At 62.1% G+C, this 55,537-nt stretch carries 56 protein-coding genes (1 of these 56 cut by a window edge); 20 read left to right on the forward strand and 36 right to left on the reverse strand.

Annotated features, from left to right (window positions below):
• From tnpA to HMPREF1022_RS15175, 3 genes are all read right to left on the reverse strand, one after another.
• The coding region (gene tnpA, locus HMPREF1022_RS15165) for an IS200/IS605 family transposase (protein WP_035062053.1) at positions 1-355 on the reverse strand (355 nt) is incomplete at its 3' end.
• A gap of 282 nt (positions 356-637) precedes the next feature.
• Complete coding sequence (locus tag HMPREF1022_RS15170) at positions 638-2,104, reverse strand: catalase (protein ID WP_009303843.1); 1,467 nt, start codon at positions 2,102-2,104, stop codon at positions 638-640.
• Between the two features lie 206 nt (positions 2,105-2,310).
• The gene (locus HMPREF1022_RS15175) at positions 2,311-3,066 is read right to left on the reverse strand and encodes an SPOR domain-containing protein (RefSeq protein ID WP_009303844.1); all 756 of its coding nucleotides are present in this window, start codon (positions 3,064-3,066) and stop codon (positions 2,311-2,313) included.
• A 222-nt stretch (positions 3,067-3,288) separates the two neighbouring features.
• Between HMPREF1022_RS15175 and HMPREF1022_RS15180 the strand changes: the two genes are divergently transcribed.
• Complete coding sequence (locus HMPREF1022_RS15180) at positions 3,289-4,263, forward strand: hypothetical protein (RefSeq protein ID WP_009303845.1); 975 nt, start codon at positions 3,289-3,291, stop codon at positions 4,261-4,263.
• Positions 4,264-4,499: 236 nt separating this feature from the next.
• Here the strand turns inward: HMPREF1022_RS15180 and hypB are convergent, their stop codons facing one another.
• Together hypB and HMPREF1022_RS15190 are read right to left on the reverse strand one after the other, a co-directional pair.
• On the reverse strand, positions 4,500-5,159 hold the full coding sequence (hypB, locus tag HMPREF1022_RS15185) for a hydrogenase nickel incorporation protein HypB (protein WP_008686070.1): 660 nt from the start codon (positions 5,157-5,159) through the stop codon (positions 4,500-4,502).
• A gap of 106 nt (positions 5,160-5,265) precedes the next feature.
• Positions 5,266-5,610, reverse strand: coding sequence for a hydrogenase maturation nickel metallochaperone HypA (locus HMPREF1022_RS15190; protein WP_009303846.1), 345 nt, complete (start codon positions 5,608-5,610; stop codon positions 5,266-5,268).
• Positions 5,611-5,703: 93 nt separating this feature from the next.
• On the opposite strand from HMPREF1022_RS15190, the gene HMPREF1022_RS15195 reads away from it, so the two are divergent.
• Both HMPREF1022_RS15195 and HMPREF1022_RS15200 read left to right on the forward strand, forming a co-directional pair.
• Positions 5,704-6,471 (forward strand): tetratricopeptide repeat protein, encoded by a 768-nt coding sequence (locus HMPREF1022_RS15195; protein ID WP_008686072.1) that lies wholly within the window; start codon positions 5,704-5,706, stop codon positions 6,469-6,471.
• Between the two features lie 41 nt (positions 6,472-6,512).
• The gene (locus tag HMPREF1022_RS15200; protein ID WP_009303847.1) at positions 6,513-7,355 is read left to right on the forward strand and encodes an AMIN domain-containing protein; all 843 of its coding nucleotides are present in this window, start codon (positions 6,513-6,515) and stop codon (positions 7,353-7,355) included.
• A gap of 261 nt (positions 7,356-7,616) precedes the next feature.
• Here the strand turns inward: HMPREF1022_RS15200 and HMPREF1022_RS15205 are convergent, their stop codons facing one another.
• Positions 7,617-8,843: an MFS transporter gene (locus HMPREF1022_RS15205; RefSeq protein ID WP_009303848.1), complete on the reverse strand. Its 1,227-nt coding sequence runs from the start codon at positions 8,841-8,843 to the stop codon at positions 7,617-7,619.
• A gap of 211 nt (positions 8,844-9,054) precedes the next feature.
• On the opposite strand from HMPREF1022_RS15205, the gene HMPREF1022_RS15210 reads away from it, so the two are divergent.
• Entirely contained in the window at positions 9,055-9,516 is a 462-nt protein-coding gene (locus HMPREF1022_RS15210) for a MarR family winged helix-turn-helix transcriptional regulator (protein ID WP_009303849.1), read from the forward strand.
• Between the two features lie 82 nt (positions 9,517-9,598).
• On the opposite strand, the gene proC is transcribed toward HMPREF1022_RS15210, so the two are convergent.
• From proC to HMPREF1022_RS15235, 5 genes are all read right to left on the reverse strand, one after another.
• A complete protein-coding gene (gene proC, locus HMPREF1022_RS15215; protein ID WP_009303850.1) occupies positions 9,599-10,405 on the reverse strand; it encodes a pyrroline-5-carboxylate reductase in 807 nt (268 codons plus the stop codon).
• A 3-nt stretch (positions 10,406-10,408) separates the two neighbouring features.
• The gene (ndk, locus tag HMPREF1022_RS15220; RefSeq protein WP_008686077.1) at positions 10,409-10,828 is read right to left on the reverse strand and encodes a nucleoside-diphosphate kinase; all 420 of its coding nucleotides are present in this window, start codon (positions 10,826-10,828) and stop codon (positions 10,409-10,411) included.
• A gap of 106 nt (positions 10,829-10,934) precedes the next feature.
• Positions 10,935-12,257: a divergent polysaccharide deacetylase family protein gene (locus HMPREF1022_RS15225; RefSeq protein ID WP_009303851.1), complete on the reverse strand. Its 1,323-nt coding sequence runs from the start codon at positions 12,255-12,257 to the stop codon at positions 10,935-10,937.
• A gap of 57 nt (positions 12,258-12,314) precedes the next feature.
• Positions 12,315-13,643 (reverse strand): S41 family peptidase, encoded by a 1,329-nt coding sequence (locus HMPREF1022_RS15230; RefSeq protein WP_008686079.1) that lies wholly within the window; start codon positions 13,641-13,643, stop codon positions 12,315-12,317.
• Positions 13,644-14,132: 489 nt separating this feature from the next.
• A complete protein-coding gene (locus HMPREF1022_RS15235; RefSeq protein WP_008686080.1) occupies positions 14,133-14,636 on the reverse strand; it encodes a rubrerythrin family protein in 504 nt (167 codons plus the stop codon).
• Positions 14,637-14,889: 253 nt separating this feature from the next.
• Here HMPREF1022_RS15235 and HMPREF1022_RS15240 point away from each other — a divergent pair, with 253 nt between their 5' ends.
• Together HMPREF1022_RS15240 and HMPREF1022_RS15245 are read left to right on the forward strand one after the other, a co-directional pair.
• Positions 14,890-15,432, forward strand: a complete 543-nt coding sequence (locus HMPREF1022_RS15240; RefSeq protein WP_232221624.1) for a cupin domain-containing protein — start codon at positions 14,890-14,892, stop codon at positions 15,430-15,432.
• Complete coding sequence (locus tag HMPREF1022_RS15245) at positions 15,429-16,058, forward strand: YigZ family protein (RefSeq protein ID WP_009303852.1); 630 nt, start codon at positions 15,429-15,431, stop codon at positions 16,056-16,058. Before HMPREF1022_RS15240 ends, HMPREF1022_RS15245 begins: the two co-directional genes overlap by 4 nt.
• A gap of 37 nt (positions 16,059-16,095) precedes the next feature.
• On the opposite strand, the gene HMPREF1022_RS15250 is transcribed toward HMPREF1022_RS15245, so the two are convergent.
• Positions 16,096-17,199, reverse strand: a complete 1,104-nt coding sequence (locus tag HMPREF1022_RS15250) for an efflux RND transporter periplasmic adaptor subunit (RefSeq protein ID WP_008686088.1) — start codon at positions 17,197-17,199, stop codon at positions 16,096-16,098.
• Positions 17,200-17,660: 461 nt separating this feature from the next.
• Here HMPREF1022_RS15250 and speA point away from each other — a divergent pair, with 461 nt between their 5' ends.
• Positions 17,661-19,577, forward strand: coding sequence for a biosynthetic arginine decarboxylase (gene speA / locus HMPREF1022_RS15255; RefSeq protein ID WP_008686090.1), 1,917 nt, complete (start codon positions 17,661-17,663; stop codon positions 19,575-19,577).
• Between the two features lie 67 nt (positions 19,578-19,644).
• On the opposite strand, the gene HMPREF1022_RS15260 is transcribed toward speA, so the two are convergent.
• The 4 genes from HMPREF1022_RS15260 to cobT all read right to left on the reverse strand — a co-directional run bounded on the left by HMPREF1022_RS15260 (position 19,645) and on the right by cobT (position 22,772).
• Positions 19,645-19,980, reverse strand: coding sequence for a hypothetical protein (locus HMPREF1022_RS15260; protein WP_035062060.1), 336 nt, complete (start codon positions 19,978-19,980; stop codon positions 19,645-19,647).
• Positions 19,916-20,614 carry a radical SAM protein gene (locus HMPREF1022_RS15265; protein WP_009303853.1) on the reverse strand — a complete coding sequence of 233 codons (699 nt, stop codon included), beginning with the start codon at positions 20,612-20,614 and terminating at the stop codon, positions 19,916-19,918. Before HMPREF1022_RS15265 ends, HMPREF1022_RS15260 begins: the two co-directional genes overlap by 65 nt.
• Positions 20,615-20,681: 67 nt before the next feature.
• Positions 20,682-21,647, reverse strand: a complete 966-nt coding sequence (locus HMPREF1022_RS15270) for an ABC transporter ATP-binding protein (protein WP_009303854.1) — start codon at positions 21,645-21,647, stop codon at positions 20,682-20,684.
• Positions 21,648-22,772 carry a nicotinate-nucleotide--dimethylbenzimidazole phosphoribosyltransferase gene (gene cobT / locus HMPREF1022_RS15275; RefSeq protein ID WP_009303855.1) on the reverse strand — a complete coding sequence of 375 codons (1,125 nt, stop codon included), beginning with the start codon at positions 22,770-22,772 and terminating at the stop codon, positions 21,648-21,650. It lies immediately after the preceding gene.
• A 174-nt stretch (positions 22,773-22,946) separates the two neighbouring features.
• Here cobT and HMPREF1022_RS15280 point away from each other — a divergent pair, with 174 nt between their 5' ends.
• The 7 genes from HMPREF1022_RS15280 (at position 22,947) to HMPREF1022_RS15310 (ending at position 27,720) form a co-directional block, all read left to right on the forward strand.
• Positions 22,947-23,189 carry a hypothetical protein gene (locus tag HMPREF1022_RS15280; RefSeq protein WP_008686094.1) on the forward strand — a complete coding sequence of 81 codons (243 nt, stop codon included), beginning with the start codon at positions 22,947-22,949 and terminating at the stop codon, positions 23,187-23,189.
• A gap of 2 nt (positions 23,190-23,191) precedes the next feature.
• Positions 23,192-24,574, forward strand: a complete 1,383-nt coding sequence (locus HMPREF1022_RS15285; protein WP_009303856.1) for a trypsin-like peptidase domain-containing protein — start codon at positions 23,192-23,194, stop codon at positions 24,572-24,574.
• 189 nt (positions 24,575-24,763) lie between these two features.
• Positions 24,764-24,952 (forward strand): ferredoxin, encoded by a 189-nt coding sequence (locus HMPREF1022_RS15290; RefSeq protein WP_008686096.1) that lies wholly within the window; start codon positions 24,764-24,766, stop codon positions 24,950-24,952.
• A gap of 347 nt (positions 24,953-25,299) precedes the next feature.
• Complete coding sequence (locus HMPREF1022_RS15295) at positions 25,300-25,968, forward strand: YkgJ family cysteine cluster protein (protein ID WP_009303857.1); 669 nt, start codon at positions 25,300-25,302, stop codon at positions 25,966-25,968.
• 84 nt (positions 25,969-26,052) lie between these two features.
• Positions 26,053-26,445 (forward strand): hypothetical protein, encoded by a 393-nt coding sequence (locus HMPREF1022_RS15300; protein WP_008686099.1) that lies wholly within the window; start codon positions 26,053-26,055, stop codon positions 26,443-26,445.
• On the forward strand, positions 26,442-27,068 hold the full coding sequence (locus HMPREF1022_RS15305) for a tetratricopeptide repeat protein (protein WP_009303858.1): 627 nt from the start codon (positions 26,442-26,444) through the stop codon (positions 27,066-27,068). Before HMPREF1022_RS15300 ends, HMPREF1022_RS15305 begins: the two co-directional genes overlap by 4 nt.
• A gap of 340 nt (positions 27,069-27,408) precedes the next feature.
• The gene (locus HMPREF1022_RS15310) at positions 27,409-27,720 is read left to right on the forward strand and encodes a hypothetical protein (RefSeq protein WP_009303859.1); all 312 of its coding nucleotides are present in this window, start codon (positions 27,409-27,411) and stop codon (positions 27,718-27,720) included.
• Between the two features lie 178 nt (positions 27,721-27,898).
• On the opposite strand, the gene HMPREF1022_RS15315 is transcribed toward HMPREF1022_RS15310, so the two are convergent.
• Positions 27,899-28,705 carry an exodeoxyribonuclease III gene (locus HMPREF1022_RS15315; protein WP_009303860.1) on the reverse strand — a complete coding sequence of 269 codons (807 nt, stop codon included), beginning with the start codon at positions 28,703-28,705 and terminating at the stop codon, positions 27,899-27,901.
• A 390-nt stretch (positions 28,706-29,095) separates the two neighbouring features.
• Here HMPREF1022_RS15315 and HMPREF1022_RS15320 point away from each other — a divergent pair, with 390 nt between their 5' ends.
• Both HMPREF1022_RS15320 and hflX read left to right on the forward strand, forming a co-directional pair.
• On the forward strand, positions 29,096-29,686 hold the full coding sequence (locus HMPREF1022_RS15320; protein WP_008686106.1) for an IMP cyclohydrolase: 591 nt from the start codon (positions 29,096-29,098) through the stop codon (positions 29,684-29,686).
• Positions 29,687-29,942: 256 nt separating this feature from the next.
• Complete coding sequence (hflX, locus tag HMPREF1022_RS15325; protein WP_009303861.1) at positions 29,943-31,592, forward strand: GTPase HflX; 1,650 nt, start codon at positions 29,943-29,945, stop codon at positions 31,590-31,592.
• Between the two features lie 391 nt (positions 31,593-31,983).
• On the opposite strand, the gene HMPREF1022_RS15330 is transcribed toward hflX, so the two are convergent.
• Entirely contained in the window at positions 31,984-32,670 is a 687-nt protein-coding gene (locus tag HMPREF1022_RS15330) for a hypothetical protein (protein WP_008686112.1), read from the reverse strand.
• A 554-nt stretch (positions 32,671-33,224) separates the two neighbouring features.
• Here HMPREF1022_RS15330 and rfbF point away from each other — a divergent pair.
• The 4 genes from rfbF (at position 33,225) to HMPREF1022_RS15350 (ending at position 36,828) form a co-directional block, all read left to right on the forward strand.
• Positions 33,225-33,989, forward strand: a complete 765-nt coding sequence (gene rfbF / locus HMPREF1022_RS15335; protein ID WP_008686113.1) for a glucose-1-phosphate cytidylyltransferase — start codon at positions 33,225-33,227, stop codon at positions 33,987-33,989.
• 231 nt (positions 33,990-34,220) lie between these two features.
• The gene (rfbG, locus tag HMPREF1022_RS15340; RefSeq protein ID WP_009303862.1) at positions 34,221-35,333 is read left to right on the forward strand and encodes a CDP-glucose 4,6-dehydratase; all 1,113 of its coding nucleotides are present in this window, start codon (positions 34,221-34,223) and stop codon (positions 35,331-35,333) included.
• On the forward strand, positions 35,333-35,851 hold the full coding sequence (locus HMPREF1022_RS15345) for a dTDP-4-dehydrorhamnose 3,5-epimerase family protein (RefSeq protein WP_009303863.1): 519 nt from the start codon (positions 35,333-35,335) through the stop codon (positions 35,849-35,851). The genes rfbG and HMPREF1022_RS15345 overlap by 1 nt, the downstream gene beginning before the upstream one ends.
• A 2-nt stretch (positions 35,852-35,853) precedes the next feature.
• Positions 35,854-36,828: a prenyltransferase gene (locus tag HMPREF1022_RS15350; protein WP_009303864.1), complete on the forward strand. Its 975-nt coding sequence runs from the start codon at positions 35,854-35,856 to the stop codon at positions 36,826-36,828.
• A 4-nt stretch (positions 36,829-36,832) separates the two neighbouring features.
• Here the strand turns inward: HMPREF1022_RS15350 and HMPREF1022_RS15355 are convergent, their stop codons facing one another.
• The 18 genes from HMPREF1022_RS15355 to HMPREF1022_RS15440 form a co-directional block, all read right to left on the reverse strand.
• Positions 36,833-37,372, reverse strand: a complete 540-nt coding sequence (locus tag HMPREF1022_RS15355) for a methylated-DNA--[protein]-cysteine S-methyltransferase (protein WP_035062062.1) — start codon at positions 37,370-37,372, stop codon at positions 36,833-36,835.
• Positions 37,373-37,385: 13 nt separating this feature from the next.
• Positions 37,386-37,685 (reverse strand): MGMT family protein, encoded by a 300-nt coding sequence (locus tag HMPREF1022_RS15360; protein WP_008686118.1) that lies wholly within the window; start codon positions 37,683-37,685, stop codon positions 37,386-37,388.
• Between the two features lie 13 nt (positions 37,686-37,698).
• Positions 37,699-38,403: a methylated-DNA--[protein]-cysteine S-methyltransferase gene (locus HMPREF1022_RS15365; RefSeq protein WP_232221625.1), complete on the reverse strand. Its 705-nt coding sequence runs from the start codon at positions 38,401-38,403 to the stop codon at positions 37,699-37,701.
• A 297-nt stretch (positions 38,404-38,700) separates the two neighbouring features.
• A complete protein-coding gene (locus HMPREF1022_RS15370; RefSeq protein WP_009303867.1) occupies positions 38,701-40,182 on the reverse strand; it encodes a DNA-3-methyladenine glycosylase 2 family protein in 1,482 nt (493 codons plus the stop codon).
• A gap of 313 nt (positions 40,183-40,495) precedes the next feature.
• Positions 40,496-41,416: a DMT family transporter gene (locus HMPREF1022_RS15375; RefSeq protein ID WP_009303868.1), complete on the reverse strand. Its 921-nt coding sequence runs from the start codon at positions 41,414-41,416 to the stop codon at positions 40,496-40,498.
• Between the two features lie 15 nt (positions 41,417-41,431).
• Positions 41,432-42,265: an AraC family transcriptional regulator gene (locus tag HMPREF1022_RS15380; RefSeq protein ID WP_009303869.1), complete on the reverse strand. Its 834-nt coding sequence runs from the start codon at positions 42,263-42,265 to the stop codon at positions 41,432-41,434.
• 89 nt (positions 42,266-42,354) lie between these two features.
• Positions 42,355-43,095, reverse strand: coding sequence for a CatA-like O-acetyltransferase (locus tag HMPREF1022_RS15385; RefSeq protein ID WP_009303870.1), 741 nt, complete (start codon positions 43,093-43,095; stop codon positions 42,355-42,357).
• 2 nt (positions 43,096-43,097) lie between these two features.
• The gene (locus tag HMPREF1022_RS15390) at positions 43,098-44,009 is read right to left on the reverse strand and encodes a D-alanine--D-alanine ligase family protein (protein WP_008686124.1); all 912 of its coding nucleotides are present in this window, start codon (positions 44,007-44,009) and stop codon (positions 43,098-43,100) included.
• Positions 43,972-44,640: an HD domain-containing protein gene (locus HMPREF1022_RS15395; RefSeq protein WP_008686125.1), complete on the reverse strand. Its 669-nt coding sequence runs from the start codon at positions 44,638-44,640 to the stop codon at positions 43,972-43,974. Before HMPREF1022_RS15395 ends, HMPREF1022_RS15390 begins: the two co-directional genes overlap by 38 nt.
• Before the next feature lie 699 nt (positions 44,641-45,339).
• Positions 45,340-46,965, reverse strand: coding sequence for a class I adenylate-forming enzyme family protein (locus tag HMPREF1022_RS15400; protein ID WP_009303871.1), 1,626 nt, complete (start codon positions 46,963-46,965; stop codon positions 45,340-45,342).
• 10 nt (positions 46,966-46,975) lie between these two features.
• Entirely contained in the window at positions 46,976-48,226 is a 1,251-nt protein-coding gene (locus HMPREF1022_RS15405; protein WP_008686127.1) for a beta-ketoacyl-[acyl-carrier-protein] synthase family protein, read from the reverse strand.
• Between the two features lie 4 nt (positions 48,227-48,230).
• Positions 48,231-49,463 (reverse strand): lytic murein transglycosylase, encoded by a 1,233-nt coding sequence (locus HMPREF1022_RS15410; RefSeq protein ID WP_009303872.1) that lies wholly within the window; start codon positions 49,461-49,463, stop codon positions 48,231-48,233.
• A 2-nt stretch (positions 49,464-49,465) separates the two neighbouring features.
• On the reverse strand, positions 49,466-50,158 hold the full coding sequence (locus HMPREF1022_RS15415; RefSeq protein WP_035062094.1) for a LexA family transcriptional regulator: 693 nt from the start codon (positions 50,156-50,158) through the stop codon (positions 49,466-49,468).
• 32 nt (positions 50,159-50,190) lie between these two features.
• On the reverse strand, positions 50,191-51,039 hold the full coding sequence (gene hflC / locus HMPREF1022_RS15420) for a protease modulator HflC (protein ID WP_008686130.1): 849 nt from the start codon (positions 51,037-51,039) through the stop codon (positions 50,191-50,193).
• On the reverse strand, positions 51,039-52,205 hold the full coding sequence (gene hflK, locus HMPREF1022_RS15425) for an FtsH protease activity modulator HflK (protein WP_008686131.1): 1,167 nt from the start codon (positions 52,203-52,205) through the stop codon (positions 51,039-51,041). Before hflK ends, hflC begins: the two co-directional genes overlap by 1 nt.
• Before the next feature lie 232 nt (positions 52,206-52,437).
• A complete protein-coding gene (locus tag HMPREF1022_RS15430; protein WP_008686132.1) occupies positions 52,438-52,698 on the reverse strand; it encodes a hypothetical protein in 261 nt (86 codons plus the stop codon).
• A 322-nt stretch (positions 52,699-53,020) separates the two neighbouring features.
• The gene (locus tag HMPREF1022_RS15435; RefSeq protein ID WP_009303875.1) at positions 53,021-54,679 is read right to left on the reverse strand and encodes a ribonuclease J; all 1,659 of its coding nucleotides are present in this window, start codon (positions 54,677-54,679) and stop codon (positions 53,021-53,023) included.
• Positions 54,680-54,875: 196 nt separating this feature from the next.
• A protein-coding gene (locus HMPREF1022_RS15440) for a TolC family protein (protein WP_008686134.1) crosses the window boundary here: on the reverse strand, positions 54,876-55,537 show its final stretch. It continues 790 nt past the right edge of the window; only the last 662 of its 1,452 coding nucleotides appear in the window; its start codon lies off the right edge, out of view; the stop codon is at positions 54,876-54,878.

Consider the following 55,537-nt stretch of genomic DNA (forward strand, 5'->3'; position numbering starts at 1 on the left):
TGAGTCCTACCGTAATGACGAAATATCCTTCCGCCAAGAATTTCCTATTGCCAAATTTGTACTTCAGGTTTGCATGCTTATCGAAAATCATCAATGAGCTTTTTCCTTTCAGGTACCCCATGAAACTTGATACACTGATTTTTGGAGGAATACTCACCAGCATGTGCACATGATCCGGCATGAGATGGCCCTCGATAATTTCAACACCTTTATATTTGCATAAGTCCTTAAGAATTTCTCCGATACTTTCTCGAATGTTGGCAAATATTATTTTCCGCCTGTATTTTGGAGAAAAGACAATGTGATACTTGCACAACCATTTTGTGTGGGCTAAACTTTGAACTCGAGTTCCCATATAAAAACACCTTTCCCTTAAAAATTACGATGGGCTTGAACAACTCTATCGTATGGGAAAGGTGTTTTTTGTATAACAAATTATTTCCACCCGCATAGCGGGTGGATTTCTGTTTCGCTCGCAAACGCTCGCTCAACTGGCTAAAGCCCCTTACGAAAAACCCCTCCGGAAAAATCCGGAGGGGTTCGGGGATTAGCGTCGGCGGCGCGGGCATGCCGCCGCGAGAGCAATCCATGTTTGAAATAAGTGAATTGCGTTAAGGAGAGCTTACGCTGAAAAGGCTCAGATTTCGCTTTCAGGAATGCCGCAGGCCTTGGCCACACCGGCGCCGTAAGCCGGATCGGCTTTGGCGCAGTTGCGGATGTGGCGCAGCTTGATTTCCTTGGGCGCGTCGCCCAGGGCGCGGGCCGTATTGCCGAACAGGGCTTCTTTCTGTTCCGGGCTCATCAGCCGGAAGAGCTTGCCGGGCTGTTCAAAGTAGTCGGCATCGTCGCAGGGATAATTCCAGCGGGCCGCATCGCCGCTGATCTTCAGCGGCGGCTCGGCGAACTCAGGCTGTTCCTGCCAGGCGCCCTCGCTGTTGGGCTCATAGCTGGTGTAGCTGCCGTAGTTGCCGTCCACGCGCATCTGGCCGTCACGGTGGAAGCTGTGATAGGGGCAGCGCGACTTGTTCACCGGGATCAGATGGTGATTGACGCCCAGGCGGTACCGCTGCGCGTCGCCGTAGGAGAACAGGCGGCCCTGAAGCATCTTGTCCGGTGAAACGCCGATGCCGGGCACCAGATTAGATGGGTTGAAAGCGGCCTGTTCCACTTCCGCGAAATAGTTTTCCGGATTGCGGTTCAGTTCCAGCACGCCCACTTCCATGAGCGGATAATCCTTGTGGTACCAGACCTTGGTCAAATCAAAGGGATGGTAGGGCAGCTTCTCGGCGTCTTCCTCGGGCATGATCTGGAAGTACAGGGTCCAGCGGGGATAGTCGCCCTTTTCGATGTGCTCGTACAGATCGCGCTGATGGCTGTCGCGGTCGCGCCCGATAAGTTCCTGGGCCTCGGCGTCCGTGAGATTTTTGATGCCCTGCTGGGTTCTGAAGTGAAATTTGACCCAGAAGCGTTCGTTTTTGGCGTTGATCAGGCTGTAGGTATGACTGCCGAAACCGTGCATGTGCCGGTAGGAAGCCGGAATACCCCGGTCGCTCATGACCACGGTGACCTGGTGCAGGGCTTCGGGCAGCAGGGTCCAGAAGTCCCAGTTGTCCTTGGCGCTGTGCATATTGGTGCGCGGGTTGCGCTTGACCACGTGGTTCAGGTCCGGGAAATTAAGCGGGTCGCGCAAAAAGAAGACCGGCGTGTTATTGCCAACCATGTCCCAGTTGCCCTGATCCGTATAAAATTTGAGGGCAAAGCCGCGGATGTCGCGCTCCGCGTCAGCGGCGCCGCGCTCGCCCGCCACAGTGGAGAATCGGGCGAACACATCGGTTTTTTTGCCGATTTCAGCAAACAGCGAAGCCCTGGTGTACTTGGTGAGGTCATGGGTCACCGTAAAGGTGCCGTACGCGCCGGAACCACGGGCGTGCATGCGCCGTTCCGGAATCACTTCACGGTCGAAATGGGCCAGCTTCTCCTGAAACCAGACGTCCTGCATGAGCATGGGGCCGCGCGGACCGGCGGTCAGGGCATGATTATTATTGGGCACCGGCGCGCCAGCATTGGTGGTGAGCGAGTCTTTATTTTTCATATTATCTGCCATGATGCTTTTCTCCTTGGTTTATCCGAGGGGATCGGGTGAGAAAAAACGGCTCCGTACCTGCTTGTATTGCGTTGGAAAAAGCATGGCACGGCTGACGATTTTTGTAAATAGTAATTGTTACTATTTTTAAGAAAAAATCGATCTCCGCTTGTTTTATTGAAAAATTTCTATTGCTTATGAAGGAAATTTTATTTCATGGCCCCAGCTTAAGGCATGGCTGGCTTGCGGCTGCGCACAATGGGCTGCCCCAGATGCAGCTCCTGCATGATCTGCGGCACTTCCGCCGCGCGGACGGCGTCGCCGCGCAGCAGCACCAGGACCAGAAAGAGCTTGCCGTCGCGCTGCATACGGGTGCGCAGCCCCCGGCCCTCCAACCGCTGACGCAGGCTGTCCACGCTGTCCTCATCCTTGAAGGCCGCTACCTGAAAGACATAGTCGAACATGGTGGCCGCCGGAGCGGGCGGCGGGGTCTGGCCTTCCGGCACGGCCGGGGCGAAGGGCGCGGTGGAAACACCGCCCGGCGCGTTTTGGCCGGGTTGTGTGTTTTGCGCGCCCTGACCGGGCGCTGCGGCGGTCGCCTGCGGCATTGCCGGAGCGCGCCGGGCCGGGTCCGGCTCGGAGGCATTGGCGGAATCATTGCGCAGAGCCCGCGCGAAACGCAGATCTTCCGGAGCCAGTATCCGCTGGCCCGCGTCCGCGCCGTCCTGTACCGCTTCCGCGCCCTGACTGATGGGGTCCACGGGCTTTTCACCGGCGTCCGCCCGCGCGCCGGGCTGCGTCGCCGCGGCCGGGACCGCGTGCCTGACCGCGTATGCGCGCCCGCTCATAACCCCGCCCACATAGGCCAGGGCAACGGCCGCCAGCACCAGAAAACACGCCGCCACCAGCGACGACGGGCGCAGGCGCGGACCGGTTTTGGGGCTGTCTTGCCCGGATGCGGACGAACGGGAAGCGGGGGCCATAGATTCTCCTTGTATTCTTACTGATATACTACTGCCCGCGCGCCATCCGGCACGAGCAATGCCAGCACCATAGCAGTCCGGCCCGCCAGCGTAAAGGGAGGAAAACCCGGCGCGCCCTGCACGGCTCCGCACCGGGCCGAGCCCATGCGCATGCCGCCTTGACAGGCGTCCCCCGCACTCTGCTACAGTACGGGCGTACCCATCTCCAACCGGAGTTCCGCCATGAAAAATACGCGTTGCCGCATTGTCGCGCTTCTGCTGCTCGCCCTTCTCTGCGTCTTTCCGGCGCGCGGCTCGTCGGCCGCCGAAACGCCTTCCTGCCTGACCGTCAGCAATCAGACCAGCCGGGACCTGCTTAATATCCGCTTCCACCAGGGCCGGACCACATATTTCGTGCGTCTGGACATGGCCCCCGGCGCACGGGACGATATTGAAAATCCCGGAGTCACGGCGGACCTGCGCGTGGATACGGGCCTGGCCTTCTGGTTTTTCAAGGCCGTGCCCCTGGCCCAGGCGCGCCGCCTGACCTTCTGCGGCGACCATACGGCCTGTCTGATTCTGGAACAGAAGAACAATATCTCACGACATATCAACGGCAATGCCCAAAGCCTGCTGCCCGGCGAACTCAGCAGGCCGGTCTGCACCCTGGACCAGTTCCGCCCCGGCATGACCATGAATGATGTCTGTTCCCTGCTGGAGCCCGATCCCCCTCGGGACGACAATGACGCAGTGCTGACCAGCCTGGGCTTCGCGGGCATGGTCTGGGCCGCGCGCCTCGCGCCGAGCCAGCCCTCCGGCGGAAGCGGCTCCCTTTCCGGACGCGACCGCCTTGGGCATCTGGAGCTGCGGCAGCACCTGACCGACGCCAATCTGGCCGCCCTGCTGCGGACGCTCTACAGCCAGGGCTATGCGCCCTGGCAGGCTGAGCTGCCCGGCCTGGACATGAATTTTACGGAAATGACGGATATGGATACGGCCAAGCAGAAGGACATCCTGCAACGGGCCCTGGAGTATTTTCTGCAATCCGGCCGGGGTGAGGCCACCCTGATGCTGGCCCCGGCCGCCATGCTGCCCGCTCTAGCCGACGCCGACGCGCCGCAGCGCGACGTACAACTCTTCACGCTGACCCTGCGCCAGAGTTCCAGAACCCTGGTCGTGGATGTGGCGGCCTACCAGGGCGGCGAAGGCGGCCGCTAAAATTGCTTTGGCGGTTGCATAGGCAGACGCCCGCCACGAGTGTCAGCCGTTGGCGGCTATGCCGCCTTACGGATGACGACAGCAGAGCGAGCGGCTTAAAAACTTTGGGAATGCCAATTCTCAAAGTTAATCTGCTCTAAAAACCATTGGCGCTCTGGAAAATTTGTTCTCCGGCAAGGAAAGCAAATTTTCCAGAGCGCCAACGGTTTTTATAAAATCGGCGCGGCTTCGTCTCGCTACGACGCCTTCTTCTCCGCACGCATCTTGCGCAGCCAGTCATACCATGCATCAAGGCCCTCACCGCTGCGGCAGGAAACCTCAAGCACGCGAAGATCCTTGTTCAGCTTGGTGGCAAAGGCGCGGGCGCGGTCCATATCGAAATCCACATGGGGCAGCAGGTCCACCTTGTTCAGCACCATGGCCTTGGCCAGGTTGAACAGCAGGGGATATTTCTCGGGCTTGTCGTCGCCCTCGGTCACGCTGAGCAGGGCCACCTTGGCATCCTCGCCGCAGTCGAATTCCACCGGGCAGACCAGATTGCCCACATTTTCGATGAAGAGGATATCCAGGCCGTCCAGCTCCAGATTGTCCAGAGCCGTGAGAATCATGTTGCTGTCCAGGTGGCAGCCGCCGTCGGTGTTGATCTGTACGGCCTGCGCCCCGGTCGCCGCTACCCGGCGGGCGTCGTTGTCGGTCTGCAAGTCGCCCTCAATGACCGCCATGCGGAATTCCCCGGCCAGGTCGCACAGGGTGCGCTCCAAGAGAGAGGTTTTGCCCGCGCCCGGAGAGCTGATCAGGTTGAGGGTCAGAATCTTGCGCCCGCTCAGCTGCCGCCGCACATGGGCGGCCATTTTTTCATTGGCTTCCAGGACGTTGCGCACCACGGGAATCTGCATACTTTTCTCCTTATCTCCAAATTCTGCCGGTATCCGAGTGAGATATACATTTTGCGGGCTTCAGCTCCCGCCACCGGAGCATTGCCGATTTCAACGCGAAAATATTTTAGCGGGCTTCCAGGCGACTCAAAATCAATTCCTTGCCCTGCTCCACCACATGCCCGAACTGCTCGCCGCAGCCGGGGCAGGGCTGCCAGAGAGCGTCCTGCCCTTCGCCGCCGAACACTTCGCCGCAAAACGGACAGCGCAATCGCAAAGGCAGACAGACCAACTCCAATCTGGCCCCTTCATGGGGCGTGCCCTTGATCATGGTTTCAAAACAGAACTGCAACGATTCGGGCACCACACCCGAAAGCGCGCCGTATTCCACGCGCACCAGTTCAAGACGGCTGCAATTCCGGCGGCCGATTTCTTCCTCTGCCATAGCCAGAAGGCTTTGTGCAATGGCCATTTCGTGCATTCCCCATGCTAGCCCAAAGGCCCGGCTGCGTAAAGGGCGCGGGGGGAATCTTGCCATTCGGCGCAAATGATGTACATTTCGCCTATGCGTCCTCCCAAATATCTTGGCGTATATTCCCAGCCTTTGGCCAAGGCGGACGGCACCCGCAAGACACTCTTCTTCGCCTGGGACCTGGCGGAGCAAGGCTACGCGGTGCAACAACTGGACAATGCCTTCCAGCCCAAGGCGGAGGCGCGACGCGTCAGCGCCGCCCATTTTGCCGCGCAGTTCCGGTCCGAGCCCTCCATCCTGGCCATGCCCATGACCATGCTGGACGTCCGCGCCCTGGCGGACCTTCCGGACGCGCGCGCCGTCGCGCCCGCTCCGGTTGCGGATGCGCCGGAACTGGACGACGAGCTGCTGCGGCATTTGGACACGGCGCGCCGGACCAAACAGGTGGAAATCACTCTGCGGGAGAGTTTCCGCAAGGCTCTGCTGCGCCTGAAGCGCCCGCGCGAACGGCAGGCCGCCATTACCGCCCTGGAACAACTGGCGTCCACCACGGAGAATATCTCATCCGCCCACAAGCATATGTTCCGCGATTTCGGCGCGAAACTGCGCAAAAATGCCATGCCGGATCTGGCCCTGCGTTTCGGCAAACGGGTTCTGGAACTCTCTCCGGAGGACGACCACGCCCATTTCAACCTGGCCCGCATCCTCTGCGCCATGGGCGCATACGACGAAGCCGCTGAACACGTCCGCACGGCCATGCGCCTGGACGCCCGCGAAGCCGTCTACCCCAGGATGCTGGCCCATATCAGCAAGGAAAAACAGCTTCGGCCCGGCAAAAACCGCCCCCGGCGGCCACGCTGAGCCCGAGCGAGCAACTCGCCTTTCGGCAGGAGCCATACGGCATGAACAAAGTCATTCTCAGTCTTCTTCTGGCGGTCTGCATCTTGGGCATGGCGCTGATCATGCTCAATGAACGCCTGGGCCGCAAATCCGAACCTGTTCCGGCCCCCACGGCGGAAGCCGGCGAACCGGCCGCGCCGGACAGCGGCGCCGGTCTGCCTCCCCTGTCGACGGATGCCGCCCAGAACGGTTTTACCGCGCCCGCCGCACCGCAGGAAGCGGCCCGCGAAGAACCCAAATTGCCGCCTCTGCCCAGGGACGACGCCGCCGAGGCCGCGCCCGTGGTGGAAGATGTCAGCGAACGGGCCCAGATGCCCCCGGCCGCGCCCGCGGCCCCCGGCCCGCAGGCCGCCGCACGTGAGAATATGAGCACGCCTCCGGCGATGGAGCGCACGGCCCAAAGCGCCAAAACGGAAAGCAGCGCTCCGGCCCGCGCCGAAACCCAAAAAGAAGAACGCCCGGCTCAGACGGATAAGCCCAAAGCCGAAAAGGCAAAGACCGAAAAGCCCAGGGCGGGAAAAGCCGCCGCGCCGCGTGAGCGCAACATCAGCCGCTTTGTGGTCTTCGCGCGGGACAAGGGAGCCACGGTGCGCCTGGAGGGCAACGCGCCTCTCCGCTACAAGAGCATGAATCTGACCAATCCCGACCGCGTGGTGGTGGACCTGGACGGCCAGTGGCAGATCAAGGCTCCGGGCGTGCCCAAGAATCCCCTGGTGAGCAATGTGCGCATCGGCAAAATGGCGGACAAGACCCGTGTGGTCATCGACCTCAAGGCAAAACCCCAAAATACCCGCTTTGTGCTTGCCAAGGACGGCAACACCCTGGACGTGCGGGTGGATCAGTAAACTCGTTTTTCCGTTTACAGCACCAAAGCAAAGCCCTTCCGAATGCTCGGAAGGGCTTTGCTTTTTTCGGCGTATCCACGTTCTCAGAGCAGATTAACGTTGAGAATTGGCACTCTCAGCATTGACGCCGCCTTCAGCCTATCGTTGCTGTCGCCACCCGCAAGTCCTTCGGACAACGGCTGCCGCACGTAGCGAGCGGGCAAAAAGGCATAGTGCCAACAGGTCCCACAGGATTCCGGGGAGTGCCGTTCAGGATGACGTTCAGGCCCCGCCGCCCGCGAGCCTCCCGTGCAAAACATAGTAAAGGCCTAGCCCGGCAAGCACGGTGAAGGCCAGGGACTGATACATGCCGTCATAGCCCAGAGTGGGGACGAGAAAACCGAAAATATAGGGCCCCAGGCCGATGCCCAGGTCAAAAAATATGAAGAAAGTTGTGGTGGCCTGGGCAAAACGCGAACGCGACACCAGCGAAAGCGACACGGCCTGCCCCACGGACTGGAAGTTGCCGAAGCCCATGCCGAGCGCCAGGCCGGAGAGCAGCAGCATCCAGCTGCTGTGCGCGCGGGCCAGCATGATCAGGGAGAGCGCGGTCAACAGCAGAATGGGATAAAAAATGACGTTCTCGCCGCGGGTATCGAACAGGCGGCCCGTCAGCGGGCGGGTAGCCAGGGCCGCCACGGCATACAGCAGAAAGAAGAGACTCGCCGGGCCGGAAAGGGAGCGCTCGGCGGCAAAGGAGGTCATGAAGGCCTGCACGCAGCCGTAGCTCAAGCAGACCACCAGTGCCACCAGGGAAAAACGCACCACACGCGGGTCAATGTAACTGTTGAGGCTGAAGAGCGAGCGATGTCGGTGACGCATGGAAGGCAGGGCCGCCAGCCCGAAAAAGATGAGCAGGCAGACCAGGGCAATGCCCACATTGATCCGCATCAGCGCCGCATAACTTATGTGGTTGCTCAGGCTGATACCGAGAAACGGCCCCAGGGCCAGGGCCAGAGCCGTGCTCATGCTGAACAGGCTCACGCCGAGCCCGTGATGCCGCTGCGGGATCACATAGGCCACAATGGTTCCCGTGGCCGTGCCGATGACGCCGACGCCGACGCCCGCCCAGAGGCGTTGCACGAACAGCCAGGGCAAGGAATCCACCAGGAAAAAACCCGCGATGCTGGCCGTGTACAGCACGATCCCGGCGAGAAGAACGGCGCGGCAACCGAAAAACGAAAGCAGATTGCCGGTGACGAAACGCCCTGCCAGGCAGCCGATGACCATAATGCCCGCAGTGAAACCAGCCGTGCTCAGGCTTGCCAGATAAGCCTCTCTGGCATAGGAGGTGCTGGTGACGAAGATCAGGTAGTAGGCCGTCATGACCAGAAGGTTGATCAGCGTCACCACATTGAAGTTGCGATTGCAAATCTCCCGCAACGCCCCACCGGCCCCCACGTTGGATACGCCCGCCGTTTGCTTGCGGCGGATGCGGCGATCAAGCATCTCATATCTCCTGTTCATAAAAATCGTTGCGGGGGCAACGATTATGTGTTTTCTCTCTCGTGTCAAGCAGAGGTTTGGAACTGTCGTCCGGCCCGGCCTAAGGGTTTATCCGCAGCTCTTTGCGGACAAACCCTTGCCGCGAAATGGGAGCAGGCGGGCTTTGCCCGCCGTAACCGAACATTTCAAGTGTTAAATGCTCCGGGAGCGTACTTTGGAACTGACCTGCAAATGGATCACCCTGGCCAACCGCTATTACTACATGTATCTCGCCAAGGCCCTCGCGCCGTACGGCATCAACACCAGTCAATATCTCTTCATTGCCGTGCTGTGCAGAGAACCGGGCATCACGCAGGACAAGCTGCCCGAGCGCATCGGCATCAACAAGAGCAACGTGACGCGAGTGCTGGCGCAACTGGAGGAGGCCGGTTTCATCCGCCGGGAAAGCAATCCGCAAGACAAGCGCACGACCACCGTGCACCCGACGCAGCGTGCCTATGAGGCATATCCGCATATCATGAAAGTCGTTGCGGAATGGGATGCCGCCACCACCAGCATGTTTTCCGAAGAGGAAAAACAGACGTTACAGGCGCAGTTGCGACGTCTGGCGCAATCCGCCAGGGAATACAGGGGACAAGGCGAAGCGCGCACCGGCGGCGAGGTGGAGGAAGGCTGAAAAAAAACAGGAGGGAATCTGACTACTCAGATTCCCTCCATGGCGGAGTTGACGGCCCGAGCAAACGCCAGGGCTCACAGATTCAGCTTTCCATCTCCCGGCCCCGCGCATCGGCGGCCAGCACGGCATCCACCAATTGGCCCAGCAGGCCCACGCGATCCAGATGATTGACCCCGGCGATGGTCAGGCCGCCGGGCGAACAGACTTCGTCACGCAACTGCATCAGCGGCGCGGGGTTCTGCTCGGCCATACGCGCCGAACCCACAAACAGGGCGGCCACCATGCGCCTGGCCTCCCTGTGCTGAAAGCCCAAGGTCACCCCGGCCTGCACCAAGCCCTGCATCATCTCGAAAACATAGGCCGGGCCCGCGCCGATCAGCGCGGAAAAAGCGGTAAAGCGTGCTTCGGGCATTTCCAGGCAAAGGCCCAGAACCCCGAAAAGTTCCAGTAATTCGAGTTTGCCTTCCCGGTCCAGCGCCGGGTCCTCAAAGCAGAGGGCAAAAACCCCCTCCCCCACCAGCGCCGGAGTATTGGGCATGCAGCGGACCACCGGGCACTGCCCGCCCACGGCCTCGCGCAGGCTCTTCAGGCTCACGCCCGCCGCCACGGAAACCAGCACCTTGCCGCCGTTGAGGGCCGGACGCATTTCCTCCAGCACGGAAGCCACCTGGTATGGCTTGACCGCCAGCAACAGCACATCGGATTTGCGCGCGGTTTCCAGAACGTCGGGCATGACCCGCACGCCCTTGTCCGCCAAGGGGCGCATGCGTTCCGGCGTGCGGTTATAGCCGCAGAAGCTATAGCCCTTGTCCCCCAGCCTGTCCGCGAAACCGGCCAGAATGGCCCCGCCCATATTGCCGCAGCCAATGCAGCCGATTGTTCTGCTCATACGTTACTCCGTCATTTCCAAGGCATTGAAGAAATATGCAAGCTCAACAGCGGCGTTCTCCGGGCAGTCGGAACCGTGCACGGCGTTGGCTTCAAGGTTCTGCCCGTATTTGCGGCGCAGAGTGCCGGGCTCGGCCTGGGCCGGATTCGTGGCGCCCATCAGCGCCCGGTAGCGGGCCACCGCGTCCTCGCCGCGCAAGGCCGCGCAGACCACCGGTCCGGAAGACATGTAGTCCGTAAGGCTGTCAAAAAAGGGGCGCTCTTTGTGCACGGCATAAAAGCCCTGGGCCTGGGCCTTGCTCAACCGCAGCATTTTCAGAGCCACGGGGCGAAGGCCCTCGGCCTCCACGGCGGCCAGAATTTCCCCGGCAAGGCCGCGCGCCACGGCGTCCGGCTTGATGATGGCAAGAGTGGTTTGCAGCATGTCCGCTCCTTAGAGTTTAACACTTGAAATGTTCACTTACGGCGGGCAAAGCCCGCCTGCCCGCATTTCGCGGCAAGGATTTGTCTGAAGCCGTGTTCGTGAAAAATCAACGCTTGCCGCCGCGCGCGCCGTCCCGCGCCTGGAGTTGCGCCAGGTGCCAGACCAGACGGCGCAGAGGCACCACGGCCACACCTGCCTTGTCCTGCCAGCGGCGCAAAGCGCTCAGAGTTTCCGCGTACGGATGCCCGATGGCGACGGCGAAACCGGCACTGCGGGCTTTGGCCGCCGCCGCGTCCAAGGCGGCCAGTACGGCGGAAACATCCCGGCGCGTATCCAGAAAAACAGCACGGGCCACGCTGACCAGCCCGGCGGCACGGGCTTCCTCCGCCAGCCGGGAATAGGGCTGGGTCAGACTGTCCAGCACAAAGAAACCGCGCCCGGCCAGTTGCGCGCAGAGCAGGCGGCAGGCGGCGGAGCTGCCCGTGAAACGGGAACCCATATGGTTGTTCAGGCCCAGCGCCGTGGGCAGTGCCGCCAGATCCGGTTCCAGCACGGAGGCCAGGGCGTGCCGGCTCATATCCGCGAACAGCGCGCCCGGACCCGGCTTGGGACGGAAGCCGTCGGCGCGGGGCTGAGGCTCCATGGGCAGATGCACCAGGCAATCCAGGCCCATCTGTCCGGCCAGGTCGGCCGTCGCGCCCGCCCTGGGCGCGTGCGGCCAGACGGCCAATACCACGGGAAAGGGCAAGGCGGCCAGATCCTCGGCGGGCTCCAGGCTCTGCCCCAGGTCATCAATGACCAGAATCAGGGCGGCCTGAGGCAGGGGTCGGGCCAGATCCGCCAGAGCCCGTTCCTTGCCGGGAAAATGAAAACGATGCGTCGGCCGCCCGTTCAGGCGAATTTCCAGCGCGCCTTGGTCCGTCCAGGCAAGGCGCGGGCGGAAACGCTCCGGGTCAACGGCGGAAAGATGAGGAAAATCCGGATCAGCGGCGGAGCGCAACTTTTCCAACAGGGCCACACCCAGGCGCAGCGGCGCGCAAGGCCCTGTAACCCGGTAAGCACGGGCAGCCGATCCTTCGTCCTCCAAGGGCAGCCCTTCTTCGCGCTGCCAGCGGGCGAGCGGCAGGGCCAGGGGCAACGTCTGGATAACCAGAGCATCCAGGCGGGCCAGTATCATTCGCTCGGCCCGCGCCTCAGGCTCCTCGGTCGCGTCCCGTCCTTCGCCAGTTTGCTGGAACGACGGCGCGCGACCGGCGGAACCGGAAAAATTCCCCGGCGCCATGGACCCGTTGCCCAGCCAGAGCGAAAAGGCCAGGGAGCAGAGCAGCCAGGCCAGACCACCCAAGCCCAGGCGAGTGGAAGCGCGCAGCCCCCCGCCGGACCCGTGGGGTCCGGTCAGGGGGCCGGTATCTGTTCCTTTATTTTGCACGCTGAACGTATGCCGTCTCGCGGAACCCGCCCCGGCAAGGGGATCGGGCCACGCGCCCTAGTTTCTGATCTCCCGCATCTTGGGCAGACTCTTCACGACCTGGAGGGCCATGCGCAACTGGTTGTCACGGGCCAGCTGCTCCTTGCCTTCGTCTTTCTTGACCTTGCTTTGGCCGCCCTTCTTGTCCTTGCCGTTTTCCAGATGGCGGTTGAGATCCTGTTCGCGCAGGAGGAAACGCGGATTGTCCTTGTCGTCGGTGCGCGGCGGCTCGAAGACCACTTCCAGGTCGGGCACGATGCCCTCGGCCTGGATGGAGCTGCCGTTGGGCGTGTAATACAGGGCTACCGTGAGCTTGAGGCCGGACCCGTCGGACAGGGGAATGATGTTCTGCACCGAACCCTTGCCGAAGGAGCGTTCGCCCAGAATCAGGGCGCGCTTCTGGTCGCGCAGCGCACCGGCCACGATTTCCGAGGCCGAGGCAGAACCGGCGTTGACCAGCACCACCATGGGCACGCGTACGTCGTCGGCCTGCTTTTTGGCCTCATAAACGCGGTCCGTGCTGTCCCGACGGCCTTTGATGGAAACGATCACGCCCTTGTCCAGGAAAGTGTCGGACACGCTGACCGCCTGGTCCAGCAACCCACCGGGATTGTTGCGCAGATCCAGCACAATGCCCTTGAGCCCGCCCGTGGCCTTGCTTTCCTTGGCCGCATCCTTGAGCGCGTCCTTGAGTTCCTCGGTGGTGCGTTCGGAGAAACGGGTCAGGCGCACCCAGTAGTAACCGTCTTCCAGCTTTTTGGACTTGACGCTGATCAGGGGGATGGCGTCGCGCACGATGCGCACGGTCTGCGGCGTCTTGGCGTCGCTGTGCAGAATGGCCAGCTCCACTTCCGTGCCTTTGGCCCCGCGGATGCGCGACACCACTTCCTGCAGCGAAAGTTCCTGCGTGGCCTGGCCGTTGATGGACAGGATCACGTCGCCGGACTGAAGACCGGCGCGGAAAGCCGGGGTGTCCTCAATGGGCGTGACCACCACAACTTGGCCGTTTTCCATGGAAATTTCAATGCCCACCCCGTAGAATTCGCCGGAGGTGGTTTCCTGCATTTCCTTGTATTCTTCGGCATTCATGAAGGTGGAGTGCGGGTCGAGCCCCTGCAGCAAGCCCTTGACGGCCCCGTTGATCAGGTCGTTCTGGGTCACATCCTTCACATAATAACGCTCCACCAGATCAAGCACCTGGCTGAAACGCTTCAAGGCCTCGAATTTGCTGGGAGCTTCCTTGGCGGGCTCTTTTTTGGCCTCCGGCGCGGAGGCGGCCTGGGCCGCGGTCAAGCCGCACAGAACCAGAAGCAATGCAAGAATGCAGGAACGGACAAAAACGCGCATAAGAAGGCCTCCGCGGCGCTGCGCATGCCCGGTTTCCCGGAATGAATCCGGGGGGCCGGAGTGCGGGCGGACGCCCGCGCCGCCGCCGTTAGTGTTGGTATAACCGCGCCAAAAGCGCTGATGGCTGCAAAACGCCATGCGGATACTGACTCTTTTCAAGCCAAAATGCAATGCCGCTGGCAGCGCTCCGGAGGCGGCGCGGCCGTGCCCGTCAGCCCACAAGGGCTACGGGCATCGGCAGCAGCATAAATCGCGTTTGAGTGTTGCTGTCGGCATCCGTACGGCTCGAAGACTCGCCAACGGCTGTCGCTTCCGCGGCACTCAAACGCTACATGCTGTGGAACCGTGGCCCGCATTTCCCGGACCATCGCGGCCCCGAAATGGCAAATGACAAAGGAGCCGCCTTACGGCGGCCCCTCCAACCATCACAGTCGCGCATCCGGCGTCAATGCCGCCCCCAAAGCGGCATGGAGCGGCGCGCGGGATCGGTTACTTGCAGCATTCTTCCACTTTGAAGAAAGCCGCCGCGCCCGCGCCGCACACGGGACAGGCTTCACAGGGGCCTTCGTGGGTGTAGCCGCAGATCTTGCAGACGTAGTAGTCCACATTGGCAAGAGCGGAAGGATTGGCAATGGCCTTCTTATACAGATTGGCGTGCACTTCTTCCACCTTGTTGGCGAATTCAAAATACTTGGCAACGGCGGTCTTGCCTTCGGCCTCGGCGTCCTTGATCATTTCGGGATACATCTTGGTGAACTCGTAGGTCTCACCTTCCAGAGCGGACTGCAGGTTGGCGGCCGTGTCGCCGATCTTGCCCGCGTTCTTGAGGTGCGCGTGGGCGTGGATGGTTTCAGCGGCGGCGGCGGCGCGGAACAGCTTGGCGACCTGGGGCAGGCCTTCCTTGTCGGCCACCTGGGCGAAAGCAAGATATTTGCGGTTGGCCTGGGACTCACCGGCGAAAGCGGCCATCAAATTTTCCTGGGTCTTGCTCATTGTTTGCTCCTTTTGCGTATCTGAAGTTTATTGTTTCCATTAATGCGAACGATTACTGTTTACAGAAAGCCGTCCTCCTTGTAAAGCCTTTTCTGCGCATTTCCCCAAAAAAATTGGGGTGAATTAGATAACCTATTAATATAATGTGATTTTATAAAATCATTCCATTACAACTTTCCAGCACCGCATTTCGCCCTCCTCGCGAGCCTGGACGAAAAAAAGAAGGACCATTTTCCCATTGCCCTTGGCGGCATTGCACGCTACTAAAATTCTGATGAACCCCGAAGAGCTGATCGCCCATTTCACGCTTGCCCCCCATCCGGAAGGCGGTTTTTACCGCCGCACGTATTGCAGCAGCGGCACTATTCCTCAGGCCGCCCTGCCGTCGGGCTTTGCCGGGCCGCGCCCGTTCGGCACGGCCATCCTCTTCCTGTTGCGCGAAGGCGACTATTCCCGCCTGCATCGCATCCGGCAGGACGAGATCTGGCATTTTTATCTGGGCGGCCCCCTGCGTCTGGCCCTGCTGGGGCCGGACGGCGCGGCGCGGGAAGTCATGCTGGGGCAGAACCCTTTGGACGGCCAGCACCTCCAGTACGCCGTGCCCGCCGGTTTCTGGTTCGGGGCCACGCCCTGCCCCGGTTCCGGCTTTTCCCTGGCGGGCTGTACCGTGTCGCCGGGCTTTGACTTCGCGGACCTGAAGCTGGGCCGCAGAAAAGAACTGCTGACGGCATTTCCCGCAGCCGCGGCCTGCATCCGCGAATTCTGCCCGGCAAAAGACAGCGAAACGGACCGATGACGCGCTATCCCATTCCCGCCGCCGGGCCGGACCGGCCCCACCGCACGGAGCTGCTTATCCGCCGCAGCCGTTTTCTGGCCCAATGCGCCCACACGCCGGGTCCGGAGGCGGCACGGGCCTTTGTGGAATCCATCCGCCGCGCCAATGCCGACGCCACTCATAACTGCTGGGCCTACGCGGCGGGCGCGCCGGGGCAGACCGCCCGGATCGGCTCTTCCGACGACGGCGAGCCCCACGGCACGGCCGGGCGGCCCATGCTGCAGGTGCTGCTGCACTGCGGCATCGGAGAAATCTGCGTGGTGGTGACGCGCTGGTTCGGCGGCGTCAAGCTGGGCACCGGCGGCCTGGTGCGGGCCTATCAGGATTCGGTGCGCGAAAATCTCAGCACACTGGCGCTGGCCGAACAGGTGCCCCTGGCCCATCTGGATCTCACGCTGGAATACGCCCATCTGGACGGGTTGCGCCGCCTGCTGCCGACGTTTGAGGCCCGGATTACGGATGAGGACTATCAGGCCACCGCCGGTCTGGGGGTGAGCCTGCCGGAGGAGCACCTGGAGGCTTTCCTCAAAGCCGTGGCCGGAATGAGCAACGGCGCGGCCGTCTGCCGGGTCAGAGAAGACGGCTGAAGCCTATTCACGGGGAAACGTTGATGAGCAAAGCCCCTTACTCAGCGCTTCCCTGAATCCGCACCGCCACCCCCGGCACCAGACGCACCTGGCCGTCCACCACCACCCGGTCGCCCTCGGCCAGTTCGCCTTCCACAACGCTGGCGCCCTGATGCTCGAAAAGAACCTTGACCTTGCGGTAGACGGCGCGACTGTCCTTATCCACCAGATAGACGTAGGATTCCTCGCGGCCGGACTGCACGGCGCGGCTGGGCACGGTCAGGGCTTTGGGGGCCATGCCAAGGGGCAATTCCACTTCCACGAACTGACCAGGCCAGAGGCGGCGGTCCTCATTTTCAAAGCTGCCGCGCAAACGAATGGTGCCGGTGCGCGTGTCCACGCTGTTGTCCACCAGGGTCAGCAGGCCGTTTTCCACTGTCCCGCCCGCAGGGGTGGCCGTGATGGACACGCTCCCCCGGCGCATGCGCTCCAGAATCACCGGCAGATGGACCTCGGGCACGGAAAAATTCACATAAATGGGCGAAAGGGTGTCGATGGTCACAATGGGCGTGTCGTCCGTGGTTTTGATCATATTGCCCTTGTCCACATTGAGCGCGCCGACCCGGCCGCTGATGGGCGCGGTCACCGTGCAATAGGAAAGATCCAGGGCCGCGCTTTCCACAGCCGCCTTGTCCGACTGCACCGTGGCCTTGAGGGCCGCCGCCTCGGTAGCGGTCTGCTCATAGGCCTCGCGGCTCACATAGCCGCCGCCCACCAGCTTGCCGTAGCGGCGCATGTCGTCGTTGGCTTTGCTCAGCTGGGCCTGGGATTTTGCCAGCAGACCGCGCTTTTCACGCAGGGCGGCCTCAAAGGGGCGCGGGTCGATGCTGATCAGGGGCTCCCCTGCCCGCACGTCCTGGCCTTCCTTGAAATGGACTTCCTGGATTTCGCCCGTGACCCGCGGCTTGACGCCCACGGTGGCCGAGGCTTTGACATTGCCCACCACGTGCAAGAGGCGCGGCACGTCGGCGCGCGCCACGCTCTGCACATGCACGGGAGCGGGCGGCGGGCCGCCGGTCTTGCCGTCGTCGCCGGAACAAGCGCTCAGAAGGGCCGCCAGCAACGGCGGCAGGATCAAACACCAGCGCGAAAAATGCTTCATGATCGTCCCCGAAACAGGTGCGCGGAAGCGCGCGTCAGCATCGGCCGCGCGCCGGTCCGGTCATTTGTTGAAAGTGAATCATGCCCCGCGCTTCGTCAAGAGTATGGTTAAGGAGTCGCCCGGCGGGCACCTTAGGCTTAATCCTCATTAAAACGCCGCCCGCGAAAAGCTGAATTTTTTCGGGCAGCAAGGCGCAAAGAAGAAATTGGGCGAAGCTGTATTGAACATACCGTGTGGTCAATTTCTTTTTTGCAACGCCGCTGTACGGGAAAAGGCGGCTTCGCAGCAGGCGCTTTCAATGAAGGCTGAGCCTAAGGACCGCTATGGGCATAGTGTGCCCCACGCCGGGGCCGCAGCGCCCGCAAACATTGACTTTGCGCGTTTTCACGGCATAATGACGCCGCTTCGGGGCGCATGCCCTCATTGTTTCCCGCCGGGCGGCGGCATCCAAGGAGAACACGTTGGCCAAAAACCGCGCATTGCAACAGTGGCGGGTGGAAGATTCCATCGAACTTTACGGCATCCGCAACTGGGGCGCCGGCTATTTCAATGTTTCGGACGCGGGCGAAGTGGTCGTCTGCCCGCAGGGCCCCAAGGGTCCCCAGATTCCCCTGCCGGAAATCATCGCCGGTCTGCATGAGCGCGGCTATGACATGCCCGTGCTGCTGCGGGTGGAAAATATTCTGGATTCGCGCATTACCAGTATCCACGAATCATTCCGCAAAGCCATCAAAACCCTGAATTATACCGGCGAGTACCGGGGGGTGTTCCCCATCAAGGTCAACCAGCAGCAGCAGGTGGTGGAAAAAATCGCCCAGTTCGGGGCGCACTACCATCACGGGCTGGAAGTGGGTTCCAAGGCCGAACTCATCGCCGCCGTCTCCCTGATGCGCGACACCGAGGCCTGCATCGTCTGCAACGGTTACAAGGACGCGGAATTCATCGACCTGGGCCTCCAGGCCCTGCGCCTGGGCTTCAATGTCTTTTTCGTGCTGGAAATGCCCGGAGAGCTGGACGTGCTGCTGGAGCGCGCCAAGGTGCTGGGCGTGCGCCCCAACATCGGGGTGCGGGCCAAACTGGCGGTCAAGGCGGGCGGCCACTGGACGGATTCCGGCGGGGAGCGCTCCACCTTCGGCCTGTCCCCGGCCCAGATCGTGGACGTGGTGGACACCCTCAAAGCCCACGACATGCTGGACTGCTTCCGTTTGCTGCACTACCACCTGGGCTCGCAGGTTTCCAACATCCGGGACATCCGCACCGGGGTCATGGAAGGCGCGCGCCTGTACGTGGGCCTGGTGCAGGAAGGCGCACCCATGGGCTACCTGGACCTGGGCGGCGGCCTGGCCGTGGACTACGACGGCTCGCACACCAATTACATTTCCTCGCGCAACTACAATCTGGACGAATACTGCGCCGACGTGGTGGAAGCCATCATGAGCATCCTGGACGAGCAGCAGGTGCCGCATCCGCACATCATCACCGAGTCGGGCCGGGCCACGGTGGCCTATTATTCCGTGCTGCTCTTCAATATTCTGGACGTGAGCGTGGTGGAGGAAGTGCAGCTGCCCGACGAACTGCCCGAGGACACGCCGGAGCCGGTGCGCAATCTGCGCGAGGTTCTGTCCGGCATTTCCCTGCGCAATCTTCAGGAATGCTACAACGACGCCATTTATTACCGCGATGAAATGCGCCAGCTCTTTTCCACGGGCCGGGTCAATCTGCGCCAGCGCACCCTGGCCGAGCGCTTCTTCTGGGCCATCATCATGCGCATCGCCCAGGAAAAAACCCGGCTCAAGAACGTGCCCCGCGATCTGGCGGACATCGACGTGAGCCTGGCGGACATCTATTACGGCAACTTCAGCGTGTTCCAGTCCCTGCCCGACTCCTGGGCCATTGACCAGCTCTTTCCCATCATGCCCATACACCGGCTCAAGGAATTCCCCTCGCGCCAAGGCATTATTTCGGACATCACCTGCGATTCCGACGGCCGCATTGACCACTTCATCGACCCGCAGGGCATGAAATCCACCCTGGACCTGCATCCCCTGCGCGACGGCGAGGAATATTACCTGGGCGTCTTTCTGGTGGGGGCCTACCAGGAAACCTTGGGCGATCTGCACAATCTGATGGGCGACACCAATGTGGTCTCCATCCGGGCCTCGGAGGACGGCAGCTATGAATACGTGCGCGAAATCCGCGGCGATTCCGTGGCCGACATCCTGAGCTACGTGGAATATGACCCGCGCCGCATCCTGGAGGATCTGCGCAGTACCGCCGAGCAGGCCGTACGCCAGGGCCGCATCTCGCCCAGCGAGCGCTTCGCCGTCATGCAGGCTTTTGAGGACGGACTGCGCGGCTATACCTATTTTGAGAGGTAGGCCTTCCGACAGCGCCTGATTTGACTAAACACAAGGAAGCCCCTCCGGCAGCGGGGCTTCCTTGTGTTTAGGGCAAGGAGCGCTCCACGGCTCCGGAAAAGTGCCGCTGTTCCAGTTCGTCAATGACGGACAACCAGCGCTTGGGAATAAAAAACGGCACGCAGGCCATGCCCAGCGACGCGGCCCGGTGCCGGAAAAAAGCCGCCCCGAGCAGCGTCTTGGGGGCGGGCCCCGCGCCGTTCAACTCCTGAAAATTAAGGGAAAACTGCACGGAGGTGACGTCCAGCGCCCGGCAAAGGGCGAAAAAGCGTTCCAGTTCCGCGACGGCGTTGTTCTTTTCAAAAATGATGTACTTGTAGATGGATGAGTCCGGCCTCGCGGGCCGCCGCCCGGTAGCGTTCAATATTGGCGGTCACCCGTGTGAAACCGTCCACCCCCTTGACCGCCCGGTAGACTTCCGGCGAGGCGCTGTCCAGGCTGACGTTGACGCCGCCCTTGCCCTCCCGCAGCAGAGCGGCAATGGCCGGGGAAAAACGCAAGGCGTTGGTATGCACGTATTGCGGCCAGCCGTTATGCAGAATCCATTGGCTGGCTTCCTCAAAATCCGGCAGGATGCCCGGTTCGCCGCCGCCCCAGCTGAAAAAGCAATCCCGACGCAAGACTTTCTGCTCTTCAAGGTTCCGGAGCACAGGCAGAATGGCGTAACCCGCGCCGTGCCCTCGCCACAAATCGCAGTACACGCATCGGCAATTGCACAAATGCCTGTGCATATTGATGCTGACCGACCTGAACAGCAGCCGCGCGGCTGAATCCTGCGGCGCGTTAATCTCGATACATTCCGGACAGCCCCGGCACACTGCTCCCCCTTTCTGCAATTGCTCCACGACATTCTGGATATGCCTGGCGTAGGCGGCCATATCCAGCCTGCCGCCCGTAAAAGGAAAGCGCGGCACGGCAATGGCGTGCACATTGCAGCAGGGCTGCACCGCATCCGGCTCAAAATTAATGTCATTGCAGAGATTCAGACAGAATTTCATGGCACACCCACTCCTCGGGCTGCCGGGCCGAAAACCTTTGGCCGCCCGGCGCGGGCCTGTCCCATGCTCACAACAGATGGCAGCGCGCCCGCCAGCCGGGGGCAAGTTCCTTCCAGGCCGGGGGCTCGCGGCGGCAGATACCCACGGCTTTGGGGCAACGCGGGTGAAAGCGGCAGCCTGCGGGCGGATTGAGCGGGCTGGGCAGCTCGCCTTCAAGAATCCGGGGCAGGCGGCTTTCTCCGTCGCCGGTGGGCATGGCGGCCAGCAGGGCCTGGCTGTAGGGATGGGCCGCGCCCGCGAACAGGCGTTCGCGCGGGGCCTCCTCCACCACCTGGCCCAGATACATGACCAGAATGCGCGGGCAGATGAAGCCCACCACCGCCAGATCGTGCGAAATGAAAAGATAGGACGGGCTGAAACGCTCCTGCACATCGCGCAGCAGATTGAGCACCTGCGCCTGCACCGAAGCGTCCAGGGCCGAAACCGGCTCGTCGCAGATGACCACGTCCGGCCTGGTGATCAGGGCACGGGCCACGGCGATGCGCTGGCGCTGGCCGCCGGAAAATTCATGCGGATAACGCCCGCCCATGCCTTCCAGGCCCACGGTGGCGAGCATTTCATCCGCCAGACGGCGGCGCTCGGCGCGGGGCATATCACGGGCCGCCAGAGGCTCGGCCACGGAGGCGCGCACGGAAAGGCGCGGGTTGAGCGAGGAAAAGGGGTCCTGAAAAACCATCTGAATCCGCCCGGCGGCCCAGCTGGCCGCACCCGCCGTGGGCAACTCCCTGCCCTCCAGCAGCACCCGCCCTTCCGAGGGCATGAGCAGGCCGCAGGCCAGGCGGCCCAGTGTGGATTTGCCGCAGCCGGATTCGCCCACCAATCCGAGGCTTTCACCCCGGCGCAGGCCGAGACTCACCCCATCCACGGCGGTAAGCTGTTGCGGTTCCCCGAACCAGCCGCGCCGCACCAGAAAACGGCGGCTCACGTCCTCCAGGGCGAGCAGCGGGGCTGCGGAAGTCGTGCTCTCCGCCATTTACGCCGTCCTCTCCTCAACGCCCGCCGAGCTGAAGGTCGCCATATCATTATAGACGGCCGCCGCGCCGCGCAGCAGATGGTAGGCCAGGGCCCCGCCCGTGCCCTCGCCCAGGCGCATGTTCAGGTGCAGCAGGGGTTCGCCGGACATCCCCCCGGACACCCCGCTATCCAGGCGGGCCAGCGCCGGGCCGTGGCCCGGTTCGGCCGAGGCGTGGGACAGCACGGCATATCCCGCCAGGTCCGGACAGATCGCCAGGGCCGCAACATAGGCCGCGCTGCAGATAAAGCCGTCCACCAACACGGGCAGGCGCTGCGCGGCCGCGCCCAGCATGATGCCGCTCATGACAGCGATTTCAAAGCCGCCCACGGCGGCCAGAATAGTTACCGGATCGGCGGAGGCCAGGGCGGCGGCGTTAACGCGCAGGGCCTCGCGCACAATGCCCGCCTTGTGCCGGACCATGGCCGGATCGGAACCCGCGCCGGGGCCGGTGATATCTTCGGGCTCCAGGCCCAGCAAGGCGCAGTACAGGGCCGTGCCCGCCGTGGAATTGGCGATGCCCATCTCGCCCGTGCCCAGGCAGCGGTAGCCCTCATGGGCCGCACCGGCGGCCAGCTCCAGACCCAGCCGCAAGCCCTGCAGGCAGGTTTCACGGCTCATGGCCGGGCCCCGGCTCATATCCGCGGTGCCGTCGCCCAGGCGGCGGTCCAGAAGCATGGGGTGCGGCGCAAACGGGCCGCCCACGCAACCGGCGTCCACCACCCGCAGATCCAGTCCCCCGCAACGGCAAAGCACGTTGACCGCCGCCCCGCCGTTGCAGAAATTCATGACCATCTGCCTGGTCACGGCCTGGGGAAAGGGCGAAACCCCCCGGGCGGCCACGCCGTGGTCTCCGGCCACGGTCAGCATCAGGGCCGGGCTGACCGAAAGGGGCAGCCGCCCCCCGCTCATGGCGTACAGGCGGGCGGCCAGTTCTTCCAGCCGTCCCAGGCTGCCGCGCGGCTTGGTCAGATTGTCCAGATGGGCCTGGGCCGCGTCCAGATCTTCCCGGCGCACGGCCTCAATGCGCAGTCCGGGGAAAAGCGCTTCCAGATCCGCCGAAGTAAAACTGATTTTCTTGTCCATCGGCGGTTTGTAGCCTGTCCGGAACGGCGGCGCAAGGGCCGTTGCCCACCGCTTCCTTTACAAGTCGGCCACGATGATTACCTAGTAAATGACTCGGCAATTCCGGATTTCCGGACAGGCCGTTCAAACTGCCGCCCTGCGTCATACGGGCGGCGAGACTTTACGAGGTGAATCATGTACAATATATATCGCAACGCCCGCCGGGCCGCCCTTTTCTTTTTGTTCTGCCTGCTGACCGCCCTTGTGGGCCTGCCCATCAGGGGCGCTCTGGCCACGGCCGCGCACGAAAGCGCCGGGTTCGCCACGGTTCAGGCCGAACAGCGCGCGGATGCGGCCATGCCGCGGTCCGTGGCGGCAGTGCTTCCCGCCGCGCCGGGGCAGAACATACCGCGCGGTGAAACGTATTGCGGAAGGTAATCATGCCGAACTGTGCAGTTCAGAGCGTCCGTAGGTTTCTCCCTTTCCTCTTCGTCTGCCTGCTGGCCGGGCTTCCCGGACAGGTCGTCCGGGGAGCCCAGGCCGCGCCAGCGCCGGCCAGCCCCCGCCTCACCCCCGTGGTCCGCGCCGTGCAGGCCGTGGCCCCGGCGGTGGTCAACATCACCAGCACCCATATTATCGAGGGGCACCGCGTCTCCCCGCTGGAGCGCTTTTTCGGGCCCGGCTTCGGCCCCGGCTTTCCGGATTCCAACGGCTTCGGCGCGCAGCCCCGGAAGCGGAAACGCGTCAGCCTGGGTTCCGGCGTCATTGTGGACGGCCGCAAGGGCTTGGTGCTGACCAACGCCCACGTCATTGCCGGCGGCGACGAAGTCATGGTTCACCTGCTGGACGGACGCGAATTCCCCGCCACGGTCAAGGGCGCGGAACCGGATTTCGACATCGCGGTGCTGGAAATCAAGGGCGCGCATGATCTGCCCGCCGTGCGCTTGGGCGACTCCACCGACATCATGCCCGGCGAGACGGTCATTGCCATCGGCAATCCCTTCGGCTTCAACCATACGGTGACCACGGGCGTGGTTTCCGCCCTGGGCCGGACTATCCGCAACGACGGCGGCGTGTTCACGGATCTGATCCAGACCGACGCGGCCATTAATCCCGGCAACAGCGGCGGCCCGCTGTTGAACATCGAGGGCAGCCTCATCGGCATCAACACCGCAGTGGACGCCCGCGCCGAGGGCATCGGCTTTGCCATTCCCATCAACAAGGCCCGCCGGGTCATGGCCGATCTCATGGGCCAGGGCCGCGTGGCCCCGCTCTGGCTGGGGCTCATGGCCGAGGACCTGGACAGCCGCATGGCCATGGCCCTGGGGCTCAAGGAAGCGCGCGGCGTGCTGGTGGGCGCGGTGTTTGAAGGCACGCCCGCGGCCAAGGCGGGCATCGAACCCGGCGACATTATTGAAAGCATCAATGCCTCGCCCGTGCGCGACCGGCGGGATTACATCAATGTGCTGCGCAACCAGACCGGCGGCGAAAGCCTGCGCCTCAGCCTGCGCCGGGGCGAAAAAGTGCTCGCTCTGGACGTGACGCCCGTGCCCTTTGAGGACGACACGGCCCGGAAACTCATGGAACGGCGCTGGGGCCTTGCCGTACGGGAAGGCAAACAGGGTCTGGTCATCCAGAGCGTGCGCCCGGACGGCCCGGCCGCCTTTCTGCGCAAGGGCGATCTGATTACCGGGGTCGGCGGCATGCGCGTCAAGAATATGAGCGAACTGCTCCAGGCCTTCCGCAAGGAACGCCTGGCCGGACAAGTGCTTTTACAGGTGGTGCGCGGCGACCGGGGCTATTACGCGCGCCTTGTGCTTTAGGCCCGTCCGCGTGCTCTTGCCAAACGGCGCAACGGCCTTATTTGTATGACGAACCCGCAGTTCAGGCCGGGCCGGGCAAAAAGGCCGAAGGCACTTGACAGGGCGGGGGGCTGACGCTATCCATTTCACAAGCGGTGTTCAGCCGCGGCCTGCATCCGGCAGGACACAAAGTTACTTTGGGAGGAAACAATGGGCTACAATGTGAGTGTTGATAACGACAAATGCGTGGGTTGCGGCGAATGCGTGGACGTTTGCCCCGTGGAAGTCTATGAAATCAAAGACGGCAAGTCCGAACCCGTGAACGCTGAAGAATGCCTCGGCTGTGAATCCTGTGTGGAAGTCTGTGAAGCCAGCGCCATCACTGTCGAAGAAGCCTAGCCGGCAGCGTGATGCCCGCGCGGCATTCCGCGGCTGATCCGTTTACAGAACTCGTATTCTTTCCACAGTGCCGCCGGGCGTGTGCGCGTCTGGCGGCACTGTTGTAATCCGTCCCGTTGCCCGGGCTTTCTCTCTTGCGGAGAAAATGCTCCGGCGGCCCGGCATGGGCAGGCCCGTGCGCAAGCAAGGCGAGCTCGCCTGTGGCGCAGCCGTTCGCGCGCAATGGGGAACGCCGACAGACGGCACATGGTTCCTGATACCGCTCCGGCGGCTGACGCCGCCATGATTGAGCACAACGCCCGCGCAGGGGCGGTTTCGCTGCTGCGCGAACTACGCCAGGTATAATCATGATCCCTGATCTGAGTCCCATATTTTCCCGCTATGAAAGTCTGCGGGCCGAGGCCGACGCCCTGTTCGCGCGGGTGCGCGAGACGCAGCCCGGCTGCGTGACCTGCAAGGAAGGCTGTAGCGACTGCTGTCACGCCGTATTCGATCTTTCGCTGGTGGAGGCCATGTCTCTGAACCGGGCCTTTGAGGCGGCCTTTGCCCACGGGCCCGAGCGTTCGGCCATTCTCACCCGCGCGTCGGAAACCGACCGCCGCCTCACCCGCCTGAAGCGGGAACTCTTCCGCGCCGAAAAGGACGGAGAAAGCCCGGAGGCCCTCATGGCCCGCGCCGCCCAGATCCGGCTGCGTTGCCCGCTGCTGGACGGGGAGGACCGCTGCCTGCTCTACGAGGCCCGGCCCATCACCTGCCGTTTGTACGGCGTACCCACGGCCATCGGCGGACAGGGGCACGTCTGCGGCTTTTCGGCCTTTGAGAAGGGCAAGGCCTACCCCACCGTGCATCTGGACAAAATCCAGGCCCGGCTGGATGAACTCAGCCGGGAGGTGGCCCGGACCGTGGAGTCCCGCTTCTCTGAGCTGCACGAGGTGTACGTGCCTCTTTCCATGGCCCTGATCACCCGCTACGATGAAGCCTATCTGGGCATCGGCAAGGCCAAGCCCGAAGAGTGATTCCGGAATTTTTGCCCGGAACCGGGGCGCGACAAGAATGTCGCGCCCAAGCTGACGAACCAGAAACAGGCCGAGGCGCTCCCCATGTTTGACAGCATCCCCGCCACTGTTTTCCGCGACGGCACACCGCAGGCGCTTACGGACGAGCAGGAAAAACTCAAACGCGAGATTTACGAAAAAATGAATCCGCGCCGCCGCAAGTTTGTGGACCGTATCGGCTATGAAAACTGGGACCCGTTCCAGAAGCCCAACGATCCTCTGGACCTGCGCATGGATGTGAGCAAGCGCACCACCCAGCAGCTGGTCAATGAATTTCTGCGCGAAGCGGCCCGAAAAGGGCCGTACAGCAACGACTACGGCAAGGGAGCCATGGAGTGCGCCTTGGGCGTGGTCAACAAGGACGAAAAATACCAGGGCATTTTCGACTTCTGCCTCTGGTACCATGATCTTTTGAAAAAAGAAGGGCATATCGCATGAAAGAGCGTTACGACGACCTGGATGAATATATCGCGGACCTCAAAAAGGAAATCGAGGCCAACGCGCAATGCGCGACACACTACTACAACCTGGGCCTGGCCCTGCTGAGCAAGCGTGATTTTGTGGCCGCCGAGGAAGCGCTGCTCAATGCGGTGCGCAACTCGCCGCATCTGGCCGAAGCCTATGTGCAACTGGGCGGCATCTGCCTGGAACGAGGCGATCTGGAAGGCTGCCTGCACTATAATGAGGAAGCCGCCAACTGCCGGGCCAAATTCCCCATTCCCTGGAGCAACATCGCCTTCGTGCATCTGCAGCGCGGCGAGCCGGACAAGGCCATCGCGGCTCTGCGCAAGGCCCTGAAATGGGACCCCAAGTTCATCCAGGCCAAAAACGCCCTGGCCACGGCCTATTACATGAAGGGCGACTTTAAGGCCAGCGTGGAAGCCTGCCGGGAACTGCTGGCCCAGGAGCCGGGTTTTGCCCCGGCCTGGAACAATCTGGCCCTGGCTCTCTTTGACCTCAAGGAATACGATCAGGCCGTGGAAGCCGCGGACAAGGCGCGCGAACTGGGCTTCGAGGTGCCGGAGGGCTTTTTGGAGGAGCTGAAGCCCCACAGGAAGTAAGCCGGGAGCGGACGCCTTTTCCCTAACCAGCGGCATATTTTTTGCTTATAAAAACGCGGACGGTCAATTTTTCCACCGTCCGCGTTTTTTCGCGTCCGGGCCCTTGGGCCAGGCTCTAGAGCAGATTGACTTTGAAATTTTACAAATTTCAAAGTTGACATTCTGGCGAAAAACATGGTTTTCGCCAGAATCCACGCCGCTTCGCGGCGCGCCGCACCGTATGCGGCGTTAGAGCAATTTCACTTTGAAATTGCCCTAAAAAGACGGATTTTGCCCTCAGGGGGCAAAAGATATCTTGCGAAGCCGCCCCGCCCGCGACAAGCATAAGGAGCATACGCGCATGGAACTGGAATTCCGCTTTCGCAATAATGATCTGGGGCCGCATTTCCCCACCTTTCAGGAACGGGTCAACGCCATGTTGCCCGCCCGCCCGGCCGAGCCCGAAGGCATAAGCGCCGAGGCCGCCGCCCCGGTTCTGCCCACCCTGGAGAAAAGCGCCCCGCTCACCCCGCATATGCCCAATTCCGAGGAAGTACGGCAGACCCTGGCCCAGGTGGAAGAAGAAGCCGTGCTGCAGAGCCGGGAGCTGATCCAGGCGCACTCCGGCCTTAACGAGCAGCGGGTGGCGCGGCTGTTGGGCCTGCTGGACTAGAACCTGTTGACACTACTGGGATTTTGTTCGCTTTAGCCGTTAGGCGGCTTGGCCGCCCAACGGATAAAGACAGCAGCAATAACAAATCCAGCGGGCAAAAGAACGCAGTGCCAACAGGATCTAGCGCAGAGTACCTTTGAAACTCTGCGCGTTTCAAAGTTAAAATGCCCTCCGGCTTCTACAGCTCCAACTCCAGCCCCACCGGGCAATGGTCCGAGCCGTAGACGTTGTTTTCGATCCAGGCGTCGCTGACGGCCGGGGCCAGCTCTTCGGAAACAAAGAAATAGTCAATGCGCCAGCCGATGTTCTTTTCCCGCGCGCGGGTCTTGTAGGACCACCACGAATACTGGTCCGGCTGGTCGCCGTGCACCTTTCGGAAGGTGTCCACATAGCCCATGGCCGTGAAACGGTCCAGAAAAGCACGTTCCTCCGGCAGAAAGCCGGTATTTTTCACATTCTGCTTGGGCCGGGCCAGATCTATGGCCTGGTGGGCGATGTTGAAATCCCCGCAGACCACAATGGGTTTGCTTTTGCGGCACTCTTCCGCATAGTTCAGAAAGGCCTCGAAGAAACCCATCTTGTAGGGCACGCGCTTGAAGCGTCCCGTGGGCTTGCCGTTTTCATCCAGCTCCTCGGCCCCGCCGTTGGGGAAATAGCCGTTGAAAAAATGGAAGCCGGGAAATTCCAGGTGCAGCAGGCGTCCTTCGCCCTGCCACTGGGGATCGGGCAGTTCCGCGCGCACGGCCAGGGGCGTCATCCGGCTGAAGACCGCCACTCCGGAATAGCCCTTTTTCACATGGCTTGAGGACCAATGGGCCTCCCAGCCCTCGGGGCTGGCCAGTTCTTCCTTGAGCTGTTCCGGGTGGGCCTTGGTTTCCTGCAGGGCCACGATCTGGGCGTCGGTGCGCGCGAACCACTCCCACTCCGGCTTGGCGGAAAGCGCGCGCAGGCCGTTCACATTCCAGGAGACGAGTTTTATCCGCATATGTCCTCCACGGGCCGCAGCATAGCCAAGGCCGCTGCCGGGGGCAAGCCGCCATGCTCGGGGCCGTTGTGCCGCTGCGCCCCATTGCGCGCAATCCACTTTTCCGGTACACAAAAAGTGCTGCCGGACAGGCCCGCAGAGGACCTGCCGGGCGGATATTTTTTAGAGCGGCTCACGTAGTAAATGCTCCAGGGAAGCGCTGAGTAATGAAGATTTTTCTCTGCCAAACACGGAGAACTCCGGGTGGAGGGCGTATATTCAAACCCGCCCTTCGCATGGAGTGAGCCTGACGCAGGCAGAGAGCAAAAAGACCATTGATCAGTACTTTCATAGGAGCCGGACGGCTCTGCCCGCCTGTGTCCGATCCACTTTTTAAGGAGTCCCTGCAGTATGGAAGTTCTGCCAATCCGCCGCGCCATTCTGAGCGTTACGGACAAGAGCGGCCTTGTGGATTTCGCCACCTTTCTCAGCTCCCGCGACGTGGAGCTGATTTCCACCGGCGGCACCCAAAAAGTGCTGGAGGCGGCGGGCCTGCCCGTCACCGCCGTCAGCACGGTGACCGGCTTTCCGGAAATTCTGGGCGGGCGCGTCAAAACCCTGCACCCCAAAATCCACGCGGGCATCCTGGCCAACAAGGATGACCCCTTCCACATGCAGACCCTGGCTGAAAAGGGCATCCGGCCTTTTGACCTGGTCTGCGTCAATCTCTACGACTTCGCCGGTGCGGTGGAGCGCCACCTCTCCCTGGAAGAAGCCGTGGAGGAAATCGACATCGGCGGCCCCTGCATGCTGCGCGCGGCGGCCAAAAATTTCCACAGCGTCCTGGTGCTGCCCTCGCCCCAGTGGTACGGCGCGGCCATGGACGAGCTGCGCCAGCACGATATGAATGTGAGCCTCAACTTCCGGCAGGTCATGGCCTCACGGGCCTTTGAGGCCACTTCGCGCTACGATGCGCTGATTACCTCCTACCTGCGGCCCTAGACCGGATACCTGTGAAACGCTTTGCGTTTCACAGGGTTATTCAGCCGAAGACCGCGGCCATCGCCGTTCGTATGTCTTCGTTGTCGCCAACGGAAACAGCCCTCCGGGCTGCCTTTGGCCGCTTCGGCTGGATCCACGCTGCTTCGCGGCGGGCGGCCCGACCTGCTCGCCGCCTGGCATTCCAACTTTCAAAGCCGAAATACTCTCACTGCACGCCGCAGAAAGGAGACGCGCCATTCCCAAGCCAGAAGGCAATGTGCAGGGGCTCAAGCCGAGCCAGCTCAATGCCCTGAACCGCCTTTTCAACCGCCGGTTTCCGTCGGAGGATGTCTACACCATTGAGCAGGCCCGCGAGCTGGCTCTTCTGTCGCGCGCTCTGGGGCGGCAGGTGGGTCTGCTTATCGACCGCAAGGGCCGGGTGCAAATGGTTCTGGTGGGCGAGGCGGGCAGCATCCTCATTCCCGAACTGCCGCGCGGCCGCACCGGCCAGGAGCGGTTACGCGGCCTGCGCCTGTTGCACACCCACCTCTCCCCGGACGGCATCAGCCAGGAAGACCTCATGGACATGCTCTTCCTGCGACTGGACGCGGTCATCGCCCTCAGCGTGAATCCCACAGGCGATCCCGTGCAGTGGCAGGCCGCGCACCTGCTGCCTTCCGGCGCTACGGGCAAGCCCCACCACCTGGACGCCCCACAGCCCTGGGACCGCACGGCCGCGCAGTTCACGGCCACGGCCGAAGCCCTGGAAGAAGAGCTGGCCCGGCGCGGCGAGGATGCGCGGGAAGCGGCGGACGCGCCGCGCGCCCTGCTCGTTTCCGTGGCGGCCCAGCCCCGGATTCTGCAGGAGCGCAACCTGGACGAACTGGCCGAGCTGGCCCGCACCGCCGGTCTCACCGTAGCCGGGCGCATGGCCCAGCGCGTGGCCCAGGTCAATCCCCGTCTGATTCTGGGCAAGGGCAAGGTGGCGGAACTGGAAGTGCTGGCCCTGCAAGGCCGCGCGGGCATGCTGGTTTTTGACGGCGAACTTTCGCCCGCCCAGTTGCACAACCTGGCCGACATCACCGAGCGCAAGGTTATTGACCGTACCCAGCTTATTCTGGATATTTTCGCCCAGCACGCCGTGACCAGGGCGGGCAAACTCCAGGTGGAGCTGGCGCAGCTGCGCTACACCCAACCGCGCCTGGTGGGCAAAAACCGGGCCATGGACCGGCTCATGGGCGGCATCGGCGGACGCGGCCCCGGCGAAACCAAGCTGGAGACGGACCGGCGCAAAAGCCGCGAGCGCATGGCCCGCATCCGCAAGGAACTGGACCAGTTGCGGCGGCAGCGCGCCTTTACCCGCGCCCGGCGCTCGCGACAGGGCATCCCCCTGGCCGCCCTGGTGGGCTATACCAACGCGGGCAAGTCCACGCTGCTGAACCGGCTGACCCGCTCGGACGTGCTGGCGGAAAACAAGCTCTTCGCCACCCTGGACCCCACCACGCGGCGGCTGCGCTTTCCGGCGGAACGGGAAATCATTCTGGCCGACACCGTGGGCTTTATCCGCAATCTGCCCAAGGAACTCATGGACGCCTTCCGCGCCACCTTGGAAGAGCTGGAGGCCGCCGATCTGCTGGTGCATGTGGCCGACGCCTCCCACCCGGACCTGCTGCAACAGATTTCGGCGGTGGAGACCATTCTGGCCGAAATGGAGCTGGACCGCGTGCCGCGCCTGCTGGTGCTCAACAAATGGGACCAGCTTGCGGCTCCGGCCCGGGCCGAGTTGGCCGACGCCTTTCCCCTGGCCCTGCCTGTTTCGGCCAAAAGCGGCGACGGCCTCAACTATCTGCTGGAGCAGCTGGAAACAGACCTGCTGACCCGGAACAGGCCGCCGGTCATTCCGGATATGCCCTTCTCGCTGAACTAGAGCAGATTCCCTCTGAAACGCCACACGTTTCAATGGATTCATTCCGGCAAAAAACGCGGTTATCGCTGCTGTCGATCCCCGTATGGCTCCGTTGTCGCCAACGGGGACAGCCCTTCGGGCTGCCTTCGGCCGCTTCGTCGGAATCCACGCCGTCTCGCGGCGAGCCTCTGCGTGTTCGGCTCACAGCTTTTCAAGTGTGAAATGCTGTAGAGTTCGCAAATGGACGCGCAAAAAAACGGGGAAAAGAGTCTCCCCTTCTCCCCGCTTCCCTAGAATATTTCGCGGTGCGGATTTCCACGGAAAATCCGCACAGGGCGTTGAGATATTTTCAATATCAAAAGGCTCTAAAGCAGATTAACTTTCAAATGCTCTAACATTCAGCGAGCCGGAATTAAATATTCATCGCGCCGCCGTCCGCAGGCTTGTCCGCACCGCCGCCTGGATTGGCGTTCTTGTCTCCCTTATTTCCCGCATCCGGTCTGGCCGCGGGCGCGCCGCTCACCGGCGGCGCGGAAACGTCCGTCGCGTAGGCTTTGGCCGTGCTTTCCAGAATGGCCTGGCCCACCACCAGCCAACGGTCGCCCTTCTTGCGCAGGGCCAGCCAGCTGGTCATTTTGGCGGGCGTGGTCACCTTGGCCACCGCCGCCGTATCGCTCAATTCGGTCACCTGCGCCTGTTTCAGGGATTCAGGCACCCAGGGGCAGTCCGGAGTCTGGGCCTCGCGGCACTGGGCCATCATTTCGCCTGTGCTCACGCCACGGGTGTACTGGCTCTGCAAACGATTTTCCATATTCAGCACGCTGCCCAGCAGATCGTCCATGCCGCCCAGGCCCAGCATGCGGCCCAAGGAGTCCAGCGAGCTCAAAGCCTGGTCCTCGCGGGTCAGGTTTTTGATCTGGTTGGCCGCGAAGGTTTTCAGATCCAGCTGGGCCAGAAAGGCCGCACTGTCGTTTTTATTCAGGGCTTCCGCCAGCGAGTTCAGAGCCTTCTGCGGGCCGGAGGCAAAACAGGCCGTGAGCAGGGCCGCAAGCAACGCCGCCACCAGAAGAAAAGGGGACGGCCGACGTAGTATATTCATAACAACCTCGTTTACGCGCCGAAACGCGATAGTATCGTTCTAGAGCAGATTAACTTTGAGAATTGACATTCTCAAAGTTGACGCTGCCTTCAGCCTATCGTTGCTGTCGTCATCCGTAGCGCTGCTGTCTTGATCCGTAAGACGGCTTCGCCGTCAAACGGCTCAAGCAACCCGCTAGCGGCAACGGCTGACGCGCGGCAGAAATGCGGTCCCGCCTTGGCTTGCGCCAAGCGTTACGACGCAGGAAGCTACGCTTGACGACAGCAGTGAGTTACACAATAGTCAGTCAATGATACCGCTGTCGCTATCCGTAAAGCTCGCAAGCCCGCCAACGGCAGCGCCAAGCGCGGACGTCCGCTTTCGCAGCCGCCGGAGTAAAGTAACTTTGAAAAGTTACTTTGCTCTAACAAAAATACTATAGCGCGCTGGCCGGAATAATGCAAAGCCCCGCCCCGGCCGGGCCGACGGCGGGGCTTTTTTTCCGCGCGGGCTTCTGCTACAGGTAGCCGAGTCCCGCGGGCTGCATACCCGTCGGCGACCCAGGAGGCCTTTATATGAAAGTGATCATCATGTGCGGCGGCAAAGGCACGCGCCTGCGCGAGGAAACCTCGGTCAAACCCAAGCCCATGGTGGAAATCGGCGGGCGGCCCGTGCTCTGGCACATCATGTCCATTTACGCCCGTTTCGGCTTCAAGGATTTCGTCCTGCCGCTGGGCTACAAGGGCGAAGTCATCAAGCAGTATTTTCACGATTACAACATCCGCAACACGGATTTCACCGTGGAACTCAAAAGCGGCACTATCATCTCCCACCCCGGCCATGTCGAGGACTGGCGGGTGACCCTCTGCGACACCGGCCAGGAAACCCTCAAGGGCGGCCGCATCAAACGCGTTGCCAAGTATATCGACAGCGACCGCTTCATGGTCACCTACGGCGACGGCGTGGCGGATATCGACCTGCACAAGCTGTTGGAGTTCCACAAGCAGTCCGGCACCATCGGCACATTCACCGGTGTGCGCATGCCCTCGCGTTTCGGCGCGGTACGCACGGACGCGGCGGGCAAGATTCTCTCCTGGGAGGAAAAGCCCGTGCTCAACGAACATATCAACTGCGGCTTTTTCGTGTTCGAACGCCGTTTCCTGGACTACTTGAGCGAGGACGAAAACTGCGACCTGGAAAAAGAACCCCTGCAACAACTGGCCGCCGAAGGGCAGCTTTCCATGTATCCGCATCCCGGCCAGTGGCAGTGCATGGACACCCTGCGCGATTCCATCAAGCTCAATGAACTCTGGGACAGCGGCCGGGCCTTTTGGGTGTAGCAGTCCGTTTTTTTGCCCTCCGGCGGCGTCAAACTTCGCTTCGGCCTCCAGTCATGTACCATAAGAGTACACTCTTGTCGGCTTCAGCTCGTTTTCCGTCGGAGAACAAAACTCCCGACCTGCCGTAGAGCACGCGCCGGGCTGCTTGTCCGCCTTACCGGCGCGCAAAAATTACCGCGCCGCAATGAATAAAAAGACAATCCAGCTTTCTCCCACGAGTAAGGAATAGTTATGTTTGCCAATGCCTATCAAGGACGTCGGGTCTTCGTTACCGGGCACACGGGTTTCAAGGGCTCCTGGCTGGCCGCCTGGCTCACGCGGCTGGGCGCGACCGTGGCCGGTTTTTCCGACGGCATCCCCACCGAGCCCTCACATTTCACGGCCATACATCTGGGCGCGCACCTGGAAGATCTGCGCGGCGACATCCGCGACCGGCAGGGCATGGTCGACGCCGTGCGGCGTTTCAAGCCCGAGGTGGTCTTCCACCTGGCGGCCCAGGCCCTGGTGCGCAAATCATATGAGGACCCCACAGGCACCTTTGAGGCCAATATGCTCGGCACCATGAACGTGCTGGAAGCCGTGCGGGCCTGCCCTTCGGTGCGGGCCGTGGTCATGATCACCTCGGACAAGTGCTACCGCAACGACGAATGGGTCTGGGGCTACCGTGAAACCGACCATCTGGGCGGTGCCGATCCCTACTCCGCTTCCAAGGGCTGCGCGGAAATCATCGCCCATTCCTATTTTCAGAGCTTTTTCAAGGAAGGTCCGGCCTGCGCCACGGTGCGCGCGGGCAATGTGATCGGCGGCGGGGACTGGGCCCTGGACCGCATTGTGCCCGACTGCGCGCGGGCCTGGGCCGAGGACCGGGCCGTGCAGATCCGCAGCCCCTGGGCCACGCGGCCCTGGCAGCTCGTGCTGGAGCCGCTTTCCGGCTATCTCTGGCTGGGCGCGCGCCTGCTCGACAACGGGAACGCGCCCTTTGACCCGCGCGGCCAGGCCTACAACTTCGGCCCGGCGGCGGACGTCAACAATACCGTGGCCGAGGTGGTGGAAGCCTTGGCCCGGCACTGGCCCGGCTTTGAAAGCCAAATGGACGCGGCGGGCCAGGCGGGCATGAAGGAATGCACCCTGCTCAAGCTCTGCTGCGACAAGGCCTTGGCCCACCTGGGCTGGAAGGCCACTCTCAGCTTTGACGAAACCATCCGTTATACCGCCGAATGGTATCACCGTTTCTACCGGGGCCGGGACGGCGCAACCCCACCCGACATGTTGGACTTCAGCCTGGGCCAGATCGCGGCCTACGTCAACGCGGCCGAACAGCGCGGCCAGGTCTGGGTGCGCTGATGGGCGCGCATACCGCCGACGGACCCGTTGCACAGGAGGTGGGCATCGCGGGCGCACTGTTCCAGCCCCTGAAAATGATTCCCACGCCCGGGGGGCCGGTGTTGCACATGCTGCGCCCCGATTCGCCCCTGTTGCCCGATTTCGCGGCGGGTTTCGGCGAAATCTATTTCTCGGAAGTGCTGCCCGGCGCCGTCAAAGCCTGGAAACGCCACAGCCGCCAGACCCAGCTGTTTGCCGTGCCCCACGGCCTGCTCAGAATCGTGCTTTATGACGACCGCCCCGGCTCTTCCACCCAAGGCGTACTCTGCGAGCTGGCCTTGGGCAGACCGGAACACTACGGCTTGCTGCGCATTCCGACAGGCGTCTGGTACGGATTCGCGGCCATGAGCGGGGAAGCGGCCCTGATCTGCAACTGCGCGGACATTCCCCACGATCCCGCCGAAGGGGAACGCCGCCCGGCGGACGATCCGGCCATTCCCTATAGCTGGAAGGGCGCGGTTCAGGCCGGAGGACGCTGAGCATGGCCCGCCACCTGCTGCGCGCGGCCTGGGCTCCCCGTCCGTCCGACGCCCCGCCGCTCTCCGCCGGGCAAAAATGCCGCGCATGGTGGCAGGCCTGCCGCCCGCCCTTTTTCATTACCGCCGCCATCCCCGTGACCTTGGCGCTGGCCCTGGCCTTCCGCGTGCAGGGACATGTGACGCCCGGCCAGTGGGGCGTCTGGCTGCTTCTGCTGCTGGGCTGTTTTCTGGGCCTGACCATCGCCAACTTCGCCAATGACCTTTTCGACCATATTCTCGGCGTGGACGAAGGCGAAAACATCGGCGGCTCAAGGGTAATCCAGGCCGGGCTGATCAGCCCGCGCCAACTTTCCGTGGCCCTTCTGCTGCTGATCCCGGCCACCCTGGTTGTGGGCGCGGCCCTGATTTTCAGCCTGCCACCCGCGTTGCGGCCCTGCCTGTGGGCGGCCACCCTCTTTGCCGTGGCTTCGGCCGTCTTTTACGTGGCCCCGCCCATCCGTTACGGGCACCGCGCCCTGGGCGAGCTTTTCGTCTGCCTGAACATGGGCCTGATCATGGTAACGGCCGGCGCCACCCTGCTTCTCGGGCGCTTCGACCTGCGTTCTCTGGCCCTGGCCCTGCCCGTGGGCCTGATGGTGGCGGGCGTGCTCTACTACCAGAGCCTGCCGGAAATCGAAACAGATCTGGCTGCGGGCAAGCACACCCTGGCCAACAAACTGGGCAAGGACAAGGCCGCCCTGGTCTTCAAGCTCTGGTGGCCCGCCGTCTGGCTGCTGCTTATCAACCTCTGGGCCTGCGGCCTGGCCGGATGGCCGGTATTTCTGGGGCTGTCGGGCCTGCCCTTCTATCTCACGGCCTGCCGCCGGATCAACGCCGCCGGGCGCAGCGACTGGCTGCCCCTGGACGCCCACGGCCATCTGGTGCGCAAAACCTACCTGATCTGCGGCGCGGCCCTGATTCTGGGCGTGGCCTTTTGAGTGGTTACGGCGCGGCGCTCTTTTTCGGCACAAAAAAACGTTTTGAATATGCCCCTTCATGGGCCAACAGCATAATCTTCTTGTCAATGCCGCCGGCATAGCCTGTCAGGCTTCCACCGGCTCCGACCACACGATGACAAGGAATAATGATAGAAATCGCATTATGTCCCACCGCCCCGCCGACTGCTTGTGAAGACATTCGTTCCTTGTCGCAGGCTACAGCAATTTTTTTAGCTATTTCTCCATAGGTTGTTACCTCCCCATAGGGAATCTGACAGAGAATTTTCCATACCGCCTTTCTAAATTCACTTCCTGCCGGATCAAGTTTCAGCTCCGACACATGCGGTTTTTCGCCGGCAAAATAGCGATCAAGCCATTCCCTGCCCCGAACCAACACCGGAAAATCGTTCCGTTCCCGGAACTCCCCTTTCAGGCTGCCCGCGAAATACTTCTGCCCCTCCATCCAAAGCCCGACAAGAGCGTCGCCTTCCGCCGCAAGCATGATCCGTCCTAGGGGCGTTGTATGGTATGCTATACAGCCCACCGCATCCTCCCTTTCAGCAATCCCATTGGTATTTTTTCAAGTCCACATGCCTGTCGTCCTTCATGACAACCTGTTCCGCTTCCAGCAAAAAACGCTGTTCCGGCCATCCAGGCGCAAGCCGCCCCGCGTGGTTGACAACTCTGTGACACGGATATTCTCCATACAAATTCGCCATGCCAAGGACTTTTCCCACCAGCCTGGAATTCCTGTCCCTGCCGATCAGCCGCGCGATCTGGCCATATGTGGCGACGCGCCCTTCCGGTATTTCTCCAACAGCGGAAAGTATCTCGTATATCAAGTCTTCGCGCGGCATGCTGGAATCCGCGTTACAGTGCCGTGCCCCTGGCGGGAACAAAGAATTTTTCCATATCAACACCTTCAAGCTCCAGCAATCTGCGTTTTTTATCCACGCCGCCCGCGTATCCGGTAAGGCTCCCGTTGGTTCCCACAACGCGGTGGCAGGGAACAATGATCGATATTTCATTGTGCCCGACAGCGCCGCCCACGGCCTGCGCCGACATCCGGCGCAGGCCGCGTCGTCTGGCCACCTGCCTTGCGAGGTCACCATATGTGACGGTCGTTCCGTAAGGTATCCGCAACAGCAGCTCCCAGACACAGCGGCGAAATTCAGAACCGATCATATGCACCGGCGGCATAAAATCCGGCTCGTGCCCGGAAAAGTAGATGTCCAGCCAGCGTCTGGTTATCGCGAAAATCGGCGTTTCCCTTTCCTCATGCTCAGGATCAAGACTGAGGGCATAGAATTTTTCGCCTTCAAACCACAAGCCGGTCAGGCCGGTCTCATCGGCGGCCAGCAGTACATCGCCGACGGAAGATTGATAGGCAGCGGTATATTGCATCGTCACGCCTCCAGGAACTGATTGGAATCTTCGGGCGCATTCCGGCGATCCGCCATGGTATAGCCGCGCATTGGCGCGAGCACCGCAATGCTGTAGTTTGCAAAAGCGGTTGCCCTGCTCTTTTGCCGGCAGATGCGGTGCATTGCCGGATTCCGCCATTGTGTCACGCATTCTTCAGCTTTCCCATCTGGGCAGGCTGAGTCGTTTGCCCTTCTCCACCAGGGAAAAGAAACGCTTGGAGCGGGTACAGCCCTCCGCCTTTGCCGGCTCTTCCTTCAGGGAAGTAGCCAGCTGCAACTATACATCACTTTATCTTTTTAATGGTGATCTTAAACAGTACAAACACATTTTTCATTTCAATTTACTCTTTTGAAGATTATATTTAGCATTAAACAAACTTGAATATAAATATTATAAAATATAGTATCGTTCAAAATTCCCAACCATGATTTTTATATCAGCATGCAGTTATCCGTTGTCAGCAGTGGCATGCAGGCTGTTCCAGAGATTGACCGCAGCGTAACTTCTCCACGGTCTCCATTTTTCGGCCATGGTACGCAGCTCTCTGGGGGAATATCGGGGCAATACATGCCGTATTCCCGCGTCTGTTTCCAGAAACGCGTCTGGCCAGGCCATGGCCCGCATAGCGATATAGTTTGCCGTCCATGTGCCGATTCCCCTGATGCCCATAAGTTTCCGCATTTCCTGTTCCGGGTCGCTGCACCCGTCCAAACAGATCTCCCGCCTTGCGAGAGCCTTGGCGAGCGCCTCTATGGCTCCTGCTCTGGAAGCGGTGATGCCGAGCGGCCCCAGGCGCTGTTCCAGCGGCCCATCAAGACCGGCAAAATATTCCGGGGGCGGAAATATACGCGACAGACCTTCAACTACTGTCGCCACCGGAATCCCGAACCGGCTGACAAGCCGTTCCGCAAGAGCGGCCGCCGCCTTTACCGTGACCTGCTGCCCCAAGATTGCCCTGACGGATACCTCGAAGGAATCAAAGCAGCCGGGGAGCCTTGCGCCTTTCATGCAAAGGTTTTCCCGGATGGCATTCATGGAGGATAGCGATTCAAACACCGCCTCCGGGTCACAATATAGATCAAACATATTCCGGACTTTCCCAAGCAGCTGTGGAAGAACGGATAAAAGCGACTCGCTTAGAGACACCTCCAGAATATGCTCAGCTTCGTTATTTGAAACGGCAATCCATCCCGTCACCGGCATTCGCCTTGTGTTTGCGAGGCAAACCGTCCGGTAATAAGCATCTCCCCTGACCAGATCAATTCCAGCTATTGCGCGCCCTTTCAAAAATCGCAGCATCTCTTTCCAGCGGTACGGCGGCCGGTAACCAAGGGAGACTTTCAGCTCCGCGTCTTCTCGTTTCGTGGTGGACATCCTTTTGCGGATGTCGCCAGGCGTCAGGTGGTATTTTTCTTTGAAGGCATCATTAAATCGGCGCAAGCTGCCGAAACCGGCAGCCATGGCGATATCCACGACCCGCAATTTTGTGTCCGTCAAAAGATTTTTTGCCAGAAGCAGACGACAGGTCTGCAAATATTGTACTGGTGAAACATGAAATTCTTCTTCGAATACCCGACGAAGATGACGGCCCGTGCAATGTAAGCGGTGCGCAAATTGCTCCAGTCTTTCACCGCTTCCGCAGTTTTCCTCTATCATTCTTGCAGCGCGTTTCGCCAAGGATGCGGAAGCGTCGGCAATCGACATCCCCGGAGCAAGTTCCGGCCGGCAAAGCAGGCATGGCCTGTAGCCCGCCTGTTCAGCCTCCGCCGCTGAGGAAAAAAAAGCGCAGTTCTCCTCTTTGGGCATTCTGGCGCGGCACACGGGACGGCAATATATCCTGGTGGAAGACACGCCAACAAAAAATCTGCCGTCAAAACGGGGATCTTTCGCGCAAAAGGCGGAATAGAGTCCTGGATAGTTGCCGTGCATCCTTGCGCCTGCCTCCATGTGAAAAGACTATACCGGGATATCCCCAAAGAGCTAGCCGTTTTCGGACATGGCAATGACTCCGCGACATCCATTGCTGACCAGCGCGGTCCGCGCGCTGCCCACATTTTACTGGGGGAGTTCACTGAACTATGCCGCCATCGGCAATTAACACACCGGCATTATCGATATAACAAATGAAAAAAAATCAAAGCGGCGGCGCGATGTCCTTCCGGAGATCGCGCCGCCGCTTCTACGCCGTTTTTTTCAGTTCGGGCCGTGCCGCGCGGGAAAGGGCGGCTTAATGAGGACGGCCCTAATTCTTCGCAATCCGCCCGTGCGTCTTCCACAGCCGCAACCGCCGCACTTCCGAAATACCCAGGCCCAGCAGGGTCAGGGCCGTGCCCGTGGCGGACATCCAGGTGATGCGCTCGTGCAGCACCAGCACTGAGGTGAGCACCGTGACCACCGGCACCAGATAAATGTAGACCACGGTTTTAATGGCGCCCAAGCGCTTGAGCGAGAATGTCCAGGTCACGAAACAGAGGGCCGAGGCCCAGAGGCCCAGAAAAAGGAGGTTCAGAAAATTCACCGGCTTGAGCAGGCGCGCGGCGTCCCAAGAAAAGCCGAAAACAGGCAGGCAGGGCAGCATGAACAGCAGGCCGTAGAAAAAAATCCTGCGGGTGGCCTGCAAGCTGCCGTAGCCGTGGGCCCCTATCTTGCGGGTCAGGATGGAGTAGACGGCCCAAACCAGGGCCGCCAGCACGGCCAGCAGGTCGCCCAAAGGATTGAGCTGGAGCACAGTGCTGCCGTTGAAGCTGATCAGGCCGATGCCCGTAATGGCCACGGCGAAACCCAGAAAAAAGTTGGCCTTGGGCCGCTCGCCGTCCAGAAAACGGAAGGCCAGCAAGGCCGTGAAAAAAGGCGCCACGGCCACGATCACCCCCACATTGGAGGCAAAGGAATAGGTCAGGGCGATATTTTCCAGCAGGAAGTACAGGGTCACGCCGGTCAGCCCGGCCATGGCGAAAAGCCATTCCTGCCGCCTGTCCGTCAGCTTGAGGCGGTGCGGGCAGACCAGCCAGAGGGCCAACCAGCCCAGCGTGAAACGGATAAATAAAATTTCCAGGGGCGTGAAATCGCGCAGCAGCACCTTGGTGGAAATAAAGGTAACGCCCCAGACGATAATGGTCATCAGGGCAGCGAGGTGTCCGATCAGCTGTTTCCGGTCCGTCATAATATTCCTTCCCGCTCACCGTTTGGCCGGGATGAAGATGCGCTGGTACTGTTTGGGCGTCAAGCCGATAAAACATTTGAAAAATTTCGTGAAGTGGCTCTGGTCCGCAAAACCCGCGCTCAGGGCAGCCTCCACCGGCGGCATGCCTGTTTCCAGCAGGGCCTTGGCCCGGGCGATGCGCACATTTTCCAGATAGCGGTAGGGCGTGATGCCTTTGACGCGGGTAAAGGCCCGCAACAGATAATATTTGTCCAGCCCGGCCAAGCGGCCCAGATCATCCAGGCTGATCCGCTCCGCATAATGCTCTTCCAGAAAAATACAGACCGCACGGATTGCGCGGGCGGCCGCATCTCCGACCTGGGGCGCGGGCGGCGTAAAGGGCGCGGCAAATTCTTCCAGCAATTGTTCCAGCAGGGCGAAGAGCAGCTCTTCCTTGCAAAAGTCCACGGACTCTTCCAGGACCATGGCGTGCAGATCCCGCAGCAAAGGAACCAGCTCGCTTTGCGGCACGATATTGGGCGCGAACATGGGCAAGGCCTCCGCGCCGGTGATCTGCCGGATCAAGCGGCGCATGGTTTCCTCGCCCACATGCAGACAACGCCAGTTCAGAAGCTCGTCGCCCACCTGGCTGCAGGCATGGTTGTCGCGTGGGTTGAAAAGAATCAGATCCCCGGCCTCGGCCAGATATTCCCTGTTGTTGCAGAGAACCCGGCGGCGGCCGCCGTCTATGCAGCCGATGACATAATGCTCATGAAAATGATTGGGAAAGTTTTGCAGCAACCCGTGAAACAAACAGGCCTCAATCTGCAGATCCGCGTCAAAACGGATCACGCGCGTCCCGCCCGGCATGGCCAACTCCTTGTATGAACGAAAAGTAGCGCGTCAGGCGAAGATTTTCTGGTACGATATTGACGCCGGAACAGCCGGATGAGCGCTGATCAGCATAGCCACCGCTCCGCCGTGTCGGCCACGGCCTGCATGTCATGGAAGAGCCCGGCGGTGTGAAAGCCGTCGGCCACGGCGTGATGTACGGAGACAGCCACGGGAATCAGCCTTTTGCGGCCCTGGACGAAGTGTTTGCCCACCCGGATCAGCGGGAAAAGCAGGCGTGATTCCGCATAGGTGTCCTGTGCGAAAGACGTGAAGGAAAGCCAGGGCAGGGACGACACGGAGCAGAAATTTTCCGGCGTGGGGGATCGCCCCTTGATGCCCCGCACGTTGCCGTAACGGGCCATGTCCGCCAGCACGGTTTCGTAAAACATGCTGAAATCCGGCGACCATTGGCTCCAGAGGTCGGAGAAGGTCGCGTCGTCCTCATGAAAGACGGTGTAGACCGGATTGCAGTAACTCCAGCGACCCAGGCGGCCCAGAACGTCAAAAGCCATGCGGAAAGCGCTGTTGCCCGCATTCTCTTCATCGCCCTGCCTGTTCACGGCGCGCATGATCACATAGAGCAGGATGGGAAAAAAACGGCGCTGCAATTGCCGCCGCCGACGCATCAGGCGGGTGATGTCCAGCGTCGCGGTGATGGAATAGCGGCACTTGAGCCTGTCGAAATAATAGGCGAAGTATTCCCGGCGCGGCCAGCTCTCCAGGTCCACGGGCGTGAAGACGGCAGGCGCAATGTCCCTGCCCGCGCCGCCCGCTTCCTCCACTCCGTGCGCGCCCGAAGCCGCCATGCTCAGCTCTTGCGCCGCGCCATGCCCAGTTCCATGAGCCGTTCCAGCAACCGGCCGAAATCAAGGCCGATGACCTTGGCCTCCTGGGGCACAAGGCTGGTTGAGGTCATGCCCGGCAGGGTATTGACTTCCAGCAGGGTCAGGTTCTGGTCCGCATCCAGAATGAAGTCGGCCCGGCTGTAGCCCCGGAGTCCCAGGGCCCTGTGGGCGGCCAGGGCCAGTTCCCGTACCCGGTCGGTCAGCTCCGGCGCGATGGGCGCGGGGCAGATCTCGCGCGCGCCGCCCGTGGCGTACTTGCTTTCGTAATCAAAAAAATCACCGGCTACGGGCTCAATGAGAATGGGCGGCAGGGCCTCTTCGCCCAGGATGCCGCAGGTCACCTCGCGGCCCTTGAGTTCCGGCTCGATGAGAGCCTCGTCCCCGGCGGCGAAGATTTCGGCCAGCACCATGTCCAATTCCGCGCGGTCACGCGCCCGGCCCAGACGCAGAGAGGACCCGCCGGTATTGCTTTTGACGAAAAGCGGATAGGGCAGACGCGGCTGCCAGTCCGCGGGCGGAGGGCAGGGCAGAAATTCCCAGTCCGCCGTGGGCAGGCCCGCATGCCGGAAAAGCTGCTTGGCCGCGGCCTTGTTCAGGGCCAAAAAAGACCCCGCCGGGCCCGCGCCCTGGTAAGGACAGCCCACCCGGTCCAGCATGGCCTGCACCAAGCCGTCCTCGCCCGGCGCGCCATGCAGGTTGATAAGGGCGAAGTCATGCTCCCTGGCCTGGGGCAGAAGCTGATCGAACTCCGTCAGCAGATCGAAAAAGGTCACGCTGTGGCCCAGCGCCCGCAGGGCTTCCGCCATGCCGCGCGCGCCGTTCAGCGAGACTTCGCGTTCACTGGACCAGCCGCCCGCAATCAAAAGAATCTTCATGCAACGCCCATCCTAACTGCGCCGACAAGGCGCGCTCAATGGTTTTTCCCTGTTCATAGGAACCCCGGATGCCCTCGCGCGCGGCCTCGGTACGGCCGTAGCGCGTCAGCAGATCCTCATAGCGTTCCTCAAGCGGCACACAGGCGTCGTGCCTGACCCGCTTGTCGGCATAAATCACAAAAAACGGCAGCGCGCAGATGCCCGCCCCTTCCGGCAGAGGCCAGGGCCAGTGCACATGCAGCATGACGCCTTGAGCCAGCGCGTAGTTACGGGTTTCGGCCACCGCCCACGCGCCGCCCAGCAGGGCGTGGCTGCCGCCGTGACGCAGGCAGTAGGTTTTGGCGATGTCGTGCAGCAGGGCGCTGGCGCGCACCTCCGGCACATTGACCGCAAAGCCCTTTTCCGCCGCGCGCCGGGCCAAAGCCGTGGCAATATGGGCCACCAGACGAGAATGGCGCTGCACATTGGGCAGCATGGCATACTTGCGCCAGAGGGCGAAACAAGCCTCGTCATCCGGAGAAGGCGGCGAAGGCGCGGAGGCGGCCGTCCTCAAACCCGGAAGTTCCGGCAGGCCGGACAGAGGGTGGCGGAATGGTTTCGCCGCGCCGGGCGCGGGGTCAAAACTGTTCATCCTGCAAGTATGCCACCGGCGGAGGGGGATGGCAAGACGCCCGCAACGCCGCCAGGGTCATTCCTTTCTCCGTCCGTAGGCAGAATTATTCTGTATCTATACAGAGTTATCTTTCAAAGGGAATTGTTCTATGGGCTTGTCATATGGATGAGGTAGTTCGGGCCCTGCGGGCGCAGTGTCTTTGCGCCTCCTGGCGTTTGGGCCGCCTATCGTTGCTGTCTTCATCCGTAAGGCGGCCTTGCCGCCAACGGCTGAAGCCCGGCGCGGGCAGGGACCGGGGGGCGAGAATAAAACAACTGACGGAGAACAGAATGCCCCTGCACCCCCGCTGTTGCCGTTTCAAGGAATCGCACAAAAACAAAACAGCGGACCGGCCTTCAAAGGCTGATCCGCTGTTGATGACTGTGTTACGCCCACTCCCCTGGCCGCCCCGGACGCCGGATGGCGCCGGAGTCCGGAGCGGCGGCAACGGGAAGTGAACCGGGCGCCGGCTACGACACGAACCGGCGCGCGTCGCCGCTGCATCCCCACAGGCGGTCGGAATCAGGCATAATTCCGCAAGGGATGGCCCTGTTGACGGAAAGGGCCGCGACGAGCAGAACGCGTGCTGCGCTCTAAGCACTCTTATCGGCCCGTCGCGCGAAGACTTGAGAGGAAAGTCCGGCCCGAGGGGACATTCCCGCAAAAAAGCCCGTTCATTCAACCGCGCGCGGCCTGCTCCCGCAGCTTGTAGTGCAGCAGCTTGCCGGTGGCGGTATGCGGCAGTTCCTTCACCAGGGTGTAGAATCTGGGCCGTTTGTACGGAGGCAGCATGGGATGGCGCGCGCAGTGGGCTTTCAGCTCCTCCACGCTCAGGCTTTCATCCGCCGGGAGCACATAGGCGGCCACGCACTGGCCGTGCAGACGGTCCGCCACGCCGATGACCGCGCTTTCCGCCACCTTCGGATGCTCGTTGAGCACGGCCTCGATCTGGGTGGGATAGATGTTTTCACCGGCGCAGATGATCATGTCGTCCTTGCGGCTCACTATGGTGACGCATTCATTTTCATCCCAGGTGCCCAGATCGCCGGTGTAATGGTAGCCCTTGTAAAACTTCCGCGCGCTCATTTCCGGATTGTTCACATAACAGCAGGCGGACTTGGCCGGGGATTTGATGATGATTTCGCCCACCTCGGCATTGTCCTTGGCCGCCAGTTCCGTGGGCTCGGCGTGGCCGCCCTCCTTGAGCCGGATCACGCGCACGTCGTCGTCCGTGCAGGCCTGCCCGGCGCTGCCCGCCATTTCCGGCAGATTGTAGGGGCGCAGAAAAGTATTCCAGAAGGTTTCCGTGGTGCCGTAGCCGTTGAAGATATTGGGCGTGAACAGCTCCCGATATTTTTCGCAGGCGCTTTTCTCAAAGGGACTGCCCATGGTCACGATGCCGCGCAGGGCACTGAGGTCCGCCGGGGCGCGCTCCTGGGCCCGCGCCAGCAGGGCGATAATGGAGGGCACGCCGATCAGGAAGGTGACCTGATGTTCCTGGGCAAAGGCCAGGCAACGACGGGGATTGAATTCACGCAGGATGACGACTTCGCCCCCGGCGTAAAGCGTGGGCGTGAGGCCGCCGGAATGCAGGCCGCCGCGGTGGAACCAGGGCGTCATGTTCATGGTCCGGTCCGTGGCGTTGAGCGGAAAGTGCATCATCACGTCGTGGGCGGAGAGCACTTCATTGATGTTGTTGATGGGCACGGCCTTGGCCCGGTTGGTGGTGCCGGAAGTATAGAGGCGCGCGGTTTCGTCGTAGATGTGCGGCCTGTCAGGACGGACAGGGTCGCTCCCCGGCCTGCCCGCCACGTATTCCCCGTACGGCGTATCGCCGGGCCGGGCGGGAGCTCCCTCCCCTACCGCCACCACGCGGCGCGGCTTGTGACGGGCAAAGTCCAGGGCTTGGCGCGCCGTTTCCACGAATTCCAGGTCATAAACAAAAATTTCGGGCGTGCTGTCGTCGATGATCAGGGCCAGTTCGCCCGGCGCCAGGCGGTAGTTGACCGGGCAGCTGACGGCCCCGGTCTTGTGCCCGGCCAGATAGCAGAAGGCGAATTCCGGGCTGTTCAGCAGCATATACATGATCACGCTGTTTCCGCCCACGCCGTCGGCCGTCAGGGCATGGGCCAGACGGTTGGCGTCGGCATTGAGAGCCCGGTAGGTCCAGCGCCGTCCGCTGGCCGGACAGTGCAGGGCCGGACGCTCCGCGAAGCGGCCCACATTGCGCAGAAAACCGTTCAGCCAGGTGAATTCATGCTCGAAGGTGTCCCTGAACATGGCGACATCGTAGGTAAAAGCCACAATATGTCTCCTATGACGGATAGCGGGATACGATAATGCTGGAATTCTGGCCGCCGAAGCCCAGCGAGTTGGACATGGCCGCGCGTACCACAGCGGGACGCGCCGTATTGGGCACATAGTCCAGATCACAGAGCGGGTCCGGAGTGGAATAGTTCAACGTGGGCGGCAAAACGCCCTCGCGGATGACCTGAATGCAGGCAATGACCTCGGTGAGGCCGCCCGCGCCCATCAGATGTCCGGTGGCCCCTTTGGTGGAGCTGGCAGGCGGCGCGACAGCCGCGCCGCCGAACACGTTTTTGATGGCCAGGGTTTCGGCCCGGTCGCCCAGCAGGGTGGACGTGCCGTGGGCGTTGATATAGCCGATGTCCGCCGGACAGAGTCCGGCCCGGCGCAACGCGGCGCGCATACAGGCCGCCGCGCCCGTTCCCCGTGGTTCCGGCGCGGTGATGTGATGGCCGTCGATGGTATTGCCCCAACCCGCCAGCACGGCTTTGACCTCCGCCCCGCGCGCCAGGGCATGGGCTTCGGTTTCGAGCAGCAGAGCGCCGCCGCCTTCGCCGATGACAAAGCCGTCCCGGCTCAGATCAAAGGGACGACAGGCCGTGCGCGGCTCGTCGTTGCGGCGCGAAAGGGCCTTGGCCTGCGTCAGGCTGGAAACCACGATGGGGCATAAAATACTTTCGCCGCCCATGGCGAGAACAGCGTCGGCCTCGCCGGAGAGCAGCAGCATGGCTGCGGTCATCAGGGCGTCGCCTCCGGCTGAGCAGGCGGTGTTCAGGGTCAGGCTGGGCCCGCGCAGACCGTGGGCAATGGCGACCTGGGCCGCGGCCACGTTGCCGATGACCATGGGCACGAAATGGGGGCTGACCTTGCCCGTACGGCTGGCCTGAAAAGCGTCCTGGGTGCGCGCCACAGTGGTGACGCCGTCCATGGCCGTGCCCATGACCACGCCCACACGTTCCGGCTCGGCGGCCACGGCCGCCATATCCAGGCCGCTGTCGCGCAGGGCCTCTTCCGCGGCCGCAAAAGCGTACTGCATGAAGGCCGAAGTGGTCCGGGCCACGGCATGGGGCAGCATTGCCGCCGGGTCGAAATCCCGGACTTCGGCGGCAATGCGCACGGCCATGTCCGAGGCGTCGAAGCGCGTAATGGGGCCGACGCCGCACGCGCCGTTGACAAGATTTTTCCAGTAGGCGGGTACGCCGATGCCGATGGGAGTGACCGCGCCCATGCCGGTGATCACCAGCGCCGTGTCTTTCATACGACTACCTTTTGGCCGCCGCGCCCTGGGATGCCGGAGGTTGCGCCACCAGATCGCTCAAGGCCAGGATGGTATTGGCATAGGTCTGCGAGTGATTGTAGGCCATCAGCAATGTATGCTGACGGGCGCGTGAGATCCCCGGCTTCCAACCATGCTTGGCCAGATAATTGGACAGGCTGGCCACCGCGTCCGGCACACTGAACAGATCCACCTTGCCGTCGCCGTCGCCGTCCGCGCCGTAGACCGCGATATTGGACGGCATGAATTGGCAGAGCCCCACGGCCCCGTAAATGGAGCTGGGCAGGGCGCGCGGGTCGGCATTGTCGTGCAGCAGATGGGCCACCAGCGCGCGTACTTCCTTGTAGGCCCAGTCCGCGCGCTTGGGCATGGTTTCGGCGAACCAGTCCAGATGCCGCTCATAGCCGGGCAGGCGCGGCAACCAGTCGCTGATATCCTGGGGCCGGCGGCTCACGGCCATGCTGGCCAAGGTATAGAAGGCGTTTTCCGGCACATCGGCCAGCACTTTGCCCAGGCGCGTCTCCACAAACAGCAGGGACACGGCAATGGCGGGCGGCACGCCGTAGCGGGCTTCCGCCAGGGCAAAGGCCTGGGGGTTGGCCGCGATGAACTCGCGGCAGAGCCGGGCGTTTTTCTCCGTGACCACGCCCTTGTAATAGAGCGGCGCGGGCTTGCCCGAGGGCGGCTTGGGAAAAAAGCGTCGCATATACAGCTCGCGCATTTTCCGGCCCATGGGCGACTGGCTGGGCGTGGCCGCCAGGGTGGACAGCAACGCGTCCACCCTGGGCCCGGCCAGACCGTCAGCGGCCAGACGTTCGGCCAAGGGCCGCCATGCCGGGGCCACGGCCTCGTTTCCGGCGACATTCCCGGCCGGGTTTCCAGCCACGTTTCCGGCCAAATTTCCGGCCAAATTTCCGGCCTGGTCGGCGGGCGCGGCGACCGAAGGGATCACCGGCGGAACCGGTTCCGGAGCAACGGGCGCGGAGCCCGCGGAAGGTTGAGAGGGTGAGGAAGAAAGAGTGGCGGGATTGTCCGCCGTCGGGGACGGCAGATCCCGTTCCGTCAGAGTGTCGCTCGTCGCGTCTGCGGCGGGCGGCGTGGAAGCCGTGTGTATGCCGCCGCAGGCGGCGAGCAGAAAGCAAAGGATCAGCAGAAAACAGCGCGGGCCAGCCGCCCGGCGAAAACGCGCGCGCTGACGCCGCAACTGCTGTGGAGACATGGCTACAGCTCCTGCAGAACCCAGACCACCTTCCCCAGCAGGCGCTTGGCCAGCAGATCGGGCGTCAGCGATATTTCGGGGAAATCCGGCGACTCCGAGCGCAGCAGGTAGCCGTCCTGCGCTCCGTTGAGGAAGACGCGGCGCAGCATCAGCCCTTCATTGGGGGCGAACAGGGCGTAGATCTGGCCGGACACCACATTGTTGTCCAGCGTGTCCACCCCCAGATGCGCACCGGGCAGGATGAGCGGGCTCATGTTGGCCCCGCGCATGCGCAGCACCAGCAGGCCCTCGCGGCTCAGCGAAAGGGGCAGCGAAATTTTACCCGCTGGCGTCAGTTCGGGCCGGGGCTTTTTATCGCTGTAGGCACAGTGCATGTCATATTCCGTACACACGGAATTTTTGGCCAGGGCATCGCCGTAATGGGCCGCGTTTTCGGCCAGAGAGGCCGGCGCGTCCTGCGGCATGTAGCCCTGCTCGGTACGCAGGTACATGGGCCCGACCCCTTGCTTGAGCCAGTCGGGGTTGAGTCCGTATTTCTCAAAGAGCTTCATATACCAGTCGCCCGGCACGGAATTGCGCCGTTTGGCGTCTGAGATGCTCGACTGGCGGATATCCAGCACTTCAGCCAACTCCACCTGGGTGCGGCTGCTGGTCGCCAGTTTGATGCGTTCATATATTTCCGCAAAGACAGGCATGGGATACTCCATAACGCGCAGAAAACGCGTCATCAGTGTTGCAGATTGAGCAGCGGCGCTTCGTTGGTCAGCACCATCTTGCTGTTGTCCTTAAAGGACTTGCGCATAGCCTCCAGCCAACGCTGGTAGGCATAAAATTCCGGAGACTTGCTGTAGGCCTCGGCATAGGCGGCCGCGGCCTGGGCATCGCCCTTGCCGCGTTCCATCTGGGCCTCGCGGGCGGCTTCAGCCAGAATCAGGGCGCGCTGGCGGTCGGCGTCGGAACGGATGCGCGTGGATTCCTCCTCGCCCTCCGACCGGTATTGCTTGGCCTGGCGTTCGCGCTCGGCGCGCATGCGGCCGAAAATGGCCCGCTGGTTTTCGGCCGGAAGGTCCGTGCGCTTGATGCGCACGTCCAGCACTTCCACGCCGAAGGGTTTCATCAGTTCCGAGACCTTGTCGGTCACTTCCTTCATAATGGCCGCGCGGTGCGAGGAGACAACCTCGGTAAGGGTGTACGCGCCCACCAGAGCCCGTAACTGGGAGTAAACCACGTCATCCAGACGGGCCTGCGCTCCCGGGATACTGCGCATGGTGCGGTAGAACTGGAGAGGGTCAATAATCTTCCAGCGGGCGTAGTTGTCCAGCACAATGGCCTTCTTGTCCACGGTGAAGGCCTCGCGCGAGCGTGCTTCATAATCCAGCACGCGGGAGTCGAAATAGACCACGTTCTGAATGAAAGGCAGTTTGAAATGCAGGCCCGGCCCGTACACTTCCGGAAGCGGCTCGCCCAGTTGAAGAACCAGGGCTTTCTGGGTCTGATGCACGGTGAAGAAGCACTGACTCGCCAGAGCCAGGATCACAAGGGCCACGATAACCAGAAGCAGCGGATTCTTGCGCATTACTTTTTCTCCACGGCCTGCGGGGCCTTGGGGGTCTGGGGGGCGCTCAGGCTGGGGAGGGGCAGATAGGGCAGCGCGCGGGCAGCGGCAGCGCCGTCCATAAGCACCTTTTCTCCGGCACCGGCCAGAATGTCTTCCATGGTTTCGTAATACAGCCGCTGCTTGGTGACCTTGGGAGCTTTTTCGTATTCCACGCGCAAGGCGTCGAAACGCGAGGCGTCGCCCTCGGCGTTACGCACGCGGGTGGCGCTGTAGGCCTCGGCCTGATTGCGCATGGCCGCGGCCTGGCCGCGCGCCTTGGGCAGAAGTTCGTTGCGGTAGGCTTCGGCCTCATTGATGATCCGGCTCTTGTCCTCACGGGCGCTGGCCACATCCTTGAAGGCTTCGATGACATCCTGCGGCGGATGCACATCCTGCAACTGCACCGCGATGACATGGATGCCCGCGCCGTAGCGGTTGAGAATCTGCTGCAGAAGCTGGGTGGCCTCGCTCTGGATCTTCAACTTGCCGTCGGTGATGGCCGAGTCGATCTGGCTGTTGCCGATGACTTCGCGCATGGCCGCCTCGGCCGCGTTGCGCACCAGCGCGGCGGGCGCGCTGACGTTGAAGAGGTATTGCACGGGATCGCTGATCTTGTACTGCACGCTGAACTGCACATTGACGATATTTTCATCGCCCGTGAGCATGGAGGCTTCCTCGGGGATAGTCCGCACCTGTCCCTGCTGGAAAGTAGCGGACTGGCCCACGGAGCGGAAGCCCACTTCGCTGCGCAGCACCTGGGTGACCTGCGGCTTGTAGACCGTTTCAATGGGCACGGGCCAGGCATAATGCGGGCCGGGACCTTCCGTGCGTTCGTACTTGCCGAAACGCAGCACCACGCCCTGCTCGTCGGGGTTGATGATATAAATGCCCGACAACAGCCAGAGCCCCACCACGGCCAGCAGCACCAGCAGCACCGCGCGTCCGTTGGGCACGCGCATCTGGGAAAGGCGCTTGAGCGGATTCGCATCCGGCCCGCTGCCCCTCTTGTTGAAGGGGGTACGCCGCGCGCGAGGCTCGTCGCGCTCGGTTTCGTCGTGATCCTGGTCCTGAGGAGGCCTAGGGGGAGGATTCTGCCCCTGCTGTCGCTGCCGCTTTTCTTGTAGTTTATCCCAATCCCAATTCATGGTAGAGGCAATACCTTCGCTTCAGAGGTGCGGGGCGCCCATAACAGTCCGCAGCGCCCACAACGTGAGGAGTAGTGTTTATAGATAGGACACGAATCCGCCTTGGTCAAGACGAAGAGAGGCATGTCAATAAGAAGAGCCGCATGAAAAAGGGCTGCATGGAGCGCCTTTTTTGCGGCCAAGAGAGAAATGGAGCCCCACAAGCGGCCTGGGACGTCGCAACAGAGGCGGCCTACCGCGCCGCCCCCGCAGCCTGCGCGTCGGTATCGGCACAGGGGCTGCGCAGGGACCTGCCGGCCAGGGGCACCACCCGCACCACCCGCACCACATCGGCCTGCACCGCAAAATTGGGTACGTAATCAGCCAGATTCGGGCGCGGCGTCCGCGCGTTTCCGCCCTGCCAGAGCATAGCGGCGAAAAAACACGCGCAGCCCAGCAGGGCGGCGCTCAACAGGGCGTACGGCGCATTGTTTCTTCCGTTGCTTCTGATCATTGCTTGCTCCTCAATATTTCGCGGCAGATTTTTCCCTGCCGCCCTTCCATGGAGAAACAAGCAATATTGGTGCCAGACGGATTTTCCGGGCAAAAAAATTCTTCGCTCTATCGCTCTCTATAGTTAATGTTACGGCCCCAAGTTTAAAATCGGCGCCGCCTCCACAGGGCACGGGAGACAGCTGAAAAAAACGCCGAAGCGCATCAAGCCCGCCGGAAGGTCGCACATTGTCGGCGTTCCCGGCGGGCTTGATGCGCTCGCGGTTGAAGGCCCGGCTGAAAACCGGCCGATGCCCGCTGGAGCAGATCGACTTTGAAATGCTCTAAACTTCGCTGATAATGGGCACCACCACCGGGTCGCGCTCCAGCACGCGGCGGAAAAAACGCCGCAGGGAGGAGCGGATGCCCTCCTGCATGCGGGTGAGCTGGCCGGGCCGGGCCGCCTCGATCTCATCCAGCACCAGGCATTTGGCGTCTTCCAGCAAATGGCTGTATTGCTGCTCGAAGACAAAGCCCTTGGAAATCATTTCCGGCCCGTGCAGCACGCTGCCCGTCTCCGAATCCACAACCAGCACCACGATGACCATGCCCTCATCGCCAAGAATGCGCCGCTCCTTGAGCACGGCGGAACCCACGTCGCCCACGCCCTTGCCGTCCACCAGAGTGCACTCCACGGGCACGCGGTCCTCCAGGCGGAAAGAATCCGGCAGAATGCTCAGGGGCTGGCCGTCCTCCAGCAGGATGATCTTTTCCGGGTCCACGCCGCAGCTTTCGGCCAGACGGCCGTGCTTGACCAGATGCTGGTATTCGCCGTGCACCGGCACAAAAAGCTCGGGCCGCACGGCCAGCAGCATTTCGCGCAATTCCTCGCTGTGGGCATGGCCCGAGGCGTGGATGGCATGCACGCTCTCATAGAGCACTTCCGCGCCCAGGCGATACATTTCATTGATCAGGCGGGAAATGGCCTTGGCATTGCCCGGAATCATGCGCGAACTCATGACCACGGTGTCGCCCTCGCGGATGCAGAGCTGGCGGTGGCCGCCCAGCACCATGCGCGACAGGGCCGACAACGGCTCGCCCTGCGCGCCGGTGACCACCAGCACCAGTTGCTCGTCCGGCAGGTCCGGCACGCCGTTGTGGGCGTTGAAAAAGGAGGGCGGCAGCTTGGCGAAGCCCAGATCCCGCGCCATTTCAATATTGTTCGCCAGGGACTTGCCGCTGATGACCACCGTGCGCCCGCGCTCCCTGGCAAGGTCGAAGACTTCCTGGATGCGCTGGATATGGCTGGAAAAAAGCGTGATGACAATGCGGCCCTTGGCCGAATCAAAGACCTTGCCCAGAGAGTCCTTGACCTCCCGCTCGGTGAGAGAACGCCCCTCGCGCATGACGTTGGTGGAGTCCGAAAGCAGCAGGCGCGCGCCTTCCGGACCGGCGAACTCCCGGAAAAGACGCAAGTCCGTGCCCGAGCCGCCCAGGGGGTGGGGGTCGAGCTTGAAGTCGCCGCTGTGCACCACCCGGCCCACGGGGGTTTCCACGCCCAGGCCGAAACCTTCGGGGATGGAGTGACAGACCGGAAAGAAATGAAAGGTCAGGTCGCCCAGGGGCAGCGTGGTACCGGCGTCCACCGGGCAGAGCTCCACCCAGTCCAGGATTTCATGTTCGCGCAGCTTGTGCTCCACCAGGGCCAGGGTGAAGCGCGAGCCGTAAATGCGCGTGCCTTTGAGTTCCCGCACCAGCCAGGGCAGCGCGCCGATGTGGTCCTCATGCCCGTGGGTCAGCACGATGCCCAGCAGCTTGTCCTTGACGGCGCTCACCGCGCCGAAATGCGGAATGACCACGTCCACGCCCAGATGGGCGTCGTCCGGAAACATCAGCCCGCAGTCCACCATGACCACGCCGCCCTCTGTTTCCCAGAGCTGGCAGTTGAGGCCGATTTCGCCGAGTCCCCCCAGGGGGGTAATGGAAAGGTAAGGTTCGTTCATGCCTGCCGTCGTATGTTGATTTTCGTCATAACAATATCATGTAGTTACAGACGGAATGGCTTCCAGGAAGCCGTCCGCGTTCATTAAATATGCCGGAAAACGCTTCCGGCGCAAACAAGGACCGAGCTTTGCCGCGGCTTGCCGCCGCCGGCGATGCGTTCCGGAGCCCGCCGCAACAGGGCGCGCTCCACAGGTATCAGCGCTGCATCAGATCGGGATGAAATTCACCCATGGCCACGTAAATCTGGGCCAGGGCCGTGAGATAATCGGCCTTGGCGCTGGTCAGCGAAGCCTGGGCCGTGGTCAGTTTGGAAGAGGCGTCCAGCACGTCGAAGTTGGTGCCCACCTGCTCCTGGTAGCGGGCCAGGGCCACATTATAGGCTTCCGTGGCCTGCTCCACGCCCTTTTCCGCCACGGAAATACGCTTTTCCGCCTCATGCACGGCCAGCAGCTTGGATTTGATGTCGTAGCCCACCTGGAGCTTCAGGTCTTCCTCTTCGTAACGCATCTTGGTCACCAGCCAGCCCGCCTGCTTGTCGGCATAATAGGTGGTGCCCCACTGAAAGACATTCCAGGTGGCGCGGGCTCCCACCTCCCAGGTGGTGCCGCGCGAGCTCCGGTCGCCCGAGCGCTGCAGATCCGGGGTATTGCCGGTCTGATTGATGTTGTAATAGGCCTCCACCTGCGGGTAGTAATCGCTCTGGGCCACGCGCTGGTCCTTGCCCGCGATTTCCACGGACTTGGCCGCCATATACAGATCCGGCCGCTGGCGGTAGGCGGCCTCCAGACACTGTTCCAGCGAGCGCCGGAAAGGCACATGGACCAGCTTGCCCGTATACGCGGCCCTGGCGGTGGCGG

The sequence above is a fragment of the Desulfovibrio sp. 6_1_46AFAA genome, from assembly GCF_000224635.1.
GTDB lineage: Bacteria > Desulfobacterota > Desulfovibrionia > Desulfovibrionales > Desulfovibrionaceae > Desulfovibrio > Desulfovibrio fairfieldensis.

Bases quoted from the DNA above. Each gene is read 5' to 3' on its own strand.
- HMPREF1022_RS15350 (WP_009303864.1), top strand. From the start codon at position 35,854: ATGGCCCGCCACCTGCTGCGCGCGGCCTGGGCTCCCCGTCCGTCCGAC.
- HMPREF1022_RS15345 (WP_009303863.1), top strand. From the start codon at position 35,333: ATGGGCGCGCATACCGCCGACGGACCCGTTGCACAGGAGGTGGGCATC.
- HMPREF1022_RS15180 (WP_009303845.1), top strand. From the start codon at position 3,289: ATGAAAAATACGCGTTGCCGCATTGTCGCGCTTCTGCTGCTCGCCCTT.
- HMPREF1022_RS15385 (WP_009303870.1), bottom strand. From the start codon at position 43,095: ATGGCGGCTTCGGGCGCGCACGGAGTGGAGGAAGCGGGCGGCGCGGGC.
- hflK (WP_008686131.1), bottom strand. From the start codon at position 52,205: ATGAATTGGGATTGGGATAAACTACAAGAAAAGCGGCAGCGACAGCAG.
- proC (WP_009303850.1), bottom strand. From the start codon at position 10,405: ATGAGCAGAACAATCGGCTGCATTGGCTGCGGCAATATGGGCGGGGCC.
- HMPREF1022_RS15235 (WP_008686080.1), bottom strand. From the start codon at position 14,636: ATGAGCAAGACCCAGGAAAATTTGATGGCCGCTTTCGCCGGTGAGTCC.
- HMPREF1022_RS15230 (WP_008686079.1), bottom strand. From the start codon at position 13,643: ATGCGCGTTTTTGTCCGTTCCTGCATTCTTGCATTGCTTCTGGTTCTG.
- HMPREF1022_RS15290 (WP_008686096.1), top strand. From the start codon at position 24,764: ATGGGCTACAATGTGAGTGTTGATAACGACAAATGCGTGGGTTGCGGC.
- HMPREF1022_RS15170 (WP_009303843.1), bottom strand. From the start codon at position 2,104: ATGGCAGATAATATGAAAAATAAAGACTCGCTCACCACCAATGCTGGC.
- hflC (WP_008686130.1), bottom strand. From the start codon at position 51,039: ATGCGCAAGAATCCGCTGCTTCTGGTTATCGTGGCCCTTGTGATCCTG.
- HMPREF1022_RS15375 (WP_009303868.1), bottom strand. From the start codon at position 41,416: ATGACGGACCGGAAACAGCTGATCGGACACCTCGCTGCCCTGATGACC.
- HMPREF1022_RS15405 (WP_008686127.1), bottom strand. From the start codon at position 48,226: ATGAAAGACACGGCGCTGGTGATCACCGGCATGGGCGCGGTCACTCCC.
- HMPREF1022_RS15310 (WP_009303859.1), top strand. From the start codon at position 27,409: ATGGAACTGGAATTCCGCTTTCGCAATAATGATCTGGGGCCGCATTTC.
- hypB (WP_008686070.1), bottom strand. From the start codon at position 5,159: ATGCAGATTCCCGTGGTGCGCAACGTCCTGGAAGCCAATGAAAAAATG.
- HMPREF1022_RS15265 (WP_009303853.1), bottom strand. From the start codon at position 20,614: ATGAAATTCTGTCTGAATCTCTGCAATGACATTAATTTTGAGCCGGAT.
- HMPREF1022_RS15395 (WP_008686125.1), bottom strand. From the start codon at position 44,640: ATGAACAGTTTTGACCCCGCGCCCGGCGCGGCGAAACCATTCCGCCAC.
- HMPREF1022_RS15190 (WP_009303846.1), bottom strand. From the start codon at position 5,610: ATGGCCATTGCACAAAGCCTTCTGGCTATGGCAGAGGAAGAAATCGGC.
- HMPREF1022_RS15195 (WP_008686072.1), top strand. From the start codon at position 5,704: ATGCGTCCTCCCAAATATCTTGGCGTATATTCCCAGCCTTTGGCCAAG.
- HMPREF1022_RS15380 (WP_009303869.1), bottom strand. From the start codon at position 42,265: ATGCCGGGCGGGACGCGCGTGATCCGTTTTGACGCGGATCTGCAGATT.
- HMPREF1022_RS15410 (WP_009303872.1), bottom strand. From the start codon at position 49,463: ATGTCTCCACAGCAGTTGCGGCGTCAGCGCGCGCGTTTTCGCCGGGCG.
- rfbF (WP_008686113.1), top strand. From the start codon at position 33,225: ATGAAAGTGATCATCATGTGCGGCGGCAAAGGCACGCGCCTGCGCGAG.
- HMPREF1022_RS15390 (WP_008686124.1), bottom strand. From the start codon at position 44,009: ATGAAGATTCTTTTGATTGCGGGCGGCTGGTCCAGTGAACGCGAAGTC.
- rfbG (WP_009303862.1), top strand. From the start codon at position 34,221: ATGTTTGCCAATGCCTATCAAGGACGTCGGGTCTTCGTTACCGGGCAC.
- HMPREF1022_RS15430 (WP_008686132.1), bottom strand. From the start codon at position 52,698: ATGATCAGAAGCAACGGAAGAAACAATGCGCCGTACGCCCTGTTGAGC.
- HMPREF1022_RS15435 (WP_009303875.1), bottom strand. From the start codon at position 54,679: ATGAACGAACCTTACCTTTCCATTACCCCCCTGGGGGGACTCGGCGAA.
- cobT (WP_009303855.1), bottom strand. From the start codon at position 22,772: ATGGACAAGAAAATCAGTTTTACTTCGGCGGATCTGGAAGCGCTTTTC.
- HMPREF1022_RS15305 (WP_009303858.1), top strand. From the start codon at position 26,442: ATGAAAGAGCGTTACGACGACCTGGATGAATATATCGCGGACCTCAAA.
- HMPREF1022_RS15250 (WP_008686088.1), bottom strand. From the start codon at position 17,199: ATGAAGCATTTTTCGCGCTGGTGTTTGATCCTGCCGCCGTTGCTGGCG.
- HMPREF1022_RS15330 (WP_008686112.1), bottom strand. From the start codon at position 32,670: ATGAATATACTACGTCGGCCGTCCCCTTTTCTTCTGGTGGCGGCGTTG.
- HMPREF1022_RS15175 (WP_009303844.1), bottom strand. From the start codon at position 3,066: ATGGCCCCCGCTTCCCGTTCGTCCGCATCCGGGCAAGACAGCCCCAAA.
- HMPREF1022_RS15415 (WP_035062094.1), bottom strand. From the start codon at position 50,158: ATGCCTGTCTTTGCGGAAATATATGAACGCATCAAACTGGCGACCAGC.
- HMPREF1022_RS15245 (WP_009303852.1), top strand. From the start codon at position 15,429: ATGACGCGCTATCCCATTCCCGCCGCCGGGCCGGACCGGCCCCACCGC.
- HMPREF1022_RS15320 (WP_008686106.1), top strand. From the start codon at position 29,096: ATGGAAGTTCTGCCAATCCGCCGCGCCATTCTGAGCGTTACGGACAAG.
- HMPREF1022_RS15300 (WP_008686099.1), top strand. From the start codon at position 26,053: ATGTTTGACAGCATCCCCGCCACTGTTTTCCGCGACGGCACACCGCAG.
- ndk (WP_008686077.1), bottom strand. From the start codon at position 10,828: ATGCTGCAAACCACTCTTGCCATCATCAAGCCGGACGCCGTGGCGCGC.
- HMPREF1022_RS15270 (WP_009303854.1), bottom strand. From the start codon at position 21,647: ATGGCGGAGAGCACGACTTCCGCAGCCCCGCTGCTCGCCCTGGAGGAC.
- HMPREF1022_RS15365 (WP_232221625.1), bottom strand. From the start codon at position 38,403: ATGCGTGACACAATGGCGGAATCCGGCAATGCACCGCATCTGCCGGCA.
- HMPREF1022_RS15360 (WP_008686118.1), bottom strand. From the start codon at position 37,685: ATGCCGCGCGAAGACTTGATATACGAGATACTTTCCGCTGTTGGAGAA.
- HMPREF1022_RS15315 (WP_009303860.1), bottom strand. From the start codon at position 28,705: ATGCGGATAAAACTCGTCTCCTGGAATGTGAACGGCCTGCGCGCGCTT.
- HMPREF1022_RS15285 (WP_009303856.1), top strand. From the start codon at position 23,192: ATGCCGAACTGTGCAGTTCAGAGCGTCCGTAGGTTTCTCCCTTTCCTC.
- HMPREF1022_RS15205 (WP_009303848.1), bottom strand. From the start codon at position 8,843: ATGCTTGATCGCCGCATCCGCCGCAAGCAAACGGCGGGCGTATCCAAC.
- HMPREF1022_RS15295 (WP_009303857.1), top strand. From the start codon at position 25,300: ATGATCCCTGATCTGAGTCCCATATTTTCCCGCTATGAAAGTCTGCGG.
- HMPREF1022_RS15280 (WP_008686094.1), top strand. From the start codon at position 22,947: ATGTACAATATATATCGCAACGCCCGCCGGGCCGCCCTTTTCTTTTTG.
- HMPREF1022_RS15370 (WP_009303867.1), bottom strand. From the start codon at position 40,182: ATGCACGGCAACTATCCAGGACTCTATTCCGCCTTTTGCGCGAAAGAT.
- HMPREF1022_RS15200 (WP_009303847.1), top strand. From the start codon at position 6,513: ATGAACAAAGTCATTCTCAGTCTTCTTCTGGCGGTCTGCATCTTGGGC.